Here is a 57,671-nt window from a genome sequence, read left to right on the forward strand (position 1 = left end):
ATCCGAGTGCGATGGCTTCTTCCAGGAAGAGCGCAGCCAGGGGTGCGCCGACGCCCGGGTGAAACACAGCAAGGCGCTCGCCACCGCGCTCGATCTCGTACACGGGATGCTCACCGTGCTCGGATCTGAGCACCGACAACACCCGTGCACGACCCTGACCAGCTATGGATTCGATCACTTCCTGAAAGAAGCAGACCAGCGCCTTGCGGGGAATATCGACACCCTTGACCACCATCTGAGGCGTCAGGACGCCCGATTCGTCCAGATCGTCCTCGGTCAACGCGATGTCCATCGGGTTATGTTCGCACGGTGCTTTTGGGCCTGTCACCCTGCACGGATAGACTCTCCCTGGCATTTCGCTCCAGGAAGGGACCCCACTCCTCGTGTCCGACAGCTTTGTAAAAATTGACACTGTCTCAGCTGCAGTAGCTACTCCTGATGTGGCGCAGCCGTTCAAAGAACTCGGCTTGAAGGACGACGAGTACGCCCGCATCAAGGAGATCCTCGGCCGCAGGCCGACGGACGCCGAGTTGGCGATGTACTCGGTCATGTGGAGCGAACACTGCTCGTACAAGTCCTCGAAGGTCCACCTGAAGTACTTCGGTGAGACGACAACCGACGAGATGCGCAAATCCATGCTCGCCGGCATCGGTGAGAATGCCGGCGTCGTCGACGTCGGTGACGGCTGGGCCGTCACGTTCAAGGTCGAGAGCCACAATCACCCGTCGTACGTCGAGCCCTACCAGGGTGCCGCGACCGGTGTGGGCGGCATCGTCCGCGACATCATGGCCATGGGTGCCCGTCCGATCGCCGTCATGGATCAGCTGCGGTTCGGTGCTGCCGATGCCCCCGACACTCGCCGTGTTCTGTCCGGCATCGTCTCCGGCGTCGGCGGTTACGGAAACTCGCTGGGCCTCCCCAACATCGGCGGCGAGACGGTGTTCGACGCCTCCTACGCCGGCAATCCGCTGCTCAACGCCCTGTGTGCGGGCGTCATGCGCGTCGAGGACATGCACCTCGCGTTCGCGTCGGGCCTGGGCAACAAGATCATTCTGTTCGGCGCTCGCACGGGTCTCGACGGCATCGGCGGCGTGTCTGTTCTCGCGTCGGAGACTTTCGACGGCGACGAGACCGGTGGCGGTCGTAAAAAATTGCCCGCAGTTCAGGTCGGCGATCCGTTCGCCGAGAAGGTCCTCATCGAGGCGTGCCTCGAGCTGTATTCCAACAAGCTGGTCGTCGGTATCCAGGATCTCGGCGGTGCCGGATTGTCCTGCGCTACCTCGGAATTGGCGTCTGCCGGCAGCGGCGGTATGCACATTGCGCTCGAGCAGGTTCCGATGCGCGCCACCGGCATGACCCCGGCGGAGGTGCTCTCGAGCGAGTCGCAGGAGCGCATGTGCGCCGTCGTCACCCCGGACAACGTCGATGCGTTCATGGCCGTCTGCAAGAAGTGGGACGTGCTGGCAACCGTCATCGGTGAGGTCACCGACGGCGACAACCTGGAGATCACCTGGCACGGCGAAACGGTAGTGGACGTACCGCCGAAGACCGTCGCGCACGACGGCCCGGTCTACTCGCGCCCGGTGAAGCGTCCGGCGAACCAGGACGCATTGATCGCGAACACCACGCGCTCGCTGAAGCGACCCGAAACCGCCGACGAACTGAAGGCGACACTGCTGAAGATGATCGGCTCGCCGCAACTGTGCAGCCGAAAGTTCATCACCGAGCAGTACGACCGTTACGTCCGCGGGAATACCGTGCTTGCCGAGAACGCTGACGCCGGAGTGATTCGCATCGACGAGAAGTCCGGACGCGGTATCGCGCTGGCCACCGATGCGTCGGGTCGCTACACCGCGCTCGATCCGTACCAGGGTGCGCAGCTCGCTCTGGCCGAGGCATTCCGCAACGTTGCCGTCACCGGTGCGACGCCGACGGCCGTCACCAACTGCCTCAACTTCGGTTCGCCGGAGGACCCTGGCGTCATGTGGCAGTTCCAGCAGGCCGTACGCGGTCTCGCCGACGGCTGCGTCACCCTCGGCATTCCGGTCACCGGCGGAAACGTCAGCTTCTACAACCAGACCGGATCGGAAGCGATTCTCCCGACGCCCGTCGTCGGCGTCCTCGGCGTGATCGATGATGTTCACCGCCGAATCCCGACGGGACTCGGTCTCGAACCCGGCGAGACGTTGATCCTGCTCGGCGACACCCACGATGAGCTCGACGGTTCGATCTGGTCGCAGGTCGAGCACGACCATCTCGGGGGCGTTCCGCCGAAGGTCGATCTCGCTCGCGAGCAGCTTCTCGCCGACATCCTGCTTGCCTCCTCGCGCGATGGCCTGGTCAGTGCCGCACACGACCTGTCCGAAGGTGGCCTGGCGCAGGCAGTCGTCGAGGCCGCGCTCGCCGGTGAAACCGGTTGCCGCATACTGCTTCCCGAGGGTGTCGACCCATTTGTCGCCCTGTTCTCCGAGTCATCGGGACGTGTGCTCGTCGCAGTGCCGCGCACCGAGGAGACTCGTTTCACCGGCATGTGCACCGCCCGTGGTCTGCCGTGGACGCGCATCGGCGTCGTCGACGAAGGCTCGGACGAAATCGAGGTTCAGGGGCAGTTCTCGGTCAAGATGACCGAGATCCGCGACACCTTCGAAAGCACTCTTCCGCGACTCTTCGGGTAGGGCAGTGTCCAGGGCAGAAGCATCGATAGGGCAGTCGGGGAGCGTCGACCACAACAATCACGACACGGTAGAACGCGCACATACGCATTACCGGCTCCCCATCGACTTTTCGGTACCTTCTCCCGACAAGCACCTGTTCGTCATGTGGCTGTGGGGGCTGCTGAAACTCGACTTCACCGGCATCGCTTTCAGTGCACTGTTCTTCTGTTGGTCGTTGACTCCGTCTCTGCTGCCGCGTGATTGGCTGTTTCAGGGAATCATCGGCGGTATCAACACAGCGATCGGCTACGGTTTCGGCGTTGTTCTCGGATGGGCTGTACGACGGTGGTTTCTCGCGAACAAGGCGTGGTGGCCGCTGCCCCGCAAGTGGGAACTTCGGCTGAAGTACGCCATTGCGCCGATCGCGGTGATCGCGTCGATGTACATGCTGTATCTGTCCGCGGGGTGGCAACGAGAACTTGCGGCGTTGATGGACGCGGAAGGAACCACCACCACCGGCTACCTCAGGACCGGGGCGCTGAGCCTTCTCATCGCAACTCTGTTTATCTCGTTGATGCGGGTGGTGCGCGACTTCGTTCGACTGATAGTGCGCCAGATCAACAGATTCGTGAAGATGCCTCGTGAGGTGGCCAACGTCGTCGGCGTGATCATCGTGGTAGTTCTTGTCATCGCGCTGGTTCAGGGTGTGCTGTTGCGCGGCGTCTCTACCGTCACCAATTGGGTATTCAGTTCGCAGAACAGCGAAACGCGCGAGGGCGCTGTGCAGCCCATGGCGGCTGAGCGGTCCGGTAGCCCCGGTTCGTTGGCGTCCTGGGACAGCCTCGGATTCGAGGGTCGGAACTTCGTCTCCAGCGGCTTGAGCGGCGACGAAATCTCGGAGGGGCTCGGCAAGCCTGCGCTGGAGCCGATCCGGGCGTATGCAGGGCTGGAAACCGCAGACACCCAGGACCGACAACTGGACATCGTCGTGCAGGAACTCGAACGCACCGGCGCATTCCAGCGCAAGGCACTCGTCGTCGTTCCCACCACAGGCACCGGCTGGGTCAATCCGACGGCGATCGAAGCGGAAGAACTGATGTTCGGCGGCGACGTGGCCACCGTCGCAGCGCAGTACTCGTACCTGCCGAGTTGGATCTCGTTCCTCGCCGAGCGTGAGAAGGCGGCCGAAGCGGGCAAAGCGCTGATCGACAAGGTTCGTGCGCGTTGGTTGCAGGAGCCCGAGCAGACCCGTCCGCGACTGTACGTCTATGGAGAAAGCCTCGGAACCCAGTCCGGTGAGGGCGCATTCAGCGGACTGGCCGAAATCCGCGACAGTGTCGACGGTGTCCTGTGGGTCGGGCCACCGAACGCGAACAACCTCTGGTCGCAGTTCGTGACCCGCCGCGACCCCGGTAGCCCGGAGGTACGGCCCGTCTACGCCGATGGCCTCGTCGTTCGTTTCGCGGACAATTCGAGTGGAATTCCGCCCGACGGCCAACCGTGGCTCGGTCCCCGAGTTCTGTATGTCCAGCACGCGTCCGACCCCGTCGTGTGGTGGTCCCCTGACCTGCTGTTCGAGCGGCCCGACTGGCTGTCCGAAGCTCCAGGACCCGACCGCTTACCGGACATGCGATGGTTCCCCATCGTCACCTTCTGGCAGGTCGCCGCCGACCTCACCAACGCGGCAGGCGTCCCGGACGGCCACGGCCACAACTACGGAACCCTCGTGCTCGACGGCTGGGTCGCCGTCGCTGCCCCCGAGGGCTGGACCAAAGACGACACCGAGAAGGTCCGCGCCGTCATGGAGGACTTTGCAGGCCGGGACGGCCCCGAGAAGTGAGACCGAGACCGTTGGTCTTCGGGGCTGTCGCGACGGCGTGGAGCACGGCCGTCGTGCCTGCTCTGAATTTGTCGGCTCGTCAGCGAGCGTTGGCGAATGCCGGTTTCGGGGTCTCGCTCGTCGCGCTGAGCGGTATGCGAGCTTCGGATCTCGGGCTGGTTAGGCTGCGCAGCGGTCTTCGGTGGGGACTCGGGGCTGCTGTTGTGCCAGTGCTCGGTTCGGTGGTCGTCGCGGCAGTTCCTGCGTTGGCCGAGCGGGTGAGGCGCTCGGACGACGATCTGGCGGAGTGGGTGCTCTTTCTCATCCCCGTGGGGACAGTGGTCACCGAGGAGCTGGTGTTCCGCAGCGTGTTCGACGCCCTCTCGCCTGCGCTGTCGCCGATCTTCTTCGGACTCTGGCACATTCACCCTGCGCGTTCGGCGGGAGATTCTGTTGTCGGAACGGTCGCGGGGACATTTCTTGCAGGTCTGTTGTTCTCGTGGCTGCGCCGCCGCAGTGGGAGTGTGCTGGCGCCCGCGTTGCTGCACTACGCCGTCAATGCCTCGGGCGCAGTGCTGGCAGCCCGTAGTTTTCCTGTTCGGACCAGTCAGTCCTAGGCTGAACTTCATGGCTCCGAGCAAAATCGTCACCCCCGAGCAGGTACGGGCAGCGGTGCTCGCCGTCGCGGATTGGGTTCGTGATGATTCGGTGGACAAGCCGCAGCGCGCAGCCGTCGCTGACGCAGTCCGCACAACAGCCCGCACCCTTGCTCAGATAGCACCCGGATCGAGCGTCGAAGTGCGGGTGCCGCCGTTCGTCGCCGTGCAATGCATCATCGGGCCCCGCCACACGAGGGGGACTCCGCCCAATGTCGTCGAGACCGATCCGCGTACCTGGCTCGAAGTTGCCACCGGAGTCCGAGCGTTCGACGATGCATTGGCCGACGGTTCGATCACCGCGTCGGGCAGCCGAGCAGCCGAAGTGGGTCACTGGTTGCCGATCCTGCGGGCCTGAGTTCTTTCCTCCAGGCAGACGCACATGCTGGTGCGTGGACGGGAGATGACCGGAAAATGGACTTCCCGGGAATGCCGCTCGCCCACGATGCGTTGACTCGCTCTGTGTGCCCGTAGACTGGGCTTGGCCCCCCGCCCACCCCTCGTAGGGAGCAGTGCTGTGACCTCAGCCGATCTATCGGTGACAAGTCCAAATCTTCCGGTAGGTAAACCTATCGACGAACCCGAAAACGAGCCTCGCGAAGAGTGTGGCGTATTCGGAGTATGGGCCCCTGGGGAGGATGTGGCCAAGCTCTCTTATTACGGGCTCTATGCGCTGCAGCACAGAGGTCAGGAGGCTGCAGGTATTGCCGTCTCCGACGGGTCTCAAGTCCTGGTGTTCAAGGATCTCGGTCTCGTCAGTCAGGTGTTCGACGAGCAGACACTCGGCGCCATGCCGGGGCACGTCGCGATCGGGCATTGTCGTTACTCCACCAGCGGTTCGGTGACCTGGGAGAATGCGCAGCCGATCTTCCGCACCACCACCGCGGGAACGGGCATTGCGCTCGGTCACAACGGCAACCTCGTCAACTTCGCCGAACTGGCGACGCGCGCTCGTGAAGAAGGTCTCATCAACGACCGCCTGCAGGGCAACGGAACCTCCGATTCCGACGTCGTCACGGCGCTACTTGCGCACAAAGCAGCTGACCGCACCATCGAGCAGGCCGCAATGGAATTGCTGCCGACGCTCAAGGGTGCGTTCTGCCTCACGTTCATGGATGAGCACACGCTCTACGCCGCGCGTGACCCGCACGGTATTCGTCCGCTCTGCCTCGGTCGTCTCGACCGCGGCTGGGTTGTCGCCAGCGAGACCTCGGCTCTCGACATCGTCGGCGCCGCATTCGTGCGGGACATCGAGCCCGGTGAACTTCTCGCGATCGACGCCGACGGTGTGCGGTCCTCGCGCTTCGCCGCGCCGGAGCCCAAGGGCTGCATCTTCGAGTACGTCTACCTCGCCCGGCCGGACAGCGTCATCGGCGGCCGTTCGGTGAACTCCACTCGCGTCGAGATCGGTCGTCGTCTTGCCAAGGAACATCCGGCCGAAGGCGACCTCGTCATCCCGGTACCCGAGTCGGGTACGCCTGCAGCGATCGGATTCGCGCAGGGCTCGGGAATCCCCTACGGCCAGGGCCTGATGAAGAACGCCTACGTCGGACGTACATTCATCCAGCCGTCTCAGACCATTCGACAGCTCGGCATTCGTCTCAAGCTCAACCCGCTCAAAGAGGTCATTCGAGGCAAGCGCCTGGTGGTGGTGGACGATTCGATCGTGCGCGGCAACACCCAGCGCGCGCTCATCCGGATGCTGCGCGAGGCTGGAGCGCTGGAAATTCACGTGCGCATCGCATCCCCGCCGGTTCGCTGGCCGTGCTTCTACGGCATCGACTTCGCTTCTCCGGCAGAGCTGATCGCCAACGGCGTCGACTCCGAGGACGGCATTCTCGAAGGCGTCCGTCAGGCGATCGGTGCCGATTCGCTCGGCTACATCTCCACCGAAGGAATGATCGCGGCGTCCGAGCAGCCTGAATCACGGCTCTGCACTGCCTGTTTCACCGGCAAGTACCCGATCGAGTTGCCTGCCGACAATGCACTCGGCAAGCACGTACTCGAAGGGATGCTTGCTTCGGCTGCCGGTCAAGCCACTGACCCAACCAACGTGAACGTCAGCGCGCTCAGCCGACCGTAAGATCTGTGTTACACAAGAAAAATGTCCGTCAGGTTTCCTGTTTGCCATATATTCGAAACAGCTGATCGGTATTGTCCGGAATAATTAAGGACAACACCGAGCAGAAAAGAAGGCACACAGATGGCGCCCGGCATTACACGCAACAAGAAGATCGTCGGGGTGGCGGCTCTGTCCGTCGCCGTGCTGACTTTGGCCGCATGCGGCTCGGGTCGTACCGACGACGGCGCATCCAGCGGAGCCGACGGTGGTGGCGACACCATCACCGTCGGTACAACCGATCAGGTCACCTCCATCGACCCCGCTGGTTCCTACGACAACGGTTCATTCATGATCATGAACCAGGTCTATCCGTTCCTGATGAACTTCGCTCCCGGCAGTTCCGAGCTCGAGCCCGATGTCGCCGACAGCTGCGATTTCACGCAGCCGACGGTCTACACGTGCACTTTGAAAGACGGTCTGACGTTCGCCAACGGCAATGCGCTCACCAGCGAGAGCGTCAAGTTCTCGTTCGACCGCATCGTCGCGATCAACGACCCCAACGGCCCCGCGTCGCTGCTCACCAACCTCGGCAGCATCGCGACACCGGACGACACCACAGTCGAGTTCACGTTGAAAACCCCCGACGACCAGACGTTCCCGCAGATTCTGGCGACGCCGGCAGGCCCGATCGTCGATCAGACGATCTTCCCGGCCGATGCAGTGCTCGACGACAATGCGATCGTCGAGGGCAATCCCTTCGCCGGTCCGTATTCGGTAGGCAGCTACGACAAGAATGCCCTCGTCAGCTTCGCGGCGAACGGCGATTACAAGGGTGTGCTCGGCGCACCGAAGACGTCGAACGTCTCGCTGAAGTACTACACGAGCTCGGACAACCTGAAGCTCGACATGCAGAACAAGGCAATCGATGTCGCGTGGCGTTCGCTCACGCCGACGGACATCGATTCGCTCGGAACCGTCGACGGTGTGACCGTGCACGAGGGTCCCGGTGGCGAAAGCCGATACATGGTGTTCAACATGAACACCATGCCCGGCGACACACCGGAGCAGAAGTTGGCCGTGCGCAAGGCGATTGCCGCGTCCGTCGATCGTCAAGCGCTGTCGGACGGCGTTTACAAGGGCACGTACACCCCGCTCTACTCCGTCGTGCCAGGCAGCCTCGAAGGCTCGACCCCGGCATTCGGTGAAGTGTACGGCGAGACGCCCAACAAGGACGGTGCAGCCGGATTCCTCAGTGCTGCAGGCATGGCCACTCCAGTTCAGCTCAACCTCCAGTACAACCCGGACCACTACGGCTCCAGCTCCAGCGAGGAATATGCCGCGATCAAGAGCCAACTCGACGCGACCGGCCTGTTCAACGTCAACCTGCAATCGACCGAGTGGACCACCTACACCAAGGAACGTGTCGCGGACGCGTACCCGGTCTATCAGCTCGGATGGTTCCCGGACTTCCCCGATGCAGACAACTATTTGACGCCGTTCTTCGCGCCGGACAACTTCCTGCAGTCGCACTTCGAGAGCCCGGAGATCACGGCACTGCTCGGTCAGGAGCGCACGACGGCAGATCCGTCGGCGCGTAATGCGATCCTGGGGCAGATCCAGACCGAACTGGCCACCAACTACATCCCGACGCTCCCGCTCCTCGAGGGCAAGCAGATCGCGGTCTCCACCGACGAGATCAGCGGCGTCGACGACACGTTGGATGCCTCGTTCAAGTTCCGCTTCACCCCACTCGCTCGGGGCTGATCGGTGTCTACCATCGCGCCTGTCGGCGGGGTGGAAGGCAACGAAGAGAAGCTTCTCCAGCAGGCGAGCGCGCCGTCTCGGTACGGCGCGCTCGCTCGGTATCTCGGGATCAGATTTCTCCTGATCATTCCGACGGCATGGATTCTCGTCACCGTTGTCTTCTTTCTCATGCGTGTGATCGGCGACCCGATCACGGCGGCTCTCGGAGGCAGACTGCCTCCCGAGCAGATCGCTCAACGCAAAGCCGAGGCCGGGTACGACCGGCCGATCCTCACTCAGTACTGGGAGTACCTCAAAGGTTTGCTCACCGGTGATTTCGGTACATCCGCTACCGACAACCGCGAGATTGCCGACGTGCTTCTCACCAACGGCGCTGCGACCCTCGAACTCGCATTCTGGGCTTTGCTTGTTGCGTTCGCCGTCGGTGTGCCCCTCGGCTTCTTCGCGGCCACGCACCGTGACCGATTCGGTGACGCTTCGCTGCGCATTTTCGCGATCCTCGCGTACGCGGCACCGGTGTTCTTCGTCGGCATGCTGCTCAAGTTGTTATTCGCCGTGAAGCTCGGGTGGCTACCCGTCGCAGGTCGGGCGAGCACGAACGTCGAACTGGCACTGCAGAACGTGTCGCCGAAGACCAACATCCTCATCATCGACTCGTTCCTGTACGGCGAACCGGCTTACACGGGTGACGTACTGAAACATGCTGTGCTGCCTGCCGTTGCGCTCGGATTGCTCACTGCCGGTGTGTTTCTGCGTCTGGTGCGGGTGAATCTGCTGCAAACACTGCAGTCGGGGTACGTCGAAGCTGCGCGGGCACGCGGGGTGAGCAGCAGGACTGTCACCCTGCGACACGCTTTCCGCAACGCGTTGATTCCGATCGTCACGGTGATGGGGCTGCAGATAGCCACGTTGCTCGGCGGCGCCGTTCTGACCGAAACCACCTTCGAATGGAAAGGCCTCGGGTACGAGCTCGCGCATTACCTCAGTGCACGGGACTTCGTCGCGGTCCAGGGCATCGTGACGTTCCTCGCGCTGGTGGTGGCAGTGGTCAGCTTCGTCACCGACGCCATCGTTGCCCTCATCGATCCGAGAGTGAGGTTCTGATGAGTACCGAAGTGGTTCTGACCCAGGTGGATGCGGGTAGGCCGCACCGCAGGGGCTTCCCGGGCCTCGCGTTCGTCCGATCGACGTCGGGTGTGCAGCGTGCCACCCTCATCGTGGGCATCGTGCTCATGGCAATGTTCCTTGTGGCCGCCGTGTTCGCACCGTTGCTCGCTCCGTACGGCTTCTCGCAGACCAGCAACGACAGCGGAGAATTCGCTCGTCAGGCCGCGCCGTCCGCGCAGCACCTGTTCGGTACCTCGGTGCGCGGGGAGGATGTGCTCTCGAGGGTGATCTACGGAGCCAGAACAGCATTGATGGTCATCGCCAGTTCGTTGATACTGTCCGTGGCAATCGGTGTTCCGCTCGGCCTGGCGTCGGGCTACATCGGTCGTTGGTTCGACCGTGTGCTCGTGTTGTTCATGGACGCGATGTATGCGTTTCCGTCGCTGCTACTCGCAGTGGTCATCTCGATCGTCGTTGCCGGTGGTCAGTCGAGCAGCTTCGGCGGTATCGCATCGGCGGCCATCGCGATCACCGCTATCTTCGTGCCGCAGTATTTCAGGGTCGTGCGTAACGCGACGGTGGCCGTCAAGACCGAACCTTATGTCGACGCTGCCAGGGTTACCGGTGCGAGCACCGTCCGAATCCTGTTTCGGCACATTCTGTCCAACGTGATCCAGACACTCCCCGTCATCATCACGTTGAACGCCGCCGAAGCGATCCTGACCCTTGCCGGTCTCGGATTCCTTGGATTCGGTATCGAGCCGACGTCGGCCTCGGAGTGGGGATACGACATCAACAAGGCATTGCCGGACATCTCCAACGGTATCTGGTGGACATCGGTGTTCCCCGGTCTCGGCATCGTCCTGATCGTGCTCGGTATGACGATGGTCGGCGAAAGTGCCAGCGAGACAATGAATCCATTGCTGCGAACGAGGAAGAAGAGGGTGAAGCCATGACCGATGCAGCACTTGCGCTGACCGGTCTGTCGGTCACCTTCGCGACCGACAGCGGCGACGTTCGAGCAGTCGAGGAAGTCTCGTTCTCGGTCTTCCCCGGTGAGGTTCTGGCTGTCGTCGGTGAATCCGGATCCGGCAAGTCCGTCAGCGTGCGATCCGCCATCGGACTTCTGCCGGGTACGGCCCGCGTCGACGGTCACGTCGTTCTCGGCGGCACCGACGTCACGACGCTGAGCGACAAGGCGTGGGAGGGTCTGCGCGGCGACGCCATCTCGATGATCTTCCAGGAACCGGGCAGCGCGCTCGATCCGTTGTTCACGGTCGGCTTCCAGATCGTGGAGGCGCTCCGCGCACATCCACGAGGCGACGGCAAACGGATGAACAAGAAGGCAGCAAAAGCGCGTGCGATCGAGTTGCTGACGACGGTCGGGTTACCCAGTCCCGAGCAACGTTTCGGTTACTTCCCGCACGAACTCTCGGGCGGGCAGAAGCAACGCGTCATGATTGCCATCGCGATCTCGTGCGAGGCGAAGGTGATCATTGCCGACGAACCGACCACAGCTCTCGATGTCACCGTGCAGGCGGAAATCCTGGACCTGCTTCGGGATCTGCGAGATCGTCTCGGCTGCGCGATCGTACTCATCACCCACAGCATGGGTGTTGTCTCGAACCTCGCGGATCGAGTAGTGGTGATGAACCAGGGACGAGTCGTGGAGGAGGCGCCGGTCCGGCAACTGTTCGACGCCCCGACCGAGGACTACACGAAGAAACTGCTTGCGGCCGTGCCGAAACTTGCCCCGGCGGCATCGGACAAGCTCGTCGACAAGACGGGTGAGCCGGTGCTCGCGGTCGACAATCTCGTCGTGCAGTTCTCCTCGGGTGGGGGATCGAAGGCCTTCCGAGCAGTCGACGACGTCTCGTTCAGTATTCACAAAGGCGAGACGCTCGGCCTCGTCGGTGAATCCGGGTCCGGAAAGTCGACGATCGGCAGATGTGTTGCTGCGCTGCAGAAGCCGACGAGTGGCACCGTATCGGTGATGGGGCAGGAAATCTCGAACCTGTCGCAGCGAAAGCTACGGCCGATGCGTAAACGGTTCGGTTTCGTCTTCCAGGACCCGGCGACGTCGTTGAACCCGCGCTTGACAACCGGTCAATGCATCGCCGAACCGATGGTGGTGCACAAGTACGGCAGCGCGGCCGAGATCGAGGCGAGAACGAAAGAACTGCTCGATGCCGTGCAGTTGCCTGCGGGAACCGAGAAGCGATATCCGCACGAGCTGTCCGGCGGGCAGCGTCAGCGCATCAGTTTGGCGAGAGCGCTTGTGCTGCAGCCTGACCTGCTGGTTGCCGACGAGCCCACGTCGGCTCTGGACGTTTCGGTGCAGGCTGCGGTGCTCGACCTGTTCGAAGGTCTGCAGCAGGAGTTCGGATTCGCATGCCTGTTCATCAGCCACGATCTGGCCGTTGTCGACCGGGTATCGCACAAAGTGGCCGTGTTGAAAGATGGCGGACTCGTGGAGATGGGCACGCCGTGGAAGATCCTCCGCTCGCCCGAGGAGGACTACACGAAACGCCTGCTGGCGGCGATTCCGACGATTTGAGGCGCTGCGCGCACGGCTCCGGTACCGTTAGAGCGCAATTGTGCGTAGATACGCGCAACGAGAACGAGTACAAGGCTGGAGCCGCATGACCGAGGAAACCCGACCAACGAGCGCAACCTCCTCGGGTGGTGCTTCCTACGCAGCGGCCGGCGTTGACATCGCCGCAGGTGACCGAGCAGTCGAGCTGTTCGCGCCGCTTGCGAAGAAGGCGAGCCGACCAGAGGTCATGGGTGGAATCGGTGGCTTCGCGGGGCTCTTCGCCCTCAAGGGTGACTACCGCGAGCCGATCCTCGCTGCATCGACCGATGGAGTCGGCACCAAGATTGCCGTCGCGCAGGCCCTGGGCAAGCACGACACCCTCGGACTGGACCTCGTCGCCATGGTTGTCGACGACCTCGTCGTCTGCGGCGCCGAGCCGCTTTTCCTTCAGGACTACATCGCCGTGGGACGCGTCGTACCGGAAATGGTCGCCGAACTGGTCAAGGGCATCGCCGACGGCTGCATCATCGCCGGATGTGCACTTCTCGGCGGGGAGACTGCCGAGCACCCAGGCCTGATGGCCGACGGTGACTACGACCTCTCGGCCACCGGAGTCGGCGTCGTCGAAGCCGACGCGGTCCTTGGACCCGACCGTGTCCGTCCGGGTGACGTCGTCATCGCAATGGGATCCTCGGGCCTGCACTCCAACGGATACTCGTTGGCGCGCAAGGTGCTGCTCGAGATCAATCACATGGACCTCGGTGGGCACGTCGAAGAGTTCGGCCGGACCCTCGGTGAGGAACTATTGGAGCCGACCAAGATCTACGCGAAGGACTGCCTGGCTCTCGCGGCCGAGACCGACGTGCGCACGTTCTGCCATGTGACCGGCGGCGGTCTGGCCAACAACTTGGCCCGCGTCATGCCTGCAGGCCTCGTGGCCGAACTCGACCGTGCAACGTGGAGCCCAGCGCCTGTCTTTTCACTCATCGCCCAGCGTGGACGCGTCGAGCGCGCCGAGATGGAGCAAACGTTCAACATGGGCGTCGGCATGGTTGCCATCGTGGCGCCCGAGGACGTCGACCGTGCGCTGGCCGTTTTGACCGCGCGACACATCGACTGCTGGACTTTGGGAACGGTCAAGAAGTCGACGGACAAGACCGAGACGACGATGCGTGCTCAGCTGTTGGGCAACCACCCGCGGTTCTGAACAACTGAACGCACAACTGAGGGGGAGCCGCAGTGCGGCTCCCCCTCAGTTGTGCGTCAGTCGCTGGTCAGCGTCGCCAATCCTCGTATTCATCTTCTTCGACGCGGGTATAACCATCCGCGTCAGAAGAAGAGATGCCGCCCGAGGTGATACCGCCACGGTGGGAGTTGGACGGACCGCCGGAGAGTTCTCTTTGCAGACTCTCCAAGTCCGTTGTCGGTGAGCTGTACTTCAGCTCACGAGCGACCTTTGTCTGCTTTGCCTTAGCCCTGCCTCGGCCCATGGCGTTGCCCCCTCGCGGACTTGCGGGGCGGCCTGGGGAAATTTGGGCGCCCCGTTAGATTTGGTATTACTTCCTGGAACACACTCTAGCGCGCGAACGGCCGAGATGCTCATACGGACTCCGTGTGGCGGCTGTTCGGTTCATCTCGAACCCGCTGAACAGGGCATGTACCAGTCACGGAGTGCTGAGTCTTGTTAACAATCACGACGTGGAGGGCTTCGGAGCACTGCGCGGGCGTCACGTTCGACCTTCGGCGGAAGATTTTTCTGCTCGAGGAGCAGTTCGATGCCGCGAGGGTTCGCGCCGAGGAACAGATCCCTCACGGTCACCCCATGGGTCGGCACGTACTCGATCGACACAAGGTCCCCACTCTGCAGCGTGCCCGGCTCCACCACGCGAAAATACGCACCGACGTCGGCGCGCTCGGTGAATCTCCTCACCCACCGCGGTTCGGCAGCCCACCGGGCGAACGTTCCGCAAGGCTTCCGGGAAATGGTGACCTCGAGCAGGACGTTCCCCGCACGCCACCGCGACCCGACCACCGAATCGGTGACGGCAACCCCCGACGTGCGCAGGTTCTCCCCGAACCAGCCCGGCGGAATTTCGCGACCGAGTTCCGTTGCCCAACGTCGGGCTTCGGCGGCGTCGTAGACGTAGACGGCCTGGTCGATGCCGCCGTGGAACTTGGTGTCTCGGCTGTGATCGCCTGCCAAACCCAACTCGTGCACATCGATCGGGCCCTGAACCGGCCGCTTGTCGATACCACTGAGCTCGACACCGCGGCGGCCGACCGGAACATCCGCATGAACGACGCAGACGGCCTCGACCAGTCCTGTCACCGTCCGCGTAGCTTGTCCACCGCAGCGCGACCCGCCTGGACGTCGTCGTAGCTGGGGATGGAATCGGGATCGATGGACGCCGCGCATGGGCCTGCGACCAGTTCGGTGTCGATTGGAATGGTGCGTTTGAGCAGCGCCAATGCGATCGGGCCCAGCTCGAAGTGGTCGACGACGGTGCCGAGTCGTCCAACGGCGCGACCCCCGGCCGTCACCGGATCACCCGTTGCCGGACGGCCATCTGCCGACCCGTCGAGGTGCAGGAGAACAAGGTGACGCGGAGGTCGACCCAGATTGTGTACGCGCGAGACCGTCTCTTGGCCTCGGTAGCACCCTTTCTCGAGATGGACCGCGCCGAATTCGGTGATGCCGCCGATCCAGCGGACCTCGTGCGGAATCGTCTTCTCGTCGGTGTCGATGCCAATTCGCGGCCTCATGGACTCGACGCGAAGGGCGTCGTATGTCCATGTTCCCGCCGGGGTGGCGCCTGCGTCCCGAAGGCGGGTGAACCACTCGGTCAGAGCGGGCCGGGGAACCAGCAGGTCGAATGCATTGGGACCGGGCCATGGCATCCGGCGGACGAATCCGCCCCCGTCCAACGCGGCGGCGTCGTAGATCGCTGCAGGAACAGCAGCCCCTACCGATTCCAGAATCTGCTCGGCACGTGATCCGAGCAGACTCAGCACGGCCAGTTCGTTTCCCTCGACCGGCTCTGCCTTGGCCCAGAAGACCATCTTCTTCAGGAACCCGAGGAGATCGGGACCGTTCGCTGCTTCGGTGTCGATCCACGTCACGTCGGCCAGATCGGTCTGCACGAAGTGATGTTCGACTCGGCCGTTGACGTCCAGCGAGAGATTTTCGGCGGAACCACCGTCTCCGATGTGGGAGACGAGCTGGCTCGAGATGGTGTTGAGCCACGTCAAACGTTCCTCGCCGCTGATCGCGAGGACGAAGCGATGGGATCGGTCGATGACGGCTGCGCCCGACGTCGCATCGCGTTGTTCGCCGAACGGATTGCCGTAGTGCCAGGCCACAGCGCTGTCGAACGACGCAGGGCGCTCGGCGGAATCTTCCGGTGACGGCACCGCGTCGGGAAGCATGAGGAGCGGGCTCGGACTGTTCGCGACGGTATCGGACACAAGGTCCATAGTAGGAGCATCGAGCGCGAGCGCTGCCTGTGGAGGGACCAGTAGGGTTGGCCAGCATGTTGGACCGCGTAGTAGTGACACTCGATGGCCAGGTTCACGATGTCGACGCGCCCCTGTTGCGTGCCGATGATCTCGCCGTGGTGAGAGGCGACGGGGTGTTCGAGACCATTCTCGTTCGAGGCGGGGCTCCGTGCGGCGTCGAGCTACACATGGCCCGGCTGATGACGTCTGCGGCCGCACTCGACCTGCCCACTCCTGATCTCGACGCGTGGCGGTTGCTCGTCGGTTTGGCGGTCGACGAGTGGACGCGGATTTCGAAGGACGAGGGTGCGTTGCGGCTGGTGCTCAGTCGTGGACGCGAGAGCGGCGGCGATCCGACGGGGTTCGCGACGGTGGGGCCGCTGCACGAGCGGGTGGCCAAGGCTCGTGCCGACGGTGTTGCGGCAATCACGCTCGCCCGCGGGTATTCGGTGGATTTCGCGGTCGACGCGCCGTGGCAGCTGATCGGAGCGAAGACGCTGTCCTACGCGACCAACATGGCTGCGTTGCGCCATGCGGCGCGCCAGGGTGCCGACGACGTGATCTACACCTCCAGTGAGGGAAAGGTGCTGGAAGGTCCGCGGTCCACTGTGTTGATCTCTCGCGGTAAGACCCTCATCACACCACCGGTGGAGCACGGGATCCTGGCGGGAACCACGGTCGACGCACTGTTCCAGGTCGCAGCAGACAAGGGATACACGTGCGAGAGGTCGGATGTTTTCCCAGCCGATCTCATTGCGGCGGATGGTGTTTGGCTCATCTCCAGTATCACCCTCGCGGCACGAGTCGTCTCGCTCAACGGGGTCGTTCTCGGCACCCCTGACATCGCCGACGACATCACGGCGTTGGTGGATCTTGCTGTCGAAACAGTGGGAGACGAGGAGCCGGACGCTTGAGCTACTACTACGCGTAGTAGTAGTCTGAACTCGCTGCGGCGAAGCCGTTGTGCAGCGGTACGCTGCGGTTACCTTTGCCGCAGGCCGAAGAGTTCGGAGTAGCCCATGGACACCTTGGACATCTCGAGATGGCAGTTCGGCATCACCACCGTCTACCACTTCATCCTCGTTCCATTGACGATCGGCCTTGCTCCCATCATCGCGGCGATGCAGACCATGTGGGTCATCACCAAGAAGGACTCCTGGTACCGGCTGACAAAATTTTTCGGAAAACTGTTTCTGATCAACTTCGCGCTCGGTGTCGCCACCGGAATCGTGCAGGAATTCCAATTCGGCATGAACTGGAGCGAGTACTCGCGGTTCGTCGGTGACGTCTTCGGTGCACCGCTGGCGCTCGAAGGACTGGTTGCGTTCTTCCTCGAGTCGACCTTCCTCGGCCTGTGGATCTTCGGTTGGGATCGACTCCCGAAACTTGTTCACCTGGCCACGATCTGGCTCGTTGCGATCGGCGTCAACGCCTCCGCGTACTTCATCATCGCCGCCAACTCCTGGATGCAGCATCCCGTCGGGGCGCGGTACAACCCTGACACCGGACGCGCCGAATTGACGAGCATCTGGGAGCTGCTGACCAACAACACGGCATTGGCCGCATTTCCGCATGCTGTCGCGGGCGCCTTCCTGACGGCGGGGACGTTCGTGGCAGGTATCTCGGGCTGGTGGATGGTGCGCGAAGCCCGTCAAAATCGAGACAAAGACTCGCGCAGCATGTTTCGGCCCGCTGCACGCCTGTCCTTCGTGGTGATGATTGTCGCCGGCGGGGCTCTGGCGATCACTGGCGACCTCCAGGGCAAGCTGATGTTCGAGCAGCAGCCGATGAAGATGGCGTCTGCTGAATCTTTGTGCGACACCGAGACAAGTGCCTCGTTCTCTCTGCTTACCGTCGGAACGCACAACAACTGCGAAAGCGTCACCCACCTCATTTCCATCCCCGGACTGACGTCGTTCCTTGCCGAGAACGACTTCGGCGCGACGGTGCAGGGCGTCAATCAGCTGCAGGCGCAATACGAGCAGCAGTTCGGCCCGGGAAACTACAGGCCCAACCTGTTCGTAACCTTCTGGGCATTCCGGATGATGATCGGCCTCGCTGCCGGATCCGCGCTGTTGGCCATCGCCGGACTGTGGGTTACTCGTGGCGGCAGGGTGCCCGACCAAAAATGGTTCTCATGGCTCTCCATCGCCGCGATCCCGACGCCGTTCCTCGCCAACAGTGCAGGCTGGATCTTCACCGAGATGGGGCGTCAACCCTGGGTCGTTGCACCCAACCTGAGTGGCATCGACCAGATCAGACTCACCGTGGACCAAGGTGTGTCCGATCACCCGGTGGGATTGGTCATCGCATCGCTGACAACGTTCACGCTGCTCTACGCGGCCCTCGGGTGCGTCTGGTTCTTCCTCATTCGCCGCTACGTCGTCGAAGGGCCGCTGGAACACGACGAACACCCGCATGATCCGGACTCCTCGGACGACGACGAGACCGCGCAACTGTCGTTCGCCTACTGAGGGAAGAGACCATGGGACTACAGGAATTCTGGTTCGTAGCCATCGCGGTTCTGTTCGTCGGCTACTTCGTGCTCGAAGGATTCGACTTCGGTGTCGGCATGCTCATGCCCGTATTCGGCAGGCATACGGACGCGGCGGTGGGGGAGAAGCGCCGACGGGCCGTCCTCAACACGATCGGCCCGGTGTGGGACGGCAACGAGGTATGGCTGATCACCGCAGGCGGAGCCCTGTTCGCGGCCTTCCCCGAGTGGTACGCGACCCTGTTCTCCGGCTTCTATCTGCCGTTGCTGCTCATCCTCGTCGCATTGATCGTGCGCATCTGCGCCATCGAATACCGCGGCAAGATCAACGATCCCGTGTGGCGACGGCGCTGTGATCTCGGCATCGGGATCGGCTCGTGGATCCCCGCCGTGTTGTGGGGGGTCGCGTTCGCAAACATCGTCAGCGGTGTGGCGATCGACGAGAACAAGAAGGTCACCGCCGGATTCTTCGACCTACTCGGGCCCTACGCGCTGCTCGGTGGTGCAACGACGGCGTTGGTGTTCGCGTTGCACGGGGCGGTGTTCATCGCACTCAAGACATCCGGTGACGTGCACGAGGATGCCGTGAGAATAGCGGCGCGGTTGTCGATTCCAGCTGTTGTCGTCGGCGGCGGATTCGCACTGTGGACTCAACTGGCGTACGGGAAGAGCTGGACGTGGATCATGGTCGGACTCGCGGCGGTGTCCTTGATTGCGGTTGTCCTGCTCACCGCCCGAGTGCGTGAGGGGTGGGCATTCGTCTTCACCACCATCGCTGTCATCGCCGTCGTCGTGCTGCTGTTCGGTTCACTGTTCCCCTACGTCATGCCCTCGACCACGGACGCGGCGTTCAGCCTCACCGTGGACAACGCGTCGTCGAGCCCATACACGCTGAAGGTCATGACCTGGGCCGCAGCATTCTCTGCACCTGTCGTTGTCTGTTATCAGGCGTGGACGTACTGGGTGTTCCGCAAACGGATCTCCACCGCGCACATCCCGGAGTCGATCGGATTGTCGCTCGGTCGCCCTTGATGACCACCACCGAGCGGCCCTCACGTGGCCCTGTCGATCCACGGCTGTGGCGCTATTCGCGGTCCACGCGAAAATATCTGGTTCTGACCGTCGTAGCGTCCCTCGTCGACACTGCGGGAATCATCGTCAGTGCGGTGATGATCGGAACGGTGCTGGCGGGTGTCATCAGCACCGACGCTCGGACCATCGCGGACTGGGCGCCACAGCTGTGGATTCTGTCGGGCGCGATAGTGATTCGAACTTTCGCCACCTGGCTGCAGTCGCGGTACGGCCATCGTGCGGCATCGGAGATCGTCGAAGAAATAGAAAACGACGTCCTGAGTGCAGCATCGAGAATGGACCCCCGGTACCTCGATGCCGAACGTGACTCCCTCCAGACCGTCGTGACACTGGCGCTCGGTGGCCTTGCGCCGTATCTCACCGGGTACGTGCCCTCGCTCGTGCTCGCCGGAACACTGACGCCGCTGACCCTCGTGGTGATCTTCACTCAGGACCTCACTTCGGCGCTGATCATCTTGTTCACGTTGCCCCTCATCCCGATCTTCATGATCCTGATCGGCCTGCTCACCAAGGGCAGGGCTACGAGGACGCTCGAGTCGATGACGAGGCTGTCCGCCCAACTGCTCGATCTCCTGGCCGGACTCCCGACGCTTCGCGCGCTCGGGCGTGAGCGCGGGCCGGCAGCGAGGGTGCGAGCACTCGGTGAGGCGCATCGGGGGGCGACGATGCGCGCTTTGAAAATTGCGTTCCTGTCGTCGATGGTTCTCGAACTTCTTGCGACGCTGTGCGTAGCGCTCGTCGCGGTGAGCATCGGACTGCGGTTGGTGTTCGGCGACATGGCTCTGGAGGCGGGCATCATTGCTCTCGTACTCGCGCCCGAGGTGTACGTTCCTCTTCGCCGGGTGGGTGCCCAGTTCCACGCCGCGGAGGATGGAGTCGCCGCTGCGGACACAGCCTTCGGGGTGCTGGATCGGCGAGTGGAGGAACGGCCGGGCGTGCAGTCCGTCGATGCGGCAGGTGCGCGCATCGTGATGTCCGCGGTATCCGCCGATGCCAGAGGCGGGATGGCTCCTCACCGGTTGTCGGCGGTGTTCGAGTCGGGTGCCGTCACCGTGCTGGCCGGCGTCAACGGCGCAGGCAAATCGACTGCGCTGCAAGTTCTCTTGGGGTTGACCATCCCCATCGAAGGAACCGTCACCGTCGCAGGTGTCGGACTTGGGGATATCGAGCAGTCGTCGTGGTGGCGTCAGGTGGCGTGGCTTCCCCAGCGTCCCGTACTCCTGCCGGGGACGTTGGCCGACAATCTCACGCTGACCGGCAAACGGCCGTCGGACCACGATCTCGACGAGATTTGTGCAGCAACGGGTTTCGACGAGGTGCTGCGCGAACTCCCACTCGGGTGGGATACCTTCGTCGGATCCGGTGGAGTCGGGTTGTCGCTCGGGCAGCTTCAGCGGCTCGCGCTGACCCGTGCACTGACGTCTGCGGCACCGGTCGTGCTGCTCGACGAACCCACAGCGCACCTCGACGAGCGTAGCGAGGCTCGTGTTCTCGACGCGATACGGGCGCTGGCGGCTCGGGGACGGACAGTCGTCGTGGTCGGGCACCGGCCCGCGGTCCTCGCTGCCGCCGACACCCTGGTGGAGGTAAGCGCGCATCATGTTCACTGACCTGCGTCGTGCGCTCGGCCTGTTCGAACTGGCCCCATCGCGCATCCTGATGGCGGTAGCCGCAGGAGTCGCAACTCTGGGCAGTGCGCTGACCCTGGCTGCAGTGTCCGCGTGGCTGATCACGCGGGCGTGGCAGATGCCGCCTGTGCTCGATCTGACCGTCGCCGTCGTCGGCGTTCGTGCACTCGGCATATCACGTGGGGTTTTCCGTTATCTCGAACGGCTTGCCACCCACGACACGGCGTTGCGGGGGATGGTCTCGGCGCGAACACGGTTGTACGAGAAGCTCGCCGACGGCGATGCCGGTGCGACTGTGACGCTTCGCCGCGGCGATGTGTTGGCACGCGCGGGAGCCGACGTCGACGTACTCGGTGACGTAGTGATTCGGGCGATCGTCCCGATCTGCGTATCGGCCGTGATGATGGTGGCAGCGGTCGGACTGCTCGCGTTCATCTCGCCCACTGCAGCGTTGATCCTCGCTCTGGCACTCGTGGTGGCGGGAGTTCTCGCACCGGTTCTGGCGGCACGGTCGGCGTCGATCGCCGAATCCGAGGGCGCGAGCGCTCGCGCCGATTTCACCGAGGCAGCTGTACGGGCACTCGACCATGGAGCCGAGCTTCGGGTGGCGGGCAGGCTCGACGAGACGCTCGCCGAAGCGTCGGTGTCGAACCGTCTGTCGGTGCGGGCCAGGGACCGCGCGGCAATTCCCGGTGCGTTCGCCGATGCGGCACTGCCGCTGTCGATCGGTGCGTCGGTGCTCGGGTCGCTTCTCGTCGGGACAGTGCTGTTCGGTCCTTCCGGAGGCGCTGCAGGCAGCATGACGCCGATGGCCTTGGCCATTCTCGTGCTCGTGCCGTTGGCAGCGTTCGAGGCAACGGCGCCTCTGCCCGGTGCGGCGGTCGCGCTGACGAAGGCACGTGTGTCTGCATCGCGCATCGTGGGTTTGTTGGACGAGAGCCAGTTCCGCGAGAAGCTGCGCTCCCGGGCACTCGGTCCGGTCGCCGGAGTGGGTCAACTAGAGGCTGGAAGCCGAATCGCTGTCGTCGGACCCAGCGGTGCGGGCAAAACGACCCTTCTCATGCAGCTGGCAGGCTTGATTCCGTCGGAGAAGCATCTGGACGGCGCACGATTCTTCGCCGAGGACGCGCACCTGTTCGACACGTCGATTCTCGAGAACCTGCGCGTGGCCCGCGGCGAAGTGGATGCCGACGAGGCCTTCGCCGCGCTGGAGGCCGTCGGGCTGGGGGAGTGGATCTCGGAACTGTCCGGCGGTATCGACACGAACTTGATCGGCGGTGCCCGCGCAGTCTCTGGCGGCCAGCGGCGACGTCTTCTGCTCGCCAGAGCGCTGGTGTCCGATGCGCCGGTTTTGTTGCTGGACGAGCCGACGGAACACCTCGACGACGCGGGTGGCGGCGAGCTGTTGCGACGGCTGCTCGACCGCGACGGCGGCGTGGTCGATCGAGCCAAAACTGTCGTGGTCGTTACCCATCAATTGCCCATAGGAACCCGCGCTGACCAGGTGGTAGACCTCGGATGTTCTCTCTGAGAAAAACCCTTTGCGGGGCGATAAATCGGAGCGTAACTTGGGCCTTACACGAGAGAGGAGGTGGTCTGAAGTTGATGAACCCTAGGACGCGTGAGGTGGCTGCCAGCTAGCCGCTACCGCTGATGGATTCAACCCCCCGCGAGCGGCGAGCGAATCCCCGGCAGTTACCCGACCCCCGAGCTTTCGGTCTGTCCGACCGGCACCTGTACGCAGGTACAGCTCGGGGGTCGCTCGCTGTACTGGGGGAGTCGGTTGGGCTGGGCTGGGCAGGGCTGGAAATGACCGTCGGGGGGCGCGAAAAGGTCCGCGTCAGCCGATGTAGCGCGAGAGCCGCGCCGAGAGCCGCGGTGCCAATTCGCCGTCGGCGCCGATTCGCTCTTCGACGTACGCGAGGTCGGCGCCTTCGACGATGCCGTAGAGCCGCTTGGCGCCGCCGACAAGGGCGCCCGAGGTGGTGCGAATGACCACGTCGGTGGCCAGTTCCCACGATGATTGATTCAGTGCGTGACCGTAGTACAGCTCGACGATGCCGGTGCTGTGCGTCAGCAACAGTTCGAGAGTTTCCTCGTCCTTGGCGCCCTTGACACCTTCACCACCGCTGACACGCCAGAACCCGACTTCGCGGAGATCTGGATGCGCGAAGTTACCGTCCGAATCGAGACGCCAGGATCGGGACTCCCAGCTCAGATATGCACCACCGTCGTGCGAGACGATGATCTGCTGTCCGAAGGGGTATTCGATGCCGGACTCTGGATCGCGGCCCTCGCCCTCGCCTCGCCACACTCCGACCAACGGAAGTAATGCGAGCAGGGCTGGGTTCAGGTCCGGACCGAGCCGCAGATTGGCGGTGTCCTCCGGATGCGGTAGATCCGGAAGACCGGGGATGTTGCGCGTCGACGTGGACGCGAACTTCTCGGCTGCCTCGGCAATAGCCTCATTGGCAGACCGAGTGTCGTCCGGTTCGTCGGCGGCGCGATCGCTCACGATTCTTCGGTGACCAAGCGGTAGACGACATAGAGCGAGAACGCGATGATGGCGACTGCGGCAAGCGCGAGCAGTACCTCGAAGAAGATGACCACGGCGATGAGTTTAGACCCAGCCCCTCGGCGGTTCCGAATGCGGCCTCAGGTTCGAACCGCAGCCTCGTGTCAGCCCTACCCAATAGTGGCTTTTCCCAACGATTTCCCCTTCGGGTGGTTCATGTCACATCGGCTGTCTACAGATCGTCCTGGAGGGGGTACGTTTCCATGGCGGCGTCGGGCTGGGGTGGGAAATACCGGGCGATTCTGGCGTGTCCGAAGGTATTCAGCTCTGGGGAGGGATCCATAAATGCGGCGCCGATCACGTGCTGGCTCGACCATGTCCATGTTCGTGACGATTGTGGCTACGTTGCTGCTGATCGTGCCTGCGGCGGCGTCCGCGGCTCCCGATTCGGGCTCCTCGGAGACAGGATCGACCGGCAGTGAATCCGGTTCTTCGGACGGTCCGAACATCGACCCGAACAACTACGCGCAGGGTTGCCCGGACGTGCTGATGGTGTCTGTGTCGGGAGCGACCGACTCCGACGCCGATCGTGACCCCCTCAACGAGGAATCGCGTTCGCCGATTTCCAACTGGGTTGGCAATGTCACGCTGCCGACAGGGCAGGCGAACAGCGCCAACCCTGGGTCGGTCGGGTGGGTCTATGTCCCTTACCCGTCGACCTATGGTCTCGACGTACTGGGCGAGGTGGATCCGTACCAGAAATCGACCATCGCAGGCGTCGACTCCACGAATCGTCTACTCGACGAGTACAAAACGAAATGCGGCGACAACACCAAGTTCGTGTTGCTCGGTTACAGCGTCGGCGGCGAGGTGATCGAACGCGTGACCCAGGACATCGGTCATCGTGCGTCGGACGCGTTGGTCACCGGTGAGGACATCGCGGGCGTCGTCATGATTGGAGCCCCGTACCGACCTGCCGGTGTTCCCAACTTTGATCAACCTGGCCCGAGCGGCGGAGGTTTCCAGGGTCAGGCGCCACGAGATTATGGCTCACTGAACGAGAAGGTGACGTGGTCGTGCCGTCCCTACGACCTCGCGTGCGACGCGCCGGACAACATCGTCGCTCTGCAACTGGCGCTGGGCGTGCTCGGTCAGATGCGCATCACGCTTGTCGACCCGGTTCGAACTATTGCGGATTTCGCGCGCACGGTCTCATCCATCGCGACTCGGGCCATCATCGACATCGCAGTGAACAAGAACTGGGCCGAGTCGGATGAGACTCTTCTCGAGGTTCTGCTGAAGGTCTCGGACCAGACCTATCGGGTCGACGAGCAGAAGGCATGGGACAAACTGACTCCGGATCAGCTTCTCGCAGATCTGAACTGGGCGATGGGCCCGGGTGCCGAGACGGTGCAGGCGAAGCTGCGCGCCGAGGGCGAGGGGCTCGTCGAAAACAACAGGGGCATCGTCGATGTCGTGGTTGCTCCGTACATCTTCATCGGATTCCTTCAGCATCTCCTGTACTGGAACAACAATCCGAACGACGGACGCGACTGGGAAAGCGAAAAGATTGTTGCGTGGGTGACCGACCTGGCAAAGACCGAACGCGAGAAGAAGAACACCGACGTTGCACCGATCGCTCCGGCGCCTGATGCTGTGCCGCTGCCGGAGGCCGTGCCGCTGCCGGAGGCCGTGCCGTTGCCTGATGCTGTGCCGCTGCCGGAGGCTGTGCGAGAGCCTGATCCCAAGGTCTTGCCCACACCGGGCACCGTCACCCGCGACAGCGATGTGGGAGCCTTCCTCGAGTCGCTCGGCATCGTGCCGCCTGGGGTGTTCACTCCACAGCTCTCGACGGTGCCCGAGCCCGCGACCGGTGCGCCGGAGACCACACAGGGTTAGACATCGACTGAAGAACCCCCGCACCGTGTTGGTGCGGGGGTTCTCGTTACTACAAGTAGATCGGTGCCTACGAGAAAATCAGACTCCGACGGTCACGTTCGCCGAATGGACGCCTGCGCCCTCGGGGGTGATCTCCGACTGGCCGTTGCCCGAAGCAGACAGTGCACGCAGAGTCCACGTGCCCGGTGCGGCGAAGAAGCGGAAGTCTCCGGTGCCGGACGCTACGACCTCGGCCGTGAACTCTCCGGAGCCGTCGAGCAGGCGCACGAATGCGCCGCCGACGGGCTCACCGTCGGCGGCGAGGACGCGGCCGGTGATGACCGTTTCCTTCTCGACGTCGACTCCTGCGGGGATGGTCTGGCCCTGTACGGGTGCTCCACACATATCAGTGAACCTCCAACTCGATGGGTGCTCCGACGAGGGAGCCGTACTCGACCCAGCTGCCGTCGTAGTTTTTCACGTCCGACTTGCCGAGCAATTCCTTCAGAACAAACCAGGTGTGGCTCGAACGCTCGCCGATGCGGCAGTAGGCGATGGTGGCCTTGTCGTCGTCGTAGCCTTTGTCCTTGTACAGAGCCTCGAGAGCGTCGTCATCCTTGAACGTGCCGTCCTCGTTGGCGGTGGTGCTCCACGGGATGTTGATAGCGCTGGGGACGTGTCCGCGCTGCTGCGCCTGTTCCTGCGGCAGGTGCGCGGGGGCGAGGATCTTGCCGGAGAATTCGTCGGGGGAACGCACGTCGATGAGGTTCTTGTTGCCGATGGCGTCGATGACCTCGTCGCGGAATGCACGGATCGACAGGTCGGGTACCTCGGCGCGGTACTGCGTCGTCTCACGGGTGACCACGTCCTTCGACAGCGGGCGGCCGTCGAGTTCCCACTTCTTGCGGCCACCGTCGATCAGCTTGACGTCCTGGTGGCCGTACAGCTTGAAGTACCAGTACGCGTACGCCGCGAACCAGTTGTTGTTGCCGCCGTAGAGAACGATGGTGTCGTCGTTGGCGATGCCCTTGGATGACAGCAGGTCCGAGAACTGATCCTGGTTGAGGAAATCGCGGCGGACCGCGTCCTGGAGGTCCTTGCGCCAGTCGAGCTTCACTGCGCCTTCGATGTGACCGCCGTCGTAGGCGCTTGCATCCTCGTCGACCTCGACGAAGACGGTCTTCGGAGCGTTCAGGTTCTGCTCGGCCCAGTCGGCAGAGACCAGGACGTCGGAGCGAGCCATGGGGATCCTTTCGGTGTTTCTTTTCTAGGTTCGGGAACGGGTCGGGTGTTGTGGGATCGAGCGGTCAGACGCGAGCGGATTGTGTCCGCAGTCGCGCCACGAGTGGGTAGATCTGGCAGCCGAGGCAGAATGCGAACGCCGCGTTGAGGAAGGCTGCGAACAGTGCGAAGCCGGTGGCAACGGCACCGATGATCGGTGCTCCCACCGCGAAGCCGAGCACCCCGACGGCGGCGAAAACGAAGCCGACGAGCTGAGCGAACTTCAACGGAGCGACGGGTTCGCGATCGGTGGTCGGTGCAAGCCTCGGTGCCACGACAGCGGCGAACAACGTGCCGTACGGGCTTCGTCGAGGTCCGCGGACTGCGCCTGCGGCGAAGACGACAGCCTGCAGGGCGAGCAGGACGGCAGCGACGGTGGTCTGGAAGGTGGACAGTGCGAGGACGACAACGAGAACGACCGTGGTGATCCACGCCGCGAAGCGTGGCCCGCGTACGTCGACCTGCTCGGCCGAGGTCGAGACATCGGCAGACGGCGAGATATCAGCAGACATTGTGTGTAGCTCCTGCGTTCGATGAGTGAACAGGCAACTGCGCGAAGGAAGTGAACTGCGCCAGAAGGTGAACGGTGGTTCACCGGATGGGCTTCGGCCTTGCGATTCTCGAACCCTGCATTTCTCGAACTCTGCATTTCTCAAACCCTGCATTTCTCGAACCACGGCCAAGCTGCACGACGACGGTGCATTGGCGTTCGGGACTGTGCGTTCGGGACTGTGCGTTCGAGGGACTCTGAGTTCGAGGGACGTGCGTACGAGGGCTCAGCAGCAGCGGCGACAGCAACAACCGCCCAGTCGGCACAGGTCTACTGTGCGGCGACTGGTGAGTAGCAGCTCGTGGCGGGTCAACACAAGAAAGCATCCTACCGGAGAACCGCGACCAGCAGAACTAGAGGCCGGCGAGCGTCGATCGTAGGTCGCCTGCTTTGGGTACGCCGGAGATCCGAGCCCTCTCCACCAGGCGTTCGTCCAGGACGAACGTGGTCGGAAGCGACAGCACTCCCAGTGCGCGGGCGAGTTCGGGGTTGGTGTCGATGTCCAGTTCCAACTCGACGGCTCCCTCGACGTCGTCCACGACCTGCCCGACGACGCGTCGGACGGCGGCGCAGGGTCCGCACCAGTCCGCTGAAAAGTGCAGGACCGTTGTCGAACCCGGCGATGCGCCCGCGGCGATCAAGAGCGTGCGAGTCTCGGGCGACGCGTCCGTCGTTGTGGTCCGCACCCTCCCGGCGCGGGACCGATAAACCAGCCCGAACGCGGTTCCGGCGACCAAAACCGCCACCAAGATTGTGATCCCGATCACGGCTGCTCGATTTGATCCAGGTCGATCGTCACGTGCTCGACGCTACCCTCGATCACGATTTGCGAACCTTCCGCGCGGACCTCGGTCGGCAGTATCCCGAACGGCAGAGTTTGGCTGTCGACGGTCTTGGTGAACAGTCCGAGTACCGCAGGTTTTGCGAAGTCCGGAATGGAGAAATCGGCGTCGCCTTCCGGCCCGAAATAGAAGTCGCTCGCCACGATGTTCACGCTGTCACCATCGAGCACCAGATCCGCCTGGACGCTGACCTTCGTCTGGATCGGGCCCACCGGAACCGTGCCGGTCAGCACGACTCCACCGTTGGTGGTCATCCCCGAGCCGCCGGAACCGCCGGTGCCGTCGGACTTGTCGGCTGGTGGCGCAGAAACCTGCAGGTCGACGATGCCCAGGAACTGGCCGAGGTCCGTTGCCTCGATGCGTACTCGTCCTTCGAGTCTGTCGACCGGCACCGTGTTCACCGTCCCGTCGATCAGGTCGGACAGGGGCACGGACACGCCACGAACATTTGCCTCGATCGTCGTGGATCCGACGTAGTCGGTCGGCACGTCCGACGCCTTGATCTCGATGTTCTGGTACTTGCCGTCGGCGGCCTGGGTAAGGAAGGGGAAACCGTGAAAAGTTACCTGCGGGTCGGACGACAAGTCCCCACCCTCTCGAATGGCACGTGATACCCGGTACTCGGAGTACGCCGCTGCCCCGAAGTCGACGACGAGGGCCAGAGCCAGCAGGCTCACGAGTCCGATGATCAGTTTGCGCATGACGACCATTGTGACCGACTAATCGGGCACGGCGGCGGGCGGTGCGCCGCCGGAGCACGCTAGTCTTACTTACTGAACAAGCAGTCGGCTTCCACGGGGGAGTCGCAGCTTCTCGACCTACGACTCGACGCCACGTCGACGGACAGCGGTAAGAATGGAGGCTGTGTGGAGCTCCTGCTTCTGACCTCCGATCCCAATCCGGAGGCTGTTCTGCCGTCCCTTGCGCTACTTGCGCACCATGTACGGCCTGCTCCCACCGAAGTGTCCTCGCTTCTCGAAGCAGGCTCGGCGGACGTTGCGCTGGTGGATGCCAGGACCGACCTTGCCGCGGCCCGCGGATTGTGCAGGCTTCTCGGCAGTACCGGGTCTGCAATTCCGGTGGTGGCTGTACTGACCGAAGGCGGCCTCGTCGCCGTCAACTCGGAATGGGGCCTCGACGACATTCTTCTGCCGGGCACCGGTCCGGCCGAACTCGACGCGCGGCTTCGCCTGCTCGTTGGGCGTGCGGGCGGCGTCGCGAGTCCCGAAGCGTCGGGAAAGATCACGCTCGGCGAACTCGTCATCGACGAGGGGACCTACACCGCCAGGTTGCGCGGCCGACCGCTCGACCTCACCTACAAGGAGTTCGAACTCCTCAAGTACCTGGCCCAGCATGCCGGCCGAGTGTTCACTCGTGCCCAGTTGCTCCAGGAAGTGTGGGGTTACGACTTCTTCGGCGGCACCAGGACGGTGGACGTCCACGTCCGACGCTTGCGCGCCAAACTTGGCACCGAGTACGAGTCGCTCATCGGAACGGTCCGTAACGTCGGCTACAAAGCCGTACGGCCGAGCCGTAACACGAAGGGTGGAGCGCTCGTTCAGGACGGCGAAAACGGTAACGAGGCCGACGACGTCGAGTTCAGTTCGATGGGCGGCGCACCAAACGGAAGTACGGCCTGACAAGAGATGACCTCCCAGTTCGACGTCGCCCGCATCGACTCCGCGGCAATCACAACAGAGATTTCCGAAGAGATTCGGGCGATCGTCACACACGCCACCGAACACGACGGCACCGCACCGCTCTCGGAGCAGGCCGTCAAGGCTGTGTCCTCCGACAGCGATGTCCGTCATCTCGTTGCGGTCGACGGGGGCCGGATCGTCGGATATGCCGGTACGACGCCGCGAACGCCGGGGAATCCGCCGATGTCGGAAGCCGTCGTGGATCCGGAGTTTCGACGCCGAGGAATCGGCCGCACGCTCGTGGAACGTGCGCTCACCGACGGAGGTGAAGGCGCTCGAATCTGGGCCCACGGAAACTTGGACGCTGCTCGGGCGCTCGCGGCGGCACTCGAGCTGTCGATCGCACGGGAACTTCTTCAGATGCGGCGTTCACTGGCCGGCCCGGAGCTTCCCGATGTGGTTGTGCCGCAGGGGATAACGCTCCGAACTTATCGTGGGCATCAGGACGACGACGAGTTGCTCCGCGTCAACAATGCTGCGTTCGCGTGGCATCCCGAGCAGGGCGGGTGGACCGAGAAGGACATCGCCGAGCGGCGCGCCGAAGAATGGTTCGACCCCGCTGGGGTCTTTCTCGCTTTCGAAGAAGGAACAGACACTCTTCTCGGATTCCATTGGACCAAGGTGCACGCCGCGGAAGCCGGCGAAGATGAAATCGGCGAGGTGTATATCGTCGGCATCGATCCCGAAGCGCAGGGCCGGGGGTTGGGTCGCGTCCTCACGCTGGCAGGACTGCACTATCTACGCGGGCGTGCGTTGGGAAGTGCCCTCCTGTACGTCGAAGCCGACAACACGGCCGCCACGCATACATACTCGCGTCTCGGTTTTACGAGCTTTCACGTCGACTCCGCTTACTCGCGTAGTTGAATCGGGCACATTGCCCATTCTGTTCATCTTCCGTTCACCGTTCTGGGGGTAGCCGTCCACTGGCTCCCCTTACCTTTTCTCTGGGCGGCACAGACGCTGCCCGGTGCGAGTCCTTTGCGGCCGGCACCTTCTCGTCCCGTTGCTCGGCCTTGTCGGCCCGATCGGCGACCACGGCACAAGATTTCCGGAGGAAACAGGTGAAGCTCAAGCGCAGCGCGTCTTTATTAGGCGCAGTGGCGATCGGCGCCATGCTACTGACTGCATGCGGCAGCGACGCAAACGTCGAAGCGGCTTCAGGGTCAGACTCGGCAGCCACGTGCGAGGGCAAGTCCCCTCTCACCGGTGAAGGCTCGTCGGCTCAGCAGAATGCGATGTCCAACTTCACGTCCATCTATTCCGGTGTCTGCGCCGGCAAGCAGGTCGAGTACACGACCAGCGGCTCCGGCAACGGCCGCACGCAGTTCGTCGCAGGGCTCGTCGACTTCGCGGGTTCGGACTCGTCCATCAAAGACGAGCAGGCAGCCGCAGCGGCACAGCGGTGCGCGAGCAACCCGGCATGGAACCTCCCGCTTGTCTTCGGGCCGGTCGCCATCGCCTACAACCTCGACGGGGTCGACGAGCTCGTCATCACGCCCGAGGTTGCAGCACGCATCTTCACCGGGCAGATCAAGACCTGGAACGACCCGGCGATCGCAGCACTGAACGAGGGTGCAACGCTCCCGACCACCGCGATCACCCCGATCTACCGCTCCGACTCCTCGGGCACCAGCGACAACTTCCAGCGTTTCCTCGCAGCCTCTGCTCCCGAGGCCTGGACCCTGAACCACAGTTCTGACTGGGCCGGTGGCGTCGGTGAGGGTGCGAACGGATCATCGGGTGTTGCGCAGGCCGTGTCCGCGACCCCCGGCTCGATCACATACGTCGAGAAGGGCTTCGCCGATCAGGAAAGCCTTGGAACCGCAGCCGTGGACTTCGGCAGCGGGCCGGTCGAGCTGAGCAGTGAGACCGCCGCTGCAGCCATCGACTCCGCCACCTTCAAGGGTGAGGGCAACGACCTCGTCATCGATATCGACGCTCTTTACGGAAGCGACGCAGCGGACACCTACCCGTTGGTTCTCGCTACCTACGAAATCGTCTGCTCCAAGGGCTACGACGCCGATACCACCGCGGCAGTCAAGTCGTTCCTGCTCAGCGCGGCGAACGAGGGCCAGCAGGGCCTGGAGGAAGCGGGCTACGTGCCGCTTCCCGGGTCGTTCAAGGAGCGTCTGGTCACTGCAATCAATGCCATCTCCTGATTAAATGAGACGAGATCCTGCTTCGGCACCATGGCCTGACCGCTGTGGTGCCGGAGCGGGACCGCCGTCGTCAACCACCACACGAGAGACGTGAGCGGTATGAGCGACACCCACTCGATTACCGGCAGTCCATCCGCGGCCAGCATCTCCGCGGGCGGCGTGCCGCGGAACACGGAAGAACCCAAGCAATTGCCGGAAAACAAGGCCAAGGGCGGCACCGTTACTCGCCCTGGTGACAGGATCTTCTCTACCCTTGCCACCGGCTCGGGTGTCTTCATCATCGTTCTCATCGCGTCGATCGGTGGGTTCCTGCTGTGGCGTGCGATCCCGTCGCTGCAGAACAACACGGTCAACTTCCTCACCTACAACGGGCAGTGGGACACCTCGAACACGGCGGCAATGGTGTTCGGTATCCGCGATCTGTTCCTGGTGACCGCGACGGTGTCGATCTTCGCTCTGATCCTGGCGATGCCCGTCGCACTCGGCATCGCGATCTACTTGACGAACTACGCACCGAAAAAGGTTGCAGGCCCTCTCGGCTACATCATCGACCTGCTCGCTGCAGTCCCGTCCATCGTGTTCGGTCTCTGGGGCCTCTACGTTCTCGCACCGGCGATCAGCCCGTTCGCGGAATGGCTCAACCAAAATCTGAGCTGGTTCCCGCTCTTCGCCACAGGTTCGGTATCGATTGCAGGCGGTGGCACCATCTTCACCGGCGGCATCGTGCTGGCCGTGATGATCCTTCCGATCATCGCCGCCGTCACCCGCGAAGTGTTCATCCAGACCCCCAAGGGCCAGGTCGAAGCAGCGCTTGCTCTCGGTGCAACGCGCTGGGATGTTGTCCGCACCACCGTGATCCCGTTCGGTAAGTCCGGCTTCGTCAGCGGCTCGATGCTCGGTCTCGGACGCGCCCTCGGTGAAACCATCGCGCTCTACATCATCATTCGGAGCGTTCAGTCGAGCTTCGGATGGACACTGTTCGACGGTGGCAGCACGTTTGCGACCAAGATCGCCCTTGCCGCAGGCGAATTCAATAATCAACTGCAGGCAGGTGCGTACATCGCCGCAGGCCTGGTGCTGTTCGTTCTCACCTTCGTGGTCAACGCAGGCGCACGCGCCGCGATCGCAGGAAAGAAGGACTAGGTCATGACCGCAACAATGGATCGACCGGTCAAGGAACCGACCTTCAAGGGCGTCAGTGCTCGTCGCAAGTTCACCAACGGGTTGGCGACCGTGCTCGTCAGCCTGTCGGTGCTGATCGCACTGGTACCACTCGTGTGGGTCCTCTACACCGTTGTATCCCGCGGAATCTCCGTTGTCCTCACACCGACATGGTGGCAGAATTCACAGGCAGGCGTCACCCAGTTCATCCCAGGCGGCGGTGCTTATCACGCCATCGTCGGCACACTGACCCAAGGCTTGTTCTGCGCACTGATCTCGATTCCGATCGGCATCTTCGTTGCCATCTACCTTGTCGAATACGGCGCCGGAACTCGCCTCGCCCGGGTGACCACTTTCATGGTCGACATCCTCACCGGCGTTCCGTCCATCGTCGCGGCACTCTTCATCTACGCGCTGTGGATCGCGACGTTCGGCTTCGATCGGTCCGGTCTCGCCGTGGCACTCGCTCTGGTGCTGCTGATGATCCCGGTCATCGTGCGGTCCTCGGAAGAGATGCTGAGGATCGTCCCTCAGGATCTGCGCGAGGCGTCGTATGCGCTCGGTGTCCCGAAGTGGAAGACGATCGCCAAGATCGTCGTCCCGACGGCTCTGTCCGGCATCGTTACCGGCATCATGCTCGCTCTCGCCCGCGTCATGGGTGAGACGGCTCCGGTGCTGATCCTGGTCGGATCCGCCACCGCGATCAACTTCAATCTGTTCTCCGGGCCGCAGACGTCTCTGCCGCTGATGATGGTCGACCTGCAGAAAGCAGGAACCGGCGCGCTCACCTCCGAGCGCATGTGGGGAGCGGCCTTGACGCTGATCCTGATCATTGCCCTGCTCAATATCGGCGCGAAGTTGGTCTCGAAGTTCTTTTCGCCCAAGAGCTTCTGACCGCTCGTCCCGTCTACGACACTTCACGCCGAGAGAATTACAGGAGCCGACCATGGCAAAGCGTCTCGACCTCAAAGACGTCAACATCTACTACGGCAAGTTCCAGGCCGTCGCCGGGGTAACCCTCGCGGTCCCGCCTCGCGGAGTCACGGCGTTCATCGGTCCCTCGGGCTGCGGCAAGTCGACCGTTCTCCGGTCGCTCAACCGTATGCACGAGGTCACTCCAGGAGCGCGCGTCGAGGGCTCGGTGCTTCTCGACGGTGAGGACATCTACGGCAACGGCGTCGATCCCGTCGGTGTGCGCCGCACGATCGGTATGGTCTTCCAACGGCCCAACCCGTTCCCGACGATGTCGATCCGCGACAATGTCGTCGCAGGCCTCAAGTTGCAGGGCGGCAAAGGAAAGAAGGAGCTCGACGACATCGCCGAGCGTTCCCTCAAGGGTGCCAACCTGTGGAACGAGGTCAAGGACCGCCTCGACAAGCCGGGCGGCGGACTCTCCGGTGGCCAGCAGCAGCGTCTGTGCATCGCTCGAGCCATTGCCGTGCAGCCCGACGTTCTGCTGATGGACGAGCCGTGCTCGGCGCTCGACCCGATCTCCACGCTCGCCATCGAGGACCTCATCGGCGAGCTGAAGAAGGACTTCACCATTGTCATCGTCACGCACAACATGCAGCAGGCTGCGCGTGTGAGTGACCAGACCGGATTCTTCAACCTCGAGGCGACCGGCAAGCCCGGCAAGCTCATCGAGATCGACGACACCGAGAAGATCTTCTCCAACCCAACGCAGAAGGCAACCGAGGACTACATCTCGGGACGCTTCGGGTAGACCCGCTTGCACGAAGAACCCCCGGCCACTGGAGTGTCCGGGGGTTCTTCGTGCGCGGTGGGGGTTGGGCGGAGTGGGGTTGTGGGCGCTGGGGACCGGATGCGTCCTTGGGGCACTACTGAGTGTACGAATGCCTCCTTCGGTCTCTGGCGTGACCGTAAGTCTCATTCGGTCTCTGGGGAAGAGACCGAATGAGACGTTCGGTCATCGAACAGATCGACAAGAATTCCTCAGGCGCTGGGGAGCTTGGTGGTCTTTCTCAACTCGACCGGGAGCTCGCCGGTGACGAGGAAGATGACACGACGGCCGACCTCGACGGCATGGTCGGCAAAGCGTTCGTAAAAGCGTCCGAGGAGTGTGACATCGACGGCCGCGGCTACACCGTGCTTCCATTCCCGGTCCATCAGAACAGTGAACAGGTGGCGGTGCAGGTCGTCCATCGCTTCGTCTTCGTCGCGAAGCTTCGCTGCGCGTTCGGGATCGCGGGTCTCCAGTACCTCGCGAGCCGATGCCCCGAGCTGTATGGCGATCCGACCCATCTCGGCAAAGTAGCCGTTGACCTCTTCGGGGAGTGCGTGGTTCGGGTGACGACGACGGGTGATCTTCGCTACGTGGAGGGCGAGGACGCCCATTCGGTCGATATCGGCGACGATCTGGATGCCGGAAACGACCGAACGGAGATCGCCTGCGACGGGAGCCTGCAGGGCGAGCAACGAGAATGCCTTCTCCTCGCAGATTGCGCTGAGTTCGGTGATCTTGTCGTGGTCGGAAATCACCTGCTCGGCGAGAACCAGGTCGGCTTGGAGGAGTGACTGGGTGGCTTTGTCCATGGCAGAGCCGGCCAGGGTGGCCATCTCACCGAGGAGATCGGCCAATTCGTTCATCTGTTCGTTGTAGGCGACGCGCATAGATCGCAAGTTTAGTGGGTCGCACCGACCGATTCGAAGTCCCGCGGGTGAACGGGGCATGAATGGATTTTCTCAGGCGCAGGTGTCGTCGGCGGCGTTGGTGTATGCCAGGTTCTCGGGTAGAGGAGCTGCTTCGGTAGTGCCTTGCCCCTGAGCGGCCTCGACCGGCTGCCCGAATGCAGTCGGAGCGTTGGTGTAACCCGGGTAGTCGGAGCCGAGGACGACCTCGACGACGCTGTCCAGTCCCGCTGCCTCCTCGACGACGGCCCCTGGAATCGAGGACGCCACGGTGGCCGCTTCGGACTCCTGGCCGGGGGAGTATCGGACGACGGTGGCAGCGGCGGTACCGGCAAAATTGCCTACATCGAGTATCTGGAATCCGTAGGTCGACAACTCGGACGAGGCTGTCGCAGCCATACCCGCGGCCTCGGATGCGTTCGAGACCTGAACAGAGACGGTAGTCGGGTCCACTGCGAGAGTCGGCGCTATCGGTTCGGTCGACGCCTCGGTAGTGGGAGCCGGTTCCTTGCGCTCCTCGCCCGGCAGCGGCTGATCATCGATGATTGCTCGGAACAGCGCAGCAATCGCACCGTCGACGGGGATTTCGTTACCCCAGTCGTTCGTTCCGTCGGTGGGAAGTGTCAGGAATGTGACGGCACCGGCATCTACGTCCTGCAGTGAGCGTCCGAGGGTGATCAGATCCTGGGTCTTGACGTTCTCGACGAATGTGTCGCGGGTGAACGCGTTGACGAATCCGCTGAGCTTGCCCGGATCGAGCAGCACTTTGTTCGACAGTGCCGAACGCAGGAGCGACGACAGGAATCGCTGCTGCCGTTTGATGCGACCGTAATCACCGTTGCCTTCGGATTCGACATGGCGTGCGCGCACGTAATTGAGCGCGGTCTTGCCGTCGACGTGCTGCTCGCCGACGTTCGGCAATACGGTCCCGAGTTCGTAGTCCACAAGCGGCTGGGGCGTGCAGACATCGACGCCACCGACCTCGTTGACCATCGATTCGAAACCGGCGAAATCCATGCCGACAAAGTGACCGATTTTCAGGCCAGATATCTTCTGAATGGTTTTGACCAGGCATTTCGGACCGCCGAGGGCGTAAGTGGCGTTGAGTTTGTCACCGTCGGCAGCGGGGTAGATCTCATCGGTGTATGTGTTGGTGTCGTTGTCGAAGGCTTCGCATTCCGGTCGTTCGACGTCGAGGTCACGCGGGAACGACACCGCAACGACACGGCTGCGATCGGCAGGGATGTTCACGAGCATGACGGTGTCCGACCGCGCGCCTTCGGCGTCATCGACCGTTCCCGCGCCGACTGCACCACTTGCTCCGGTACGAGTGTCGGTGCCGACGATCAGATAGGTTTCGTCGCCGTACTGGCCTGCGGCGTCGATGACATCGGTCGAGTCGGGATCCAAAGCTGCGACCTGTGCGAAGCCCTGATCGGTACTGCGAAGATAACCCCAGACGACGCCGGTGAGCGCCACGGAAAGAATCGCAATGATCGAGACGAGGCCGCGGGTTGCGTTCAGAATGCGCTTTCGGCGACGAACCTTGCTCATCGCAAGGCGCGTGAGTGCCGGGCGATCCTCGGCGGGAGATCCCACGGCCTCTGGCTGTGCTGCAACCGGAGGCGGAGTTCGATCCGTGATCGGGGCGATCTTTTCGGTCGGAGCCTCGACCTCCGGACGCGATACCGGTGTGTCGTCTTCTGCCTTGCGGCCCATCAGTTCGGCTACCGAGATCGTGTCGGGTTTGTTCGGGGAACGCTTACCCAAACGACGAAGGCGGCCGCTCCGTGACTCGGAATCGGGCTGCACCGCGGGATCGGGCTGCGCCGCGGGTCGATCGCGGGGCGCCGCGGGTCGATCGCGGGGCGCCGCGGAGTCCGAAGGTTGATGGATTCGCGAGATCGGGCGTTCCCACGGCGCGCGACTTTCGGGCGCAGGTGGCCCCGAATCTCGATCGTCACCCACGGATTCTTTCCCGGCCTTCCTCGAACATTTCAAACGTCACCCTCAATTGGGCAATCCCAGCAATGATACTGAGGAAATCTGTGTGGTCCAGTTCGGCGAGGACGCCGAACGATCCGGCCAGGTCAGCCGCCTGAGTGCATCAGATCAGCGCCGACGGGAACTGCAATGTCCTCGGGATCGTCGAGCCAGCCGTCGGGCAGTGACACCGCCCCCGGCGATCCCTGGCGTCCGCGAGGACCCTCGGCGTCCTTGGGAAAGGCGACCGTCGGGTCGAGTTGGCCGAGGAGGTCGTCGAGTTCGGTCAGGGTTTTCACCAATGCCATCGAGACACGAAGATCGGACCCCGCGGGGAACCCACGCAGATACCACGAGACATGTTTCCGCAACTCGCGAAGCGCCTTGTTTTCGCCGTGGTGATCGGTCAGCAATTCTGCGTGACGACGGATGATGACGGCCACCTCGCCGAGATTCGGCGGGGTCGGTTCCGGTCGGCCTGCGAAGCGAGCGCTGAGTTCGGCGAACAACCAGGGTCGACCGAGGCATCCTCGACCGACGACCACTCCGTCGCAGCCAGTTTCCGACATCATCCGCACAGCGTCGGATGCGGAGAATATGTCTCCATTTCCGAGGACTGGCACCTCGGTAACGTGTTCCTTGAGCCGAGCAATTTCGTTCCAGTCGGCCGTTCCCGAATATCGCTGTGACGCAGTTCTCGCATGCAGGGCGACGGCCGCTGCTCCTTCGCCCGCTGCGATCCGTCCGGCGTCGAGATGCGTGTGATGCTGCTCGTCGATTCCTACTCGGAATTTGACGGTGACCGGAATGTCGGTCCCCTCGGTGGCCTTGACTGCCGCCGCCACGATTCGGCCGAACAGAGTCCGCTTGTAAGGAAGTGCGGCTCCACCACCTTTGCGGGTAACTTTGGGCACCGGACAGCCGAAGTTCATGTCGATGTGATCGGCAAGATTGTCGTCGACGATCATCTTCGCCGCTGCGTACGTCGTGTCGGGGTCGACCGTGTAGAGCTGCAATGACCGCGGAGTTTCCGTGGGTCCGAACGTGGTCATATGCATCGTTGCGGGTTGCCGCTCGACGAGCGCTCGGGCAGTGACCATCTCGCACACGTACAAACCGGATGTGCTGCCTGCGCGCGCGATTTCCTGCTCTCGGCACAGCGTCCGGAAAGCCACATTGGTCACGCCTGCCATCGGTGCAAGTACAACGGGACTGTCCAGTTCCAGTGAACCGATTCGCAGTGTCATGGGTAACGCCTCATTTATGTTCGGGGACTCGGTGTAGATGGTTGGAAGGGCCGCACACGATCGAGGCCCGACACCGAGGTCGGTGCCGGGCGCGATCTGAAGGCTCTACAACTCAGGAGGCCCGCTTCTCGGCCTTCTTGGCTTCGCGAGCGAGTGAACGGTCGCGCATCTCTTCGAACTTGGTGGCCTGCTTCTCTAGATCTTCGAGGAACACTGCCAACTCTTCGCGTTTGTTCTCGCCCTGGCCGGTGAAGTCTTCGCGCTCGAAGATTCTCCACTTACGCAGAACCGGCCAGACGACATCTTCGAGGTGCTGGCGCAGATCGTAGATTCCGTGCTTGGCCATCAGCACACCATTGCGACGGAAGTTCGGCATTCCTGCGCCGGGCATCTGGAAATTGGTGACGATGTCGGAGATCGCGGTCAGCGTTTGGTCCGGTGCGATGTCGAGAGCAGCCGCGCTGATATTGCGATAGAAGATCATGTGCAGGTTCTCGTCCGCTGCGATGCGCTGAAGCATGCGGTCGGCGATCGGGTCGTCACACACCTTGCCGGTGTTGCGGTGCGATACACGCGTCGCGAGCTCCTGGAACGTCACGTACGACACCGAGTGCAACAGACCGGTGGCCGAGCCGACGGGAGATGCGAATCCGTTGGTCATGTGGATCATGCGTGCTTCTTCGAGGGCGACGGGATCCACCCCGCGGGTGACAACGAGGTAGTCGCGCATCACGATGCCGTGGCGGTTCTCCTCGGCGGTCCATCGGCCCACCCAGGTTCCCCAGGCACCGTCCCGAGAGAAGTTTTCGGCAATTTCACGGTGGTAGGAGGGCAGGTTGTCCTCGGTGAGGAGGTTGGTGATCATCGCGGCTTTTGCGACCTCGGAGAGCTTGCTCTGCTCGGGGTCGTAGTCTTTTCCGCCGAGTTCGGCGAAGTTGCGGCCTTCGTCCCACGGAACGTAATCGTGCGGGTGCCATTCCTTTGCCATCGACATGTGCCGGTTCACGTTGTCTTCCGCAACCGGAACGAGCTCGTGCAGCAGCTCCAGCTGTGTCAGATCCCTCGCCATTACATTGCCTCCGTACATTGTCGATAACCAGGCACAGCCTACGGCACCGTAACAACGCTGGGAACTCTCGTGAGTCCAGCGGCGTGCCGTGGCTTTGTACTGGTATTTCGGAGATTTTTCCCCAGGTTGGGCTCGTGCCCCCGGTTCCGAACCATAATCGAGTGTACGACTGTGCACGTCAGGATTGTCGGTGGCGAAGCTGCCGGTCTGCTGGGAATTCGGTCGATTCGGATCGAGTTCCGCAGGCCAGGTGCGCGGCTCGGGTCTCCAGCCACTGAATGTTGAACCTGAATGTTCGTTCCGTCACGCCGCCGGCGTATTCGCCGAACGGACCGGCGGAACAGCGTTGGTGCCCCCAGTAGGACTCGAACCTACGACCTGCGGATTAAAAGTCCGTAGCTCTACCAACTGAGCTATAGGGGCGCGGATCGAAAGTGTAATGGTGCCCTATCCGAGTTGCCCACGCGCCCCCGCCGCCCGTGCCGAGTCAACGACCGAAGCTGCTGCAACCTTCGGGAGCGGGAATTCCTGCGAGTCTGTCGTCGATCCACTGGTGTGAGCCGGGAAGGCCCGAGACGGCGACGACAATGTGTTCGCCGACGTACTCCTCCAGCCTGACGGTTGCGCCGTGGGCACACCATTCGTCGTAAAGTCGCTCGGCACCTTCTCGGGGTACCCAGAACTCTTGCTGTCCCTGGTAGATGAATACCGGCGCAGACGGAGCCAGATCGCCGCCCATGCGCGTCTGCCGGATGATTTCCTCGGCGATGGGGGTGTGATCGACGTCCGGGACGTCCGACAAGGCCTGTACCGGAATCGGTGCCACCAGCCCGCCCGGCGCCAATAGATAGACACACATGTCTTTTGCGATCTGAGCGAGGCGGAGCCCGTTCGCATTCATGAGTTGGAACATTTCTGGATATTCACGGGCGACGCCCATAGCGGCCGAGAGGAACAAAGTCGATGCGGCATTGTTTCCGTTCATCGAACCGAGCAAAATTCGATAGTCGATCGGCGCTCCGCCGAACGCAGTTCCTACCAAATTTACATCCGGGGCATAGGAGGGTGCCAATTGAGCAGCCCATCCTGATGCGATTGCGCCACCGGAGTAACCGGTTATTGCGATGGGGGACTCGGCGGGGAGTCCGAGTTGTGGAAGATTGACCATGGCGCGGAGAGCGTCCAGTACGGCATGCCCCGCCATTCGACCGGCAGCGTATGCCTGTCTCGGGCCCTGGTGGTCGGTGACCACAACCGCATAGTTCTTCGCCAGAAACAGTTGTACTGCAGCGATTTCCGGTGCAATGCCGCGTGGCAGAGTCCAGGATGGCGCGCACGTGTTCCCCAGTGAATCGATTGCCATGTTGTATGCGACGACCGGCCGCGAGCCCTTACCGGTCCAGGGCGCGGTGGGGACTATCACGGTGGTGACGCCTGCGACCGGCTGGTCTTTGGAGTCGTTCGTTCGAAACAGAATCTGAGTGGAAGCCACGGGCGTTATCAGCGGACCGACGTTCACTATCCGCGTGTTCAAAACGGCTCCAGGGGTCGCTGATTCGAATCCGGGTGGCGGATCGAACCAAGGTTCGCCCAGTGGTGTGGCCGCGGCTAGAGATGGATCCTGTGCCGGAGTGAGGAAGCTTTCCAACGGATCTGCAACGACCGTCGCGCACGTGCCGGCTGCGAGGAGGCAGACCGAGAGGAGTGCGAGAATGGTTCTTGCCGAACGGATGAAGAGGTTTCGAAGAGTCATGCTCTCACCTGAATTCGTAGTCCACGTTGACCCGAGATGCTCTAGATCACAATAGGGTCAACGGGGAGTTGTACGCGGCATCCGTCGCGCGTCGAGCTCTAAATGTTATACGAACCCCTTCTGAGAAACGCTACGGCGCAAAGGGTTAGGGAACACTCGAATGCATTCGGGTTTGTTGCAGGCAATTCCGGATGGCTCGGCTGAAACCGACAGTGAATCGGTTGCAATACTTGGATCGGTGCTTCGCGGTGATTTTCTTTTCAATTGAACGGGCACGTTCGAATCATCGAAATAGTCGGCGATGCGACAGCAGCGTCGCGTTTCCGATGCCGACCACTCGAATGGCGTGCCGTCACCGGGTCGTCTGGAATGCCCTGCGACTGGACGTTATTGAACGCCCATTCGGCGGCTGTGAGGTGGGCGATGTCGATCTTGATCCGGTTCGACGATGCTGGTCGGGTCGAGCCGGGTAGGGGTGGGTAAGGCCCCTATGAGCTGATCGGCTGTTGCGTGAGGATGTGGTGATCGTCTCGAAAGCGCCCGGCCTCGCAGTCACGTGCTTTACGGTAAGGCCGATTTGTAAAGCGAGCTGGGGCTGCGAATATTGTTCGATCGACAGACGTCATCGGACACTGAAGTGGCTCGAGTGCGCACCCCCTGCAGCGCACTCGAGCCGGATGGATCATACCACTCGGATTGTTTGGTCCGGCGTGGGTTTTTGTCCGAATTCCGGTTTCTGCGGCATATTCCGAGCGCGTAGTCGGTCTGAGGGCAGGTTTGTGACGTACGCTGAATAGCAGTATTGCCTGCTGATAGATGCAGGGCGCTTGGTTTCGGAGGCACGAAAGAAATGGCACAACAAGAGCGCGCACGGCGGACCCGGGCGGCGATCGTGGAAGCAGCGGCAGCGGAGTTCGCGCGTCGCGGTTACGCCGCGGCGTCGGTGAACACCATCCTCGAGGGCTCGAATGCCACGAAGGGTGCGATGTATTTCCACTTTCAGTCGAAAGAGGATTTGGCTAGGGCGGTGCTCAGTGCTGCGCTCGAGAGATACGTAGCGATCACCGAGAAGTGGAAGGGATCAACTCTGCACCCCTACTTCGTGGTGCACGGGATCATCGACGACATCGCCAGTGGATTTCAGAACGATGTGGTCGTGCGAGCGGAATTCCGGCTGATCGTCGAGCCCGAGTTCTACAGCGAAGTGCAGACCGGCGCCGGTCAAGCTTGGGGGAAGGCGGGCTACGAGCTGGCTTGCCGAGCGCAGGAGGCAGGCGACCTCAGGTCCGAGTTCAGTCCCGAGAAGTTCATCAGGGTGCTGGCGGCATCGTTGGCAGGTCAGCGGTACATGGCGGACCTGGTCAGCGACAGTCGTGACCTGCGATTGATGTTCGAAGAGTCACTCGAAGTAGTTCTTTATGCGATGGCTTCGCAGCAATGGCTGGACGAGTGGAAGGTCTCGGGATGGCCGTCCAACGAGCTAGGGACCGTGGAAACCGCTTCTGACCTGCCGGTTTGAGTTTTTCTCTGAAAGTGTCCTAAGCTATCCCAGCTCCCAACGGAACGCCGTTGAGGGTAACGTCGGAGCAGTTCGGCGGGCCCCCTTCGTCTAGCGGCCTAGGACGCCGCCCTTTCAAGGCGGTAGCGCGGGTTCGAATCCCGTAGGGGGTACGTAAGTCGATAGGAAAGCAAGACATGGTCGGAATTGACAAACCGGCTGGTAGTAAAGCAGTCTCTTGCAGGCTGGCGCGGTTCCAAGCGGGTTGATCTACTGCTAGAGTTCGCGGCGGTAAAGCTTCACGGCAAGGGCAAGTTACAGCATTTCGTTCATGCAAGGCCAGTTCCACTTCAAGGCCCTGTGGCGCAGTTGGTTAGCGCGCCGCCCTGTCACGGCGGAGGTCGCGGGTTCGAGTCCCGTCAGGGTCGCAACACCGGTGCGCAAGCACCGGATTGCGACAGTTTCAAGAGGCGCAGTTTTACGAGGCATTGTCACGGTGCCGCCCGGCCAGGTAGCTCAGTTGGTACGAGCGTCCGCCTGAAAAGCGGAAGGTCGTCGGTTCGATCCCGACTCTGGCCACCACGTTTGCGCAGTTCAGGGGGTGTTCGCGCGACTCTCGCTGGCTGTAAGGCGACCGAGCCGGAGTCGAATATCCGCCATGCGCTATCGGCAGTCAAATTGTCAGTCGAGTCCGAGTGTGTCGAGCGCATCCGCAACGCGGTCCAGATCGGAATCGTAGAGGTCCGCCTAGGTGTTTGCGGTGACCGTGATCGAGGCGTGTCCCATTGTCACTTGAAGGAGCTTCAGTGTCGTCTGCCAACGCCGCCAATTCCACCCGCAATACCACTGCCGAACCTGTCGGCACCGATCTGGTTCGGTTGCTCAAAGCCCTCAAACTCGGTGCACTCGCAGACACCCTGCCAGACCGCGCAGCCCTGGCCCGCCAACACAAACTCAGCCACATCGGGTTCCTCGAAGTGCTCCTCGCCGACGAAGTCAATCGCCGCGAATCACGTTCGGCAACATTGCGCGCCACCAAAGCCGGCTCGATCCGGCGATGGCGTTCGACGCGTGGAACGCCCTCGACGACCTGAGTTATGACCGAACCCTGCTCGGTGATCTGACATCGCTGCGGTTCCTCGATGCGCACCAGTGCGCGATCATCCTCGGTCCAGTCGGGGTCGGGAGGACACATCTGGCAACAGCATTGGGGCACATAACAATCCGGCGGCGGCACACTGTTTTGTTCGCTCGATCTGACAAACTGTTCACTCGGCTCCGAGCAGCACGTCTGGACAACGCCGTCGAGGCGGAGATACGCCGACTGACCGCCATCGACGTGTTGATCATCGACGACTTCGCACTTGGACCCCTCGATGCCACCGAGACCAGTGACTTCTACGAACTGATTGTCGAACGCCACCGCAAGAAGACCACGATCGTGACATCCAATCGTGAGCCAGATGAATGGTTGACCATGACCGCCGACACCCTGCTCGCGCAGTCAGCGATCGACCGCCTCACCTCCACCGCCCACACCCTCGTCATCGAAGGACCGTCCTACCGTCAACGGACCCGACCCGGAACAGTTGACGCAAACACCGAAACGAGCATCCTCAATAACGCGCCACGGTGGTCCCTGCCCTCTGGCAATCAGGTGGTCCCATCACCTGACGAGGCTCGGCGAAATTCCGCAGTTGTGCTCACTGAAATTCCCTACCCGTGAGCGGTCTTCACTGTAGTGGTTGGCGGGTTCCGGTGGTGGCTTGGCGGAGCTTTTCCGAGCGGGCGTTGTGGTCCCGTAGGCGGTAGGAATCGCCGTCGAGATTGAGTACCACCGAGCGGTGCAGCAGTCGGTCGAGCATCGCCGCGGCGACGGTGTTGTCGCCGAGGACCTCACCCCACGAGCCCACGCCCCTGTTGGTTGTCATCACGATCGATGTCTTCATATACCGTTGAGAGACAACCTGAAACAGCGCCGACGCTGCCTCACCCGGCAACGGCAGATACCCGAGTTCGTCCACCACCAACAGTGTCGGCCCGGCATAAAATCGCATCGTCGTCGCCCACCGACCCTCCAATGCGGCACGGTGGCAGCGGGCCGCGAGATCAGCGGCGGTGGTGAAATACGTCCGATACCCGGCGTGCGCTGCGGCCCGCGCCAACCCGACCGACAGATGCGTCTTGCCGACCCCCGGCGGGCCGATGAGCAGCACGTTCGTAGCTGTTTCGAGGTAACGGCAGGTCGCGAGTTCCTCGATCAACTTGCGATCGACACCCGCTGCGGCGTCGTAGTCGAAGTCCTCGAGCGACGCCGGCGTCGGCAGGCACGCGAACCGCAACCTGCCGGTCAACCGCCGGGCCTCGGTGGCTTCGACCTCGATCGAGAGCAGTCGATCCAACGCTGCTGTCATCGACAATTCTTCCGCTGCCGCCTGATCGAGAACCGAGGGCAATGCTGCGGCGGCGTCATTGAGTTTGAGGACCGCGAGATGCCCGCGCAGGCGTTGGTAGAGACTGGCAGCTTCGGCGGTGTTCGGTGCCGGGATCCGGTCGTTGGAGGTGGCCGGTTTCTGGATGCTCATGTCAGGGTGTTCCTTCCGCGGGCGGCTCGTTCGTAGATGGACAGGTCGTGAATCGTAGCGCCAGTGGACTCGGATACTGTTGCAGTGGAATCAGATTCAGCATTGTCGTGCGTGTGGTATGCGGCTGGATCCAGTGCTGCCCGAAGTCGTGTGGCCGCGTCGACGGCGTCTGCTCCGGGTGGGATGCGTTCTTTGCGGCGATGTGGTCGACCGGTGTTCGCACCTGCCATCGCCGCTTGTTCGAGGGCGTAGATGTGGCCGTGATCGCGCACCATCGCACCCGTTCCGTCGCCGGCCAGACGATGCCGTGCGATGGTGATTCCCGAGGTCGTGACGATGTCGATGACGTCGGTGCCCAGGACCTGCGAGACCGCGACCTGCGCCGATGCGAGTTCGGGCGGCACCGAATAACGGTTGCCGCGATAGGACACCAATGCCTGCCGAGACACCGTTCGGTCGGTGGTCAGGATCGCCGGATACGCCGTGGACGGCATCGGATGCAGACCTTCGGCCGTGGCGACGGTCGCTACCGACGCTCTGCCGTCCTTCGTCGGCCGCAGGCAGGTGTCGCCGCGGACGCGGCAGAAGCGGTCCAGACTCGCCTGGGCTTGCTCGACGCTCAGGTGATCGGGCAGTGTTCGCCACCATCGTTGGGCGGCAGTGTGATTGGACTTCTCCACTGCCCCTTTGCGGTTGCCGCGTCTCGGTGGGCAGATCGCGACGGACACCCCATAGTGTTTCGCGACGCCGGCGAAGCTCGCGGTGACTCTGCCCGAATCGGGATGACACACAGTGGCCATCCGGTCGAATCGCCACACCCGGCTCACTCCGCCGAGTCCCCGGCAAATCCGATCGAGGCCGTCGACGACCTGAGGCTGAGTCATCGCTGGCGCGAGAACCCCGCGCCACTTACCCGAGCATGCCAATGTTCCGACGAACAAATGTGCCATCGAACCCCACCCCCACGAAGCAGGCGGGTTGGGAAGATCGACCCAATCCCATTGTGTCTCTTCACCTGGCGGGTGATCGATCACTGCGTTGGGGCGTTCGGTGGCGGTGAGGCAGGCCTGACAGATCGGCCGCAGTTTCAGCTCGCGGATCTTGCGGTGCAGGGTTTGATACGACATTGCATAGCCGAGATCTTCGAGTTCGTCGCACAACGTGCGCACCCACAGATGCGGGTCGTCGATGAGGCGTGCGGTGACGTAGGCGAGGAACGCGTCGAACGGATCGACGATGCTGCGTTTCCGCACCCCCGGGGAGGTGGTGCCGTTGAGATAGGACCGGATCGTTTTGGGGTCTCGGCCGGTGTGGCGGGCGATCGCTGAGATCGACCAGCCTCGTTTGCGTAGGGCGTGTACTTCCATGTCTTCCTCCCGTGTAAGCATGAGGAGCGGGCCTCCTTCGAGTAGCTGGTGCGTGGTCAGAGACCACCAGCATCGTGGGAGGCCCGCCCTCGTTGGCGGTGCCACACGGGTAGGGAATTTCAGTGAGCGAGACTAGAGAATTTCGATGAGCGCCGTCATCACCCTGGCAAGCGACACCTACGACGCGAACTTTGGTAGCGTTACGCACGGATTGAGATCCTCAGGGTCGTCCGGTCAGTGGTGGCAAAGCGGGTGGACCGCGGGTATTCGAGGACGGTTATGGTGGCCCGAAAGGTTTTGACTCGAGCTGAAGCTCACGCTCGCACGCGGGATGAGCTGATCGATGCCGCAGAGCAGTTGTTCCTCGTCAACGGCTACCGAACAACGTCGATTGCTGCGGTCGCAGCGGAGGCCGGCAGGACAGTCGGTGCTATATACAGCAATTTCGACAGCAAGGAAGACCTGTGTCTCGAGGTGTTGAAGCGTTGGGTTTCAGCTGAAGTAGCGAGTCTCGCGGCCGACCTTGCAACTTCGTCCGGAGACGACGTCGACGCACGTGTCGCTGTTTTGACGGCATGGTGGGCGGGTGTGTCAGCGAACTCAAATCTGGTAATTTTGGTCGCCGAGTATATGCTCAGCATTCTTCGCGATTTCGCTCGGCGAGCCGAGATGGTTAGCACTTGCAAGACAGTTATCGAAGTTTTGAGCGAACTGCTTGCCACGTTCCTCCCCGAGGGTCTCACGACCTCCGATGATGCGGCAATGGAGGCGGCGCAAGCGTTAATTTTCACCGGGGTTGGTCTGTCCGCTGGCCAGGCAGCCGGGGTTATCGGCAGCGATGATTCAGTCACCATCTTTACGTCGACATTGCGACTGATTTTAGGCGATCTCATCGCATCGGTCACGCCAGCGTAGTGAAGAGCCCTGGACGAATCCAGTCAGGGCTGCCTTGTTGAGTAGGCATAGAGGCTACACGGCAGAGGACCGGGCTATTCGGCGTGAGTCTCGGCTGTCGAGTACTACCCGGCGCAACGTCGTTGAGGGTCGTGTTAGCGGTTGCCGATGATGACCTGTTTTTGCCTGTCCGTGGCCATGAAAGAGTATCCACTGGTGGCCAGGTCGAGGTCCCCAACTGGTGGCCGGCTGAAAGTCCCCACCCCGTTTTCGTCGTGTCGATCAGTCGCGGTCCGCGATGTCACCATCTCGTTCGACACGGTAGCCACCACTGCGCTACGCGCTGAAGCGTGGTTCGACGCCGCACAGGTGGCGAGCATCGCCGCTCAACTCGACGACCGGCAGCGGGCGAACTACGAGGTCGAATGCGTCCTGCGCGACAGCGCCGACCAGGTTGTGACCACCGCGACCGGCCACTATCACCTGCGCCGCAGGTGTTCGCGACTGCGCTGTGTTCGGCATTCCAGACGAAGAATACGGCGAATCCCTTGCGGCCCATATTGAACCTACGATTCTGGACCGCTTACCGAGGCGCAAGTACGCAGCTTTCTGCGCGGCAGACTCGCCGGCTTCAAGATCCCGAAGGTGATCGTGTTCGACAACGCGTTGCCACGCGAGGAATCCGGAAAGTTGTTCAAACGGCGCATTCGCGATGTCTACTGACAGGACGCCGAAAGTAAAATCACGTAAGTGGACAAAGCTGTTCCTGCGGCGCATCCGGGCTAGACCAGTACCGTTCAGTTAGTACTGAATGATCGTGCATTCGGGTGACGTGGTGGGTTGCGGATGGTGTTGGTGGCGGGAGCGTTTGGCTGCCCATTTGATGACCTTGCGTTTGACGACGCGTGGGTTCGCTCGTAGGCGGCGTGCGGGATTGAATCGGTGTTGCAGTTTTGCGATGGCGTGGTTCCACATCCGGGTGACCGCTTTATGGTTGTGAGGGGGAAAAAAACTGTGCGAGAGCGATCTTCGCGTGATTCGCAGTGCTGCCACGAATGAGACTCGGTCGGGGTCGTGGCCGCCTGTTCGCGCGGTGTCGACCATCAATGTCCGGATGGCGTAGTGGCAGCACAGGTGGCCCCAGATTTCTTGGAGTACCAGTGGTGGGGATTTCGAGCGCAGTACCGCTCGCGGTCCGCGTTGATGGGTTTTCAGTTCGTCGAAGGCGTTCTCGATTTCCCAGCGTTGAGCGTATGCCAGTGCCAGGTCCTTCGCGGGTGCGCCGGCGGGGTCGAGGATCGTGGTCAACAGGCGGTACTGCTCAGGGTTCTCGCGTCCGTCGTCGAGGGTGTAGTCGATAACCCGCACTGTCAGGGGTGTGCGGTGTTGGCGCTTCGTGCCGGAGGTGGGGATGATCTGCGCCAGCCAGGAGCCGTCGTCGAGGGTCTCGATATGCTTCGGCGAGAGGGTGGATTTGACCCGCCACAACAGGTCGGCGCCGCTCGCTGCCGCCCTGGTCCACATCTCGAAGCCATAGAAGCCGCGGTCTGCCAGCAGTAATATCCCTGATTCGAGTCGATCGATCAGTGCGGTGGCCAGTTCTCGCTCCGAGGTCCTGCAGCTGCCGATGGCGGCATCGAATAGTGCATGTGTGCCGCATTCGGCGACCGCCACCAGTCGTGCTTGTGGGTACGCGGACTGTTCCCCGCGGCTCGAGGCCGGTCTACCGAAATACTCGGTGTTGGCGGGCGTGTCGGCCAGATCCAGGCAGGTACCGTCGATGGCCACCAGCCGTCGCCCTGCAAGCCAGGAACCGGGTGTGGCTGCGACCGCGACAGGCTGCGCAACGCGACGGAACAACGCTTCCAACGGCTCCGATCCCAAACGTGAACGTGCCTGGAAGATAGCCGATTTCGTAGGAGGAGACCTCCTGAGACCACCCCGACGACCAAGACAGGCCGTCGGTGAGCTGCTCGAAGACCTCCTCGTACGACCCGTCAGCGTTCAATGCCATTCCGATCGCGAAATAGGCGGTCACCCGGGCCGTCAACGTCCTACTCCGCTGCTCGGTCCGACCGCACTCCGCGATCACCGAATCAACGACGTCCGGCGAGAAAACCCTGGTCAGCAAGCCCACCGACACCACATCCGACAACCGGCGATCCGACACCGGCTTTACCCGGCTCTTCGATCTTGAGCGGGCAACCCTGGTCCTGAGCTCGTTCGGCGCGTCTACCAGCTGAAAGCCCTTGGCCCCTGAAGTCTGGATGTTGCGACACATTCCGACTGCAGAAGGAACCAAGGGCGTGGATCAGAGTACGACAGTGCTGTTCGGGTTGCCCGGAGTACGCGTGGGCCGTGTGTCCATCGACGATATCGGAGTGCGATTGGTGGAGTTCTTCACCGACGACGAACGGGCAGCGGCATGCCCGGGTTGCGGGGTGGTGTCGACATCGGTGAAGGGGCATGCGGTCACCAGACCGAAAGATATCCCATACGGCGATAGTCCAATTACATTGCAGTGGAACAAAACGCGATGGAGATGCCGAGAGGACTACTGTCAACGCGGATCGTTCACAGAGAGCATCGGCGAGCTTCCACCGCGGTCGAGGGTGACCGGCCGGCTCGGTCGCGCGATGGGCTGGGCTGTCGGTGACGCCGCCCGATCCGTTTCCGAAGTTGCCGCCAGTCATGGCGTGTCGTGGCCGACCGCTCACCGCCGATTCGTCGCCCTGGCCGAGCTGACGTTGAGCGAACCGAACCCAGTGCGGGTGTTGGGGATCGATGAGACCCGCCGCGGCAAGCCCAGGTGGGACCGCTGCGAGAGGACCGGCACCTGGGTGCGTACCGATCCGTGGGACACCGGCTTCGTCGACATCAGCGGCCTTCAGGGCTTGCTCGGGCAGCAGAGCGGTCGCACGTCGGCGACAGTGGTGGGCTGGCTCCGTGCCCGCAGTGCGCAGTTTCGAGACGGTATCGCGTTTGTCGCAATCGACCCCGCCGCCGTCTATGCCTCCGCAGTCCGCACCCCGGACCTGTTGCCGAACGCAGTGCTGGTGGTCGATCATTTCCATCTCGTCGCCAAAGCCAACGAGGCGGTCACCAAGGTCCGGCAACGGGTGACGTGGGATCAGCGGTCCCGGCGTGGGCGGGCGATCGATCCGGAATGGGCAAACCGATGGCGATTGCTGCGCGGTCGGGAACGTATGTCCGACAATGGGTTTACTCGGATGTGGAATGAAATCGACGCGCAGGACCCCAGTGCGCAGATCTTGTCGGCGTACATCGCGAAAGAAGAACTACGAACGCTGCTCTCCACAGTCCGCGACGGTGGAGATCGGCATCGAACCTCACATCGGCTGCATCGGTTCTTCGCATGGTGCATCGATTCGCAGATCCCGGAGTTGATCACGCTGGCGAAGATGGTCGACACGTGGTGGCCGGAAATCAACGCGTTCATCACCACCGGCATCACGAACGCAAAAACGGAGGGCTACAACCGACTGGTCAAGCAGGTGAAACGATCCGCGTGCGGCTTCAGGAACGTCGACAACTCGGCCCGTCGGATACGGTTTCACACGACCCGCTCCGCGCGGGCCAACATTCAGACTTCCTGCTGAGCTGCCCGGTTAAGATCGAAGAGCCCTTTACCCATCCAATGCGAGGCATACCTCATGCTACCGCGCTAGACACTAACTGAACGGTATTAGGGCTAGACAGGACTAGACCAGGGCTAAGTTCGAATTCGCGTTGAGTTATCGGGGGTCGAGTTGTCGCTGCTCAGCGTTGCCCGCATAGCGGCGATTTCGTCAAGGTAGTTGTCGTAGGTCGCGCGCAGGGCTGTGCTGGGCCAGTTTTCGTCGAGCAGTTCGTTGGGTATCAATGGATCGGAGAGCAGGTGCCGCACGGTCGCGGCCGCGACCGTGACACGTTGCATCGGTGTGTACGCATTGTCCATCGCGGTGGTCAGTTCGGTTGCGGCATGCGCCCAGGCATCGAGGTCGAATAGACGGCGGGCGAGGCCCTCAGGATCGGCGTCAGGTTTGGCGGTGAACATTTCGACTCGGGGAGTGAGCGCGGGGGTCCAGCGGATGTCTACGTTGTTTGGGCGCATCCAAACGCCTTCGCGGAGCTCGGCTAATCGTTGGTCGCGTAATTGGGCGCGAAGTGCTGCCCGAGCGTCGGGTGCGGCCCCGGCGCCGACCACGACCGCCATGTGCCATTGGTGATCCCAAGGTTCAGCCGTGGCGGCAGTCAATAGTTGGTCCTGGCGTTCCTGGCGTTGAAGCAGGCGGGGGCTGAGTCGGTAAATGGCGTCGGATCGTTCCAGGTCTCCGGCCGCAACCATTCTGGTCAACGCGACGCGCGCGTTGATAGCGTGGATGTCGAACGACTCCGCGAGATCGACGATCTCAGCGACAGGTGCTTGTGGTGGGTGCGTACCCAGCAGGACGCTGAGAATGACCGACCGCGCAGATAGCGGACGTAATCCGAGCATCGAAGTGACGGGCTCGGGCGCCGACGACTTCATTGTTCTCTTTCATCGGTAGGCGTACTGAGTTCTCGGATTGAGCGTAGCGGCTCGGAACTTGCTGGACGACGGCGACGCCTATCCCCCCGCGTTAGTGAACAGGTCGGGCGCTCATGCGGGGACCAGCCACGGGCTCAACTGTTGTCACGTGTGTCGTCGTCGCGTCGGTACCAGACCCGGCGAGGCGATCGAGTATCCAGCCCAGTCCGGTGATGATCGAGGTGTTGACGCGTTGGTACCCACCGGGAACCAGTCGTTGTTCGAGATCGAGCAGGTGCGCGTCGGCGCCGATGAGGACGCGTCGCGCATCGCGGCGTACCCCTTTGAGAATCACCGCAGCGGCGCGGTCAGCGCTGGTCAGCAGCATGGTGTCGAACAGGTCCATCACCTGGGCGCCACCTTGACCGAAGATTTCCTCGAGCCCATCGCCGACACGAGCAGAGCGCACGATCTCAGTGCGGATCCCACCTGGGTGCACGCACGTGGCGCTGACTCCGTCGTCGAGTAGGTCGAGTTCCTGGCGCAACGCCTCGGTGAAGCCGCGGACCGCGAACTTGCTGGTGTTGTAGGCACTGACTCCGGGTTGGGCTTGCAATCCGAAGACGCTGGAGGTGTTGATGATGTGCCCTTCCCCGGCCTCGATCAGGTACGGCAGGAAAGCCTTGGTGCCGTGAATCACGCCCCAGAGGTTGATGTTGAGCACCCACTCGAAGTCGGCGTAAGAGTTGCCCTGCACCGACCCCGATTGCGCGACTCCAGCATTGTTGAACACAAGGTGCACCGCCCCGAAATGCTGAGCGGAATCAGCGGCCCAGGAATCGACTTGGCCGCGGTCCGCGACGTCGAGGACGGTCCCGGTGACCTCGACGCCGGTATCGCGGATCATGGCTTGCGTGCGCGCGAGTCCGGCGCCGTCGATGTCGGACAGGGCGAGGTCGGCGCCCTCATTGGCCAGGCGCACAGCCAGTGCGCGACCGATTCCAGAGCCGGCGCCGGTGACGGCAGCGGTGCGGTGAGTGAAGGTCTTCATCGGTGGTGCTCCTTGTCGAGAACAATGGGGTCGGCGATCTCGCCGAGTGCGGATTCGGCGAGATCCAGATCGCGGTAGCGGCAGGCGCCGGTTCCGCGTTGGAAACTGGAATTGGCGATCAACCAGATCCCGGTGATCCGTTGGGGGTAGGGCGGTTCAAGGGCGGCGCGGATGTCATCGACGATGCTGCGTCGCTCATCGAGCCACTCGCCGAGTTCTATAGTGCCTGTGCGGATCACCATGTGGGTTTCGCGGTCGCGCCAATACTGCAGTGGGCAGGTAAACACCGTGCCGATGTTGAGTTCGCTCGACCACATCCACGTGAGGTCGCGACCATCGTCGAATTCGACTGCCACCGAAAGGTAGTCGTGAGTGGGTTCGATGTTCTCCGGAAGCATCGAGGGCAACGCGGTGACCAGCCAGGACCACGACATGCGCAGTTCGGGTGTGATTTCGACGTCGACCGGGTGACACAGGATGCCGACGTCACCGGAGGTCACACAGTCGATCTCGTCGCTGGTATCGCTTGCGCGGGTGCGGAATATCTCTGCTGCGCCGAGGCGCGGGTGGTAGTGCCACCCGGCGAGTGCAGGTCGGGATGAGCGGGCAGCGATGGGACCGAACAACGCTGGGTCGATCCGTGCTGCATGTACCAGTCCCGCGTCCGGGTCGGTGTCCCAGCGCGCCACGGCGACGGCGAACGATCCGCGCAACCGCATCCGGCGCACGGCGGTGTCGAGTGCGCCGTTCTCGTCGAGGCTGCCTGGTTCGGCGGCGAGAAACGAGACTGGGCCATCGGTGTCGGCGACGATGACCATGCCGGTGCCGAGCATCGAGATGACCGCACCTTCGCCGACGCGCACCCACACTGCGACGTCGGGTCCGATACCGAGTCCGAGTCCTCGCACAGCCCAGAGCATTCCGGTCGCCAGCACGGTGATGTGATCACCACGGTGGACTACGACGCCGCTGCTCACCCACCCCGCCTTCTGTGTAACCGCCACCGAGGCGACGGTGGCCGACGCACCGGACTCGGCGAGAACCCTGTCGACGCGCCGTGCGAGCGCGGCGGCGTTGATCAGCGGCACGTCCGGGCGGGCACCGATCCGGGAACGGATCAAGCGTGCCAGCGTAGAAACCGAGCCTGGGCGCCCGAGCCCGCCGGTGGGCAGCCGGTAGCGCCGTTCAGGGCGCATCGGTTGTCGTAGCGCGGTGGGCGGACCGGACAATCGGGTCCGTCACGGTGTCGAATCGATAGTCCGACAACGGGAAGTGGTTGCTGCGCCATTTCACATACAACGTGGGTTCGAGTCGGCCCAGTCTGGTTTTGCCCGCCGCATTGAAGTAGTAGCTGTTAGCGGAGGCGCAGTCACCCCGGAACCAGACCGTGTTCTGCGCGGTTGAGTCCATCTTCTCGACGAACCGGCGTTGGGCGTGTGGCTTCACCTCAAAGGTCACTGCGTCGCGTTTGCGCATTTCGGTGACGATGCGGCCGATGTGCGCCATTTGGGATTCGGCCTGATAGAAGAACGACAAACCAGTGAACGATAACGGGTTGTTCAATCCGAACATGTTCGGATACCCAGCAACGGTAATGCCGTCGTAGGACTCGTAACCGTGTTCGCGCCAGAACGCACCCTGCTCGACGCCATCGCGTCCATATATCGGGAAGGCCGGAAAATTGCCCTCTTCCTGCAGCTTGAACCCGGTCGCCAAGACGAGAACGTCGACCTCGGTTTTGCGACCATCTTCGGCGACGATGCCGGTCGCACAGACGTGATCGATGGGTGCGGTGACCAGCTCGACATTCGCGCGGTTGAACGCAGCGAAATACGTGTTCGAGAACGTCGGACGTTTGCAGAAGAAGTTGTAATCCGGGGTCAGCGCGTCCCGCACCGAAGGATCGCGCACCTGTAGCCGTAGATGCGCCTTGGAGACCGACTCCAAGGATTGCAGAATCCACGGTGCTTGGTGGAAATACAGCAGTCCGCTCGCGATGTATTCGATGAACACGCCGTTGGCGGCACGGGCCACTTTCTGCGTCGCTGGGACAGCCCGGAACAGCCGCCGGACGACCTTCGGGATCGGCAGATCCGGTTTAGGCGTCACCCAGATCGGGGTCCGCTGAAATACGGTCACCTGCGCCGCGGTTTCGGCTACCACAGGGATGGCTTGTACCGCGGTGGCACCGGTGCCGATGAAGGCCACCCGTTTGCCGGTCAGGTCGCAGGACTTCGGCCAGCGGGAGGTGTGAATCACCTCGCCCTGGTAGTCGTCCAGGCCTGGGATGTTCGGCTTCTTGGGTTGCGACAGAATTCCGGTCGCAACGATCACGATCCGGGCGGTCATCGACCGGTCGCCGGAAATCTCGAGGGTCCAGAACTGGCCGAGTTCGTCCCACCGTGCCCCGATCACGTTGGTGTCGTGGCGGATGTGGCGGCGCAGGTCGTATTTGTCGGCCACATGATCGGCGTACTGCTTCAACTCTGCTCCGGGCGCGTAGACCCGAGTCCAGTCTGGGTTCGGTTCGAACGAAAAGGAGTAGGTCGCCGAGGCGATATCGACCGCCGCCCCCGGGTAGGTATTAGTGTGCCAGGTGCCGCCGACACCGGTGTCGCGGTCGAGGATGACGAAGTCCTCGATCCCGAGGCGGGCGCACTGGATGCCTGCGCCGAGGCCGCCGAAGCCGGCGCCCACGATGATCACCTCGTGATCGACCGGCTCGGGCGCCAACGCAGCTCGCGCCTCGGCGAACTCGTCGGCGGTAGGTGTGCCCGTCGGCCCGTTGCTGCTCATGCGTTGGTCCTTTGCCCGTCGTCGACTATCTGCAGCTTCGTGCGCCAGTACTGTTCGAGATGCCGCGTCGGGGAATGATTCGGGTGAAAACCGGGGCGGTAGTACTGCAGGTACCCCTTTACCATTGGCACCGTCCACCGGCGCGCGATCGTCGACAATCCGGTGCGCCAGCCCGCCAGGTTGCTCAGTTGGCCGTGCGCGGCGATCAACCGGAACGCCGGCAGTAGTGCCGCGATGAAGACCGGACCGGTGTATGCGGCCATAATCGCGATCCGCTCGATTTCCGATCCGCCGATTTCTTTGTAGGCGTCGAAGACTACGGCCTTGTGTTCACATTCCTCGATGCCGTGCCACACCAGCATCTGTTTGGCTTTGCTTTCGGGAATCGAGTCGATGAACTCGATGTCCGCCAGGATGACCTCGGCGATGAAGCCGGTGAAGTGCTCTGTCGCCGCCGTGAATCCGGCACGTTGCCGTGCTGAGCCGTGCCTTCCGATGTACTGCCACAACGCGTTGATCTCGCGGCAGATCGTGGCGTTGTCGAGGCCTACCAGTCCCGCGAGGTATTTGTTGGCCCTGGAATGCTCAGTGGCATGTTGGGCTTCCTGTCGTACGAACATGTCGATCTCGGCTCGCAACTGCGGATCTTCGATACGATCCTGCACCGACTTCGCCGCTGCAATCATAAAACGTTCTCCCGGTGGGAAGAACATCGAGATTCCGCAAAAGAGTTGGGCAATCATTGGATTGCCGGGTATGAGCGCATCGGGAGCGAGACCGACATCGCGGTAGTCGTTGCCGATTTTGCGGACCGGGAAACCCGCCGAGGTGCGACGGATGACACGCGGTAGTTTTGAAGCCTCGGCGTTTGCGGCC

48 protein-coding genes, 4 tRNA genes and 2 pseudogenes (2 of these 54 running past the window's edge) are annotated in these 57,671 nt (G+C 62.6%); 29 read left to right on the forward strand and 25 right to left on the reverse strand.

The window, feature by feature from the left end:
- Positions 1-292, reverse strand: partial view of a nucleoside phosphorylase gene (locus QMK17_RS04510; RefSeq protein WP_283507240.1) — the 5' end (the start) only. 482 nt of this gene lie to the left of the window's left edge; only the first 292 of its 774 coding nucleotides appear in the window; its start codon is at positions 290-292; its stop codon lies off the left edge, out of view.
- A 91-nt stretch (positions 293-383) separates the two neighbouring features.
- On the opposite strand from QMK17_RS04510, the gene purL reads away from it, so the two are divergent.
- The 10 genes from purL to purM all read left to right on the forward strand — a co-directional run bounded on the left by purL (position 384) and on the right by purM (position 13,805).
- The gene (gene purL / locus QMK17_RS04515) at positions 384-2,675 is read left to right on the forward strand and encodes a phosphoribosylformylglycinamidine synthase subunit PurL (RefSeq protein ID WP_283507241.1); all 2,292 of its coding nucleotides are present in this window, start codon (positions 384-386) and stop codon (positions 2,673-2,675) included.
- Positions 2,676-2,775: 100 nt separating this feature from the next.
- The gene (locus tag QMK17_RS04520; protein WP_283507325.1) at positions 2,776-4,494 is read left to right on the forward strand and encodes an alpha/beta hydrolase; all 1,719 of its coding nucleotides are present in this window, start codon (positions 2,776-2,778) and stop codon (positions 4,492-4,494) included.
- A 53-nt stretch (positions 4,495-4,547) separates the two neighbouring features.
- Complete coding sequence (locus QMK17_RS04525; protein WP_283507242.1) at positions 4,548-5,090, forward strand: CPBP family intramembrane glutamic endopeptidase; 543 nt, start codon at positions 4,548-4,550, stop codon at positions 5,088-5,090.
- Positions 5,091-5,100: 10 nt separating this feature from the next.
- On the forward strand, positions 5,101-5,487 hold the full coding sequence (locus tag QMK17_RS04530; RefSeq protein WP_283507243.1) for a sterol carrier family protein: 387 nt from the start codon (positions 5,101-5,103) through the stop codon (positions 5,485-5,487).
- Between the two features lie 159 nt (positions 5,488-5,646).
- A complete protein-coding gene (purF, locus tag QMK17_RS04535) occupies positions 5,647-7,212 on the forward strand; it encodes an amidophosphoribosyltransferase (RefSeq protein ID WP_283507244.1) in 1,566 nt (521 codons plus the stop codon).
- Between the two features lie 120 nt (positions 7,213-7,332).
- Entirely contained in the window at positions 7,333-8,955 is a 1,623-nt protein-coding gene (locus QMK17_RS04540; RefSeq protein WP_283507245.1) for an ABC transporter substrate-binding protein, read from the forward strand.
- Positions 8,956-8,985: 30 nt separating this feature from the next.
- On the forward strand, positions 8,986-10,059 hold the full coding sequence (locus QMK17_RS04545) for an ABC transporter permease (protein ID WP_336620128.1): 1,074 nt from the start codon (positions 8,986-8,988) through the stop codon (positions 10,057-10,059).
- Positions 10,059-11,018, forward strand: coding sequence for an ABC transporter permease (locus QMK17_RS04550; protein WP_283507246.1), 960 nt, complete (start codon positions 10,059-10,061; stop codon positions 11,016-11,018). The genes QMK17_RS04545 and QMK17_RS04550 overlap by 1 nt, the downstream gene beginning before the upstream one ends.
- On the forward strand, positions 11,015-12,619 hold the full coding sequence (locus QMK17_RS04555) for an ABC transporter ATP-binding protein (protein ID WP_283507247.1): 1,605 nt from the start codon (positions 11,015-11,017) through the stop codon (positions 12,617-12,619). Before QMK17_RS04550 ends, QMK17_RS04555 begins: the two co-directional genes overlap by 4 nt.
- An 85-nt stretch (positions 12,620-12,704) precedes the next feature.
- Positions 12,705-13,805: a phosphoribosylformylglycinamidine cyclo-ligase gene (gene purM, locus QMK17_RS04560; RefSeq protein WP_283507248.1), complete on the forward strand. Its 1,101-nt coding sequence runs from the start codon at positions 12,705-12,707 to the stop codon at positions 13,803-13,805.
- 67 nt (positions 13,806-13,872) lie between these two features.
- On the opposite strand, the gene QMK17_RS04565 is transcribed toward purM, so the two are convergent.
- The 3 genes from QMK17_RS04565 to ygfZ form a co-directional block, all read right to left on the reverse strand.
- Positions 13,873-14,088 carry a DUF3073 domain-containing protein gene (locus QMK17_RS04565; protein ID WP_283507249.1) on the reverse strand — a complete coding sequence of 72 codons (216 nt, stop codon included), beginning with the start codon at positions 14,086-14,088 and terminating at the stop codon, positions 13,873-13,875.
- Positions 14,089-14,282: 194 nt separating this feature from the next.
- Positions 14,283-14,927, reverse strand: a complete 645-nt coding sequence (locus QMK17_RS04570) for an MOSC domain-containing protein (protein WP_283507250.1) — start codon at positions 14,925-14,927, stop codon at positions 14,283-14,285.
- Positions 14,924-16,072 (reverse strand): CAF17-like 4Fe-4S cluster assembly/insertion protein YgfZ, encoded by a 1,149-nt coding sequence (gene ygfZ / locus QMK17_RS04575; protein ID WP_283507251.1) that lies wholly within the window; start codon positions 16,070-16,072, stop codon positions 14,924-14,926. Before ygfZ ends, QMK17_RS04570 begins: the two co-directional genes overlap by 4 nt.
- Before the next feature lie 56 nt (positions 16,073-16,128).
- Here ygfZ and QMK17_RS04580 point away from each other — a divergent pair, with 56 nt between their 5' ends.
- The 5 genes from QMK17_RS04580 to QMK17_RS04600 all read left to right on the forward strand — a co-directional run bounded on the left by QMK17_RS04580 (position 16,129) and on the right by QMK17_RS04600 (position 22,838).
- On the forward strand, positions 16,129-17,007 hold the full coding sequence (locus QMK17_RS04580; RefSeq protein WP_283507252.1) for an aminodeoxychorismate lyase: 879 nt from the start codon (positions 16,129-16,131) through the stop codon (positions 17,005-17,007).
- A 105-nt stretch (positions 17,008-17,112) separates the two neighbouring features.
- The gene (locus QMK17_RS04585; RefSeq protein ID WP_283507253.1) at positions 17,113-18,567 is read left to right on the forward strand and encodes a cytochrome ubiquinol oxidase subunit I; all 1,455 of its coding nucleotides are present in this window, start codon (positions 17,113-17,115) and stop codon (positions 18,565-18,567) included.
- Between the two features lie 11 nt (positions 18,568-18,578).
- Positions 18,579-19,619 (forward strand): cytochrome d ubiquinol oxidase subunit II, encoded by a 1,041-nt coding sequence (gene cydB / locus QMK17_RS04590; protein WP_283507254.1) that lies wholly within the window; start codon positions 18,579-18,581, stop codon positions 19,617-19,619.
- Positions 19,619-21,289 carry a thiol reductant ABC exporter subunit CydD gene (gene cydD / locus QMK17_RS04595; protein ID WP_283507255.1) on the forward strand — a complete coding sequence of 557 codons (1,671 nt, stop codon included), beginning with the start codon at positions 19,619-19,621 and terminating at the stop codon, positions 21,287-21,289. The genes cydB and cydD overlap by 1 nt, the downstream gene beginning before the upstream one ends.
- Positions 21,279-22,838, forward strand: a complete 1,560-nt coding sequence (locus tag QMK17_RS04600; protein WP_283507256.1) for an ATP-binding cassette domain-containing protein — start codon at positions 21,279-21,281, stop codon at positions 22,836-22,838. The genes cydD and QMK17_RS04600 overlap by 11 nt, the downstream gene beginning before the upstream one ends.
- A 309-nt stretch (positions 22,839-23,147) precedes the next feature.
- Here QMK17_RS04600 and QMK17_RS04605 read toward each other — a convergent pair whose 3' ends face one another.
- On the reverse strand, positions 23,148-23,822 hold the full coding sequence (locus QMK17_RS04605) for an FABP family protein (protein ID WP_283507257.1): 675 nt from the start codon (positions 23,820-23,822) through the stop codon (positions 23,148-23,150).
- A gap of 381 nt (positions 23,823-24,203) precedes the next feature.
- Between QMK17_RS04605 and QMK17_RS04610 the strand changes: the two genes are divergently transcribed.
- Positions 24,204-25,721, forward strand: a complete 1,518-nt coding sequence (locus tag QMK17_RS04610) for a cutinase family protein (protein ID WP_283507327.1) — start codon at positions 24,204-24,206, stop codon at positions 25,719-25,721.
- A 78-nt stretch (positions 25,722-25,799) separates the two neighbouring features.
- Here the strand turns inward: QMK17_RS04610 and QMK17_RS04615 are convergent, their stop codons facing one another.
- The 5 genes from QMK17_RS04615 to QMK17_RS04635 form a co-directional block, all read right to left on the reverse strand.
- Positions 25,800-26,105, reverse strand: a complete 306-nt coding sequence (locus QMK17_RS04615) for a DUF1416 domain-containing protein (protein ID WP_283507258.1) — start codon at positions 26,103-26,105, stop codon at positions 25,800-25,802.
- A 1-nt stretch (position 26,106) separates the two neighbouring features.
- Complete coding sequence (locus tag QMK17_RS04620) at positions 26,107-26,943, reverse strand: sulfurtransferase (protein ID WP_283507259.1); 837 nt, start codon at positions 26,941-26,943, stop codon at positions 26,107-26,109.
- A gap of 64 nt (positions 26,944-27,007) precedes the next feature.
- Positions 27,008-27,493 carry a DUF4395 domain-containing protein gene (locus QMK17_RS04625; protein ID WP_283507260.1) on the reverse strand — a complete coding sequence of 162 codons (486 nt, stop codon included), beginning with the start codon at positions 27,491-27,493 and terminating at the stop codon, positions 27,008-27,010.
- A 391-nt stretch (positions 27,494-27,884) separates the two neighbouring features.
- Positions 27,885-28,298, reverse strand: coding sequence for a thioredoxin family protein (locus QMK17_RS04630; protein ID WP_283507261.1), 414 nt, complete (start codon positions 28,296-28,298; stop codon positions 27,885-27,887).
- Entirely contained in the window at positions 28,295-29,074 is a 780-nt protein-coding gene (locus QMK17_RS04635; RefSeq protein WP_283507262.1) for an LmeA family phospholipid-binding protein, read from the reverse strand. Before QMK17_RS04635 ends, QMK17_RS04630 begins: the two co-directional genes overlap by 4 nt.
- A 165-nt stretch (positions 29,075-29,239) precedes the next feature.
- Between QMK17_RS04635 and QMK17_RS04640 the strand changes: the two genes are divergently transcribed.
- The 6 genes from QMK17_RS04640 (at position 29,240) to pstB (ending at position 35,116) form a co-directional block, all read left to right on the forward strand.
- Positions 29,240-30,013: a winged helix-turn-helix transcriptional regulator gene (locus QMK17_RS04640; protein ID WP_283507263.1), complete on the forward strand. Its 774-nt coding sequence runs from the start codon at positions 29,240-29,242 to the stop codon at positions 30,011-30,013.
- Positions 30,014-30,019: 6 nt separating this feature from the next.
- The gene (mshD, locus tag QMK17_RS04645) at positions 30,020-30,937 is read left to right on the forward strand and encodes a mycothiol synthase (protein WP_283507264.1); all 918 of its coding nucleotides are present in this window, start codon (positions 30,020-30,022) and stop codon (positions 30,935-30,937) included.
- 197 nt (positions 30,938-31,134) lie between these two features.
- Positions 31,135-32,232 carry a phosphate ABC transporter substrate-binding protein PstS gene (gene pstS, locus QMK17_RS04650; RefSeq protein WP_283507265.1) on the forward strand — a complete coding sequence of 366 codons (1,098 nt, stop codon included), beginning with the start codon at positions 31,135-31,137 and terminating at the stop codon, positions 32,230-32,232.
- A 99-nt stretch (positions 32,233-32,331) separates the two neighbouring features.
- On the forward strand, positions 32,332-33,375 hold the full coding sequence (gene pstC / locus QMK17_RS04655) for a phosphate ABC transporter permease subunit PstC (protein ID WP_283507266.1): 1,044 nt from the start codon (positions 32,332-32,334) through the stop codon (positions 33,373-33,375).
- A gap of 3 nt (positions 33,376-33,378) precedes the next feature.
- Positions 33,379-34,287 carry a phosphate ABC transporter permease PstA gene (gene pstA / locus QMK17_RS04660; RefSeq protein WP_283507267.1) on the forward strand — a complete coding sequence of 303 codons (909 nt, stop codon included), beginning with the start codon at positions 33,379-33,381 and terminating at the stop codon, positions 34,285-34,287.
- Positions 34,288-34,339: 52 nt separating this feature from the next.
- A complete protein-coding gene (pstB, locus tag QMK17_RS04665) occupies positions 34,340-35,116 on the forward strand; it encodes a phosphate ABC transporter ATP-binding protein PstB (protein WP_283507268.1) in 777 nt (258 codons plus the stop codon).
- Positions 35,117-35,346: 230 nt separating this feature from the next.
- Here pstB and phoU read toward each other — a convergent pair whose 3' ends face one another.
- The 6 genes from phoU to QMK17_RS04695 form a co-directional block, all read right to left on the reverse strand.
- Positions 35,347-36,024, reverse strand: a complete 678-nt coding sequence (gene phoU / locus QMK17_RS04670) for a phosphate signaling complex protein PhoU (protein ID WP_283507269.1) — start codon at positions 36,022-36,024, stop codon at positions 35,347-35,349.
- Between the two features lie 72 nt (positions 36,025-36,096).
- Positions 36,097-38,010, reverse strand: coding sequence for an LCP family glycopolymer transferase (locus QMK17_RS04675; protein ID WP_283507270.1), 1,914 nt, complete (start codon positions 38,008-38,010; stop codon positions 36,097-36,099).
- Between the two features lie 122 nt (positions 38,011-38,132).
- Entirely contained in the window at positions 38,133-39,272 is a 1,140-nt protein-coding gene (dusB, locus tag QMK17_RS04680; RefSeq protein ID WP_283507271.1) for a tRNA dihydrouridine synthase DusB, read from the reverse strand.
- A gap of 112 nt (positions 39,273-39,384) precedes the next feature.
- A complete protein-coding gene (locus QMK17_RS04685; protein ID WP_283507272.1) occupies positions 39,385-40,341 on the reverse strand; it encodes an acyl-ACP desaturase in 957 nt (318 codons plus the stop codon).
- Between the two features lie 347 nt (positions 40,342-40,688).
- Positions 40,689-40,764 (reverse strand) — tRNA-Lys (locus QMK17_RS04690).
- 64 nt (positions 40,765-40,828) lie between these two features.
- A complete protein-coding gene (locus tag QMK17_RS04695; RefSeq protein ID WP_283507273.1) occupies positions 40,829-42,094 on the reverse strand; it encodes a lipase family protein in 1,266 nt (421 codons plus the stop codon).
- An 850-nt stretch (positions 42,095-42,944) separates the two neighbouring features.
- Here QMK17_RS04695 and QMK17_RS04700 point away from each other — a divergent pair.
- From QMK17_RS04700 to QMK17_RS04720, 5 genes and pseudogenes are all read left to right on the forward strand, one after another.
- Entirely contained in the window at positions 42,945-43,613 is a 669-nt protein-coding gene (locus QMK17_RS04700; protein ID WP_283507274.1) for a TetR/AcrR family transcriptional regulator, read from the forward strand.
- A 79-nt stretch (positions 43,614-43,692) separates the two neighbouring features.
- Positions 43,693-43,765, forward strand: a tRNA-Glu gene (locus QMK17_RS04705).
- 181 nt (positions 43,766-43,946) lie between these two features.
- Positions 43,947-44,020 (forward strand) — tRNA-Asp (locus tag QMK17_RS04710).
- Positions 44,021-44,097: 77 nt separating this feature from the next.
- Positions 44,098-44,174, forward strand: a tRNA-Phe gene (locus QMK17_RS04715).
- Positions 44,175-44,398: 224 nt separating this feature from the next.
- Positions 44,399-45,215, forward strand: a pseudogene (locus tag QMK17_RS04720) (ATP-binding protein).
- Positions 45,216-45,325: 110 nt separating this feature from the next.
- On the opposite strand, the gene istB reads toward QMK17_RS04720, so the two are convergent.
- The gene (gene istB / locus QMK17_RS04725; protein ID WP_283507275.1) at positions 45,326-46,177 is read right to left on the reverse strand and encodes an IS21-like element helper ATPase IstB; all 852 of its coding nucleotides are present in this window, start codon (positions 46,175-46,177) and stop codon (positions 45,326-45,328) included.
- Entirely contained in the window at positions 46,174-47,565 is a 1,392-nt protein-coding gene (locus tag QMK17_RS04730) for a Mu transposase domain-containing protein (protein WP_283507276.1), read from the reverse strand. Before QMK17_RS04730 ends, istB begins: the two co-directional genes overlap by 4 nt.
- Before the next feature lie 258 nt (positions 47,566-47,823).
- Between QMK17_RS04730 and QMK17_RS04735 the strand changes: the two genes are divergently transcribed.
- Positions 47,824-48,459: a TetR/AcrR family transcriptional regulator gene (locus tag QMK17_RS04735; protein WP_283507277.1), complete on the forward strand. Its 636-nt coding sequence runs from the start codon at positions 47,824-47,826 to the stop codon at positions 48,457-48,459.
- 315 nt (positions 48,460-48,774) lie between these two features.
- Here QMK17_RS04735 and QMK17_RS04740 read toward each other — a convergent pair whose 3' ends face one another.
- Positions 48,775-48,960 carry a hypothetical protein gene (locus tag QMK17_RS04740; RefSeq protein WP_283507278.1) on the reverse strand — a complete coding sequence of 62 codons (186 nt, stop codon included), beginning with the start codon at positions 48,958-48,960 and terminating at the stop codon, positions 48,775-48,777.
- A 492-nt stretch (positions 48,961-49,452) separates the two neighbouring features.
- A pseudogene (locus QMK17_RS04745) lies at positions 49,453-50,608 on the reverse strand (IS4 family transposase); the annotation flags it as partial.
- Positions 50,609-50,744: 136 nt separating this feature from the next.
- On the opposite strand from QMK17_RS04745, the gene QMK17_RS04750 reads away from it, so the two are divergent.
- On the forward strand, positions 50,745-52,058 hold the full coding sequence (locus tag QMK17_RS04750) for an ISL3 family transposase (protein ID WP_283507279.1): 1,314 nt from the start codon (positions 50,745-50,747) through the stop codon (positions 52,056-52,058).
- 113 nt (positions 52,059-52,171) lie between these two features.
- Here the strand turns inward: QMK17_RS04750 and QMK17_RS04755 are convergent, their stop codons facing one another.
- The 5 genes from QMK17_RS04755 to QMK17_RS04775 all read right to left on the reverse strand — a co-directional run.
- Complete coding sequence (locus tag QMK17_RS04755) at positions 52,172-52,969, reverse strand: PaaX domain-containing protein, C- domain protein (RefSeq protein ID WP_283507280.1); 798 nt, start codon at positions 52,967-52,969, stop codon at positions 52,172-52,174.
- Between the two features lie 91 nt (positions 52,970-53,060).
- Positions 53,061-53,999, reverse strand: a complete 939-nt coding sequence (locus tag QMK17_RS04760; RefSeq protein ID WP_283507281.1) for an SDR family NAD(P)-dependent oxidoreductase — start codon at positions 53,997-53,999, stop codon at positions 53,061-53,063.
- Positions 53,996-55,120, reverse strand: a complete 1,125-nt coding sequence (locus QMK17_RS04765) for a DUF3047 domain-containing protein (protein ID WP_283507282.1) — start codon at positions 55,118-55,120, stop codon at positions 53,996-53,998. The genes QMK17_RS04760 and QMK17_RS04765 overlap by 4 nt, the downstream gene beginning before the upstream one ends.
- A 64-nt stretch (positions 55,121-55,184) precedes the next feature.
- Positions 55,185-56,795: a flavin-containing monooxygenase gene (locus tag QMK17_RS04770; protein ID WP_283507283.1), complete on the reverse strand. Its 1,611-nt coding sequence runs from the start codon at positions 56,793-56,795 to the stop codon at positions 55,185-55,187.
- Positions 56,792-57,671, reverse strand: the 3' portion of a protein-coding gene (locus QMK17_RS04775; RefSeq protein ID WP_283507284.1) for a metal-dependent hydrolase. It continues 17 nt past the right edge of the window; 880 of the gene's 897 nt are visible here — the last part of the coding sequence; its start codon lies off the right edge, out of view; its stop codon occupies positions 56,792-56,794. Before QMK17_RS04775 ends, QMK17_RS04770 begins: the two co-directional genes overlap by 4 nt.

Origin of the sequence: Rhodococcus sp. G-MC3 (genome assembly GCF_030063335.1) — a bacterium.
In the GTDB taxonomy this organism is placed as follows: Bacteria; Actinomycetota; Actinomycetes; order Mycobacteriales; family Mycobacteriaceae; genus Rhodococcoides.

Excerpts from the sequence above, each read along its gene's own strand:
- QMK17_RS04625 (WP_283507260.1), bottom strand. The coding sequence starts at position 27,493 with ATGTCTGCTGATATCTCGCCGTCTGCCGATGTCTCGACCTCGGCCGAG.
- QMK17_RS04740 (WP_283507278.1), bottom strand. The coding sequence starts at position 48,960 with ATGCCGAACACAGCGCAGTCGCGAACACCTGCGGCGCAGGTGATAGTG.
- cydB (WP_283507254.1), top strand. The coding sequence starts at position 18,579 with ATGGGACTACAGGAATTCTGGTTCGTAGCCATCGCGGTTCTGTTCGTC.
- purM (WP_283507248.1), top strand. The coding sequence starts at position 12,705 with ATGACCGAGGAAACCCGACCAACGAGCGCAACCTCCTCGGGTGGTGCT.
- pstA (WP_283507267.1), top strand. The coding sequence starts at position 33,379 with ATGACCGCAACAATGGATCGACCGGTCAAGGAACCGACCTTCAAGGGC.
- QMK17_RS04620 (WP_283507259.1), bottom strand. The coding sequence starts at position 26,943 with ATGGCTCGCTCCGACGTCCTGGTCTCTGCCGACTGGGCCGAGCAGAAC.
- ygfZ (WP_283507251.1), bottom strand. The coding sequence starts at position 16,072 with ATGGACCTTGTGTCCGATACCGTCGCGAACAGTCCGAGCCCGCTCCTC.
- phoU (WP_283507269.1), bottom strand. The coding sequence starts at position 36,024 with ATGCGCGTCGCCTACAACGAACAGATGAACGAATTGGCCGATCTCCTC.
- QMK17_RS04600 (WP_283507256.1), top strand. The coding sequence starts at position 21,279 with ATGTTCACTGACCTGCGTCGTGCGCTCGGCCTGTTCGAACTGGCCCCA.
- QMK17_RS04695 (WP_283507273.1), bottom strand. The coding sequence starts at position 42,094 with ATGACTCTTCGAAACCTCTTCATCCGTTCGGCAAGAACCATTCTCGCA.
- QMK17_RS04615 (WP_283507258.1), bottom strand. The coding sequence starts at position 26,105 with ATGTGTGGAGCACCCGTACAGGGCCAGACCATCCCCGCAGGAGTCGAC.
- QMK17_RS04735 (WP_283507277.1), top strand. The coding sequence starts at position 47,824 with ATGGTGGCCCGAAAGGTTTTGACTCGAGCTGAAGCTCACGCTCGCACG.
- QMK17_RS04530 (WP_283507243.1), top strand. The coding sequence starts at position 5,101 with ATGGCTCCGAGCAAAATCGTCACCCCCGAGCAGGTACGGGCAGCGGTG.
- QMK17_RS04550 (WP_283507246.1), top strand. The coding sequence starts at position 10,059 with ATGAGTACCGAAGTGGTTCTGACCCAGGTGGATGCGGGTAGGCCGCAC.
- QMK17_RS04565 (WP_283507249.1), bottom strand. The coding sequence starts at position 14,088 with ATGGGCCGAGGCAGGGCTAAGGCAAAGCAGACAAAGGTCGCTCGTGAG.
- pstB (WP_283507268.1), top strand. The coding sequence starts at position 34,340 with ATGGCAAAGCGTCTCGACCTCAAAGACGTCAACATCTACTACGGCAAG.
- QMK17_RS04610 (WP_283507327.1), top strand. The coding sequence starts at position 24,204 with ATGTTCGTGACGATTGTGGCTACGTTGCTGCTGATCGTGCCTGCGGCG.
- QMK17_RS04730 (WP_283507276.1), bottom strand. The coding sequence starts at position 47,565 with ATGCTTACACGGGAGGAAGACATGGAAGTACACGCCCTACGCAAACGA.
- pstC (WP_283507266.1), top strand. The coding sequence starts at position 32,332 with ATGAGCGACACCCACTCGATTACCGGCAGTCCATCCGCGGCCAGCATC.
- QMK17_RS04770 (WP_283507283.1), bottom strand. The coding sequence starts at position 56,795 with ATGAGCAGCAACGGGCCGACGGGCACACCTACCGCCGACGAGTTCGCC.
- QMK17_RS04700 (WP_283507274.1), top strand. The coding sequence starts at position 42,945 with ATGGCACAACAAGAGCGCGCACGGCGGACCCGGGCGGCGATCGTGGAA.
- mshD (WP_283507264.1), top strand. The coding sequence starts at position 30,020 with ATGACCTCCCAGTTCGACGTCGCCCGCATCGACTCCGCGGCAATCACA.
- QMK17_RS04540 (WP_283507245.1), top strand. The coding sequence starts at position 7,333 with ATGGCGCCCGGCATTACACGCAACAAGAAGATCGTCGGGGTGGCGGCT.
- QMK17_RS04580 (WP_283507252.1), top strand. The coding sequence starts at position 16,129 with ATGTTGGACCGCGTAGTAGTGACACTCGATGGCCAGGTTCACGATGTC.
- QMK17_RS04585 (WP_283507253.1), top strand. The coding sequence starts at position 17,113 with ATGGACACCTTGGACATCTCGAGATGGCAGTTCGGCATCACCACCGTC.
- QMK17_RS04635 (WP_283507262.1), bottom strand. The coding sequence starts at position 29,074 with ATGCGCAAACTGATCATCGGACTCGTGAGCCTGCTGGCTCTGGCCCTC.
- istB (WP_283507275.1), bottom strand. The coding sequence starts at position 46,177 with ATGAGCATCCAGAAACCGGCCACCTCCAACGACCGGATCCCGGCACCG.
- dusB (WP_283507271.1), bottom strand. The coding sequence starts at position 39,272 with ATGACACTGCGAATCGGTTCACTGGAACTGGACAGTCCCGTTGTACTT.
- QMK17_RS04755 (WP_283507280.1), bottom strand. The coding sequence starts at position 52,969 with ATGAAGTCGTCGGCGCCCGAGCCCGTCACTTCGATGCTCGGATTACGT.
- QMK17_RS04555 (WP_283507247.1), top strand. The coding sequence starts at position 11,015 with ATGACCGATGCAGCACTTGCGCTGACCGGTCTGTCGGTCACCTTCGCG.
- QMK17_RS04760 (WP_283507281.1), bottom strand. The coding sequence starts at position 53,999 with ATGAAGACCTTCACTCACCGCACCGCTGCCGTCACCGGCGCCGGCTCT.
- cydD (WP_283507255.1), top strand. The coding sequence starts at position 19,619 with ATGACCACCACCGAGCGGCCCTCACGTGGCCCTGTCGATCCACGGCTG.
- QMK17_RS04685 (WP_283507272.1), bottom strand. The coding sequence starts at position 40,341 with ATGGCGAGGGATCTGACACAGCTGGAGCTGCTGCACGAGCTCGTTCCG.